Below are 53,298 nucleotides of genomic sequence, written 5' to 3'. Positions count from 1 at the left end.
GAGGAGCGCGTCGACGACGCGAGCGAGCGACGCGAGACGCTTCACGAGCGCGTCGACGAGCTCGAACGCGAGAACACCGCGCTCAAGACCGCCGCGCTCTACATCGCCACCGTCGAGGAGCTCACCGACGACGGCGCGATCATCAAACAGCACGGCACCAACCAGGAGGTGCTCACCGAACTCGACCCCGCGCTCGAGGAGAAGCTCGAGGCGGGCGACCGCGTCGCGGTTAACGACTCCTTCGGCGTCGAGACGCCGCTGGACGTCGAGACCGACGCTCGAGCGCAGGCGATGCAGGTCGATCAGAGTCCGGACGTGCGTTACGCCGACATCGGCGGCATCGACGAGCAGATCCGCGAGGTCCGCGAGGCCGTCGAGGACCCGATCGTCGACGCCGACCAGTTCGACGAGGTCGGGATCGAGCCACCGGGCGGCGTCCTGTTGCACGGCCCGCCGGGTACCGGCAAGACGATGCTCGCGAAGGCCGTCGCCAACGAGACCGACGCCACCTTCATCAAGATGGCCGGCTCCGAGCTCGTCCAGAAGTTCATCGGCGAGGGGGCGCGGCTGGTTCGGGACCTCTTCGAACTCGCCTCCGAGCACGAACCCGCGATCATCTTCATCGACGAGATCGACGCGATCGCCTCGAAGCGAACGGAGTCGAAGACCTCGGGCGACGCCGAGGTCCAGCGCACCATGATGCAGCTGCTCAGCGAACTCGACGGCTTCGAGGACCGCGGCGAGATCCGCATCATCGCCGCCACCAACCGCTTCGACATGCTCGACCGGGCGCTGCTGCGACCCGGCCGGTTCGACCGACTCATCGAGGTTCCCGAACCCGACGAGGAGGGCCGCGAACGGATCCTCGAGATCCACACCGCCGACATGAACCTCGCGGACGAGGTCGACTTCGAGTCGCTCGCGGCCGACACCGGCGGGTTCACCGGCGCGGAGCTCGCGAGCCTCTGTACCGAGGCGGGGATGTTCGCGGTCCGTGACGACCGCACCGAGGTCCGGACCGAGGACTTCGAGGAGGCACTCGAGAAGATCGCGGAGAGCGCCGGCGACGCCGACGCACCGAACTTCTACGTCTACTGAACGGCCCGGGGCGGGAACCGAAACCCCTTCTGCCGCGCCACGTCGAGGGCTGGCATGCAGATTCGGATCGTCCACGGAGCCGCGAGCGCTCCCACCGAGATGTCCTCCTACGACGCCGCGCTCGCGGACGCGAACGTCCACGACTACAACCTCGTCTCCGTCTCCTCGGTGGTCCCCGCCGACGCGAGCGTCGAGGTCGTCGACACCGCACCCGACCTCGGCCCCGTCGGCTACGGGCTGACGGTCGTCCAGGCACGTGCGACGAGCGCCGACGATCCGGTGAGCGCGGCGCTCGCGTGGGTCAGAAGCGAGGAGGGACCGGGCCTGTTCTACGAGGCCGCCGGCGCGGAGTCGCCAGAGCGAGCGCGCGAGCGCGCTGAGCGGGGGCTCGAGGCGGGCAAGGAGCTCCGGGAGTGGACGTTCGGCGAGACCGAATCCGTCGTCCGGGAGGCGACGCCGAGGGAGGACGAGTTCGCGACGGCGGTCGCGCTCGCGGTCTACGGCCGTGGACGGCCGCTCTGGTAACGACGGGGGACGAACCGCCGAACGCCGGTAGCCGACGGGTTTTTGACCGGCGCACCCGTAGCTCGGGTGATTCCTTCATGAACGGAAACACGCCGTACGCCGGCCTCCCCGGAACGACCGACGCCGGACAGCGGGCACTCGACGACGTCCCCGAGCTCACGACGGACCAGCGTCGGACGCTACGGGGCGACCTCGCCGAGATCACTCGGCGCGTGCGGACCTACCTCCCTGACGAGTACGTCGTCGGCGCGGAGGTCAGCCAGGGTTCGGGCGGTCCCGAGGCGACCGTGGCCGTCCAGCCGCCGGCGGGCCACCCGATCAGCGCCGGCTTCCAGCCCGATCTCGAGGGCGAGGAGTACATCACCGAGGAGGACTGTGAGGAGGTCGCCCGCGGGCTGGCGGCGAGCGCCGCCCTCCAGGTGAAGCAGGCCGTCCCGGACGACGTCACGCCGACGGCACGCTGAGGACGCGTCCGTTCTCGGTTCGTCACGACTACTGCGTCGCTCGGTTACGAACGACCCCTTTTGAGGGTGGCAGTTTACTTAAAAACACGCCCTCTCTTCGATGTCAGCTACTCGTGTCCAAACCGTCGATCTTGATCGCTCTGCTCTCGGATCACGTCGATAGTGTATTCGGCACCGGGGACGTTTACGACGAGTGAGAACCCTTCAGCGGAGCAAACGGAGCAGGTCTCGGGTGGGTCATTGTCCATGGAATGAACGACGTGGCAGTTGTCACAGGCCCAAAACGACTGATGCTCCGGCGTGTCCATGACGGATCTACAGTCGTCGGTTGGTTAAGTGTTGAGATGACGGATGTACACCCGATCGCCAATACAGCGTAGATCTCCACCGTCTCTGACCGATCATTCCCCCGATCCGCCGAACCACTCACACGAGGGGTGGTCAAACCGATCGAACCTGCGTCGAAATGGACGCTATCGCCGACGCACTCGTTGCTATCGAACCGCCACACATCCCCGGCCCGAGGAGAACGACGCGGAGACGTCCACCATACCGGGCGGACGTCCACCGCCGACGCTCAAGCGGGGTTCGAGACGCCCCACGTGATGTGGTCCCACGCCCGTTCGTAGACGTAGTACGTCCCGGTCTTCGTCAGGTTCGTCGCGATTCCGATGTTCAGCGCGTCGCCTGCGTCACCGACGATCGTCCACGCGACGATGACGGTGATCAGCAGCATGAACAGACGATAGCAGAGCGTCTTGACGATGGCCCGTCTTCGGGCCTGAAGCGCGGGGCCGGAGAGAACGTCCCGTACCATACGGTCGAATCGGGAAGCGTCGGTATGAAACAACCTGATCCGGGCACATACTTGCCATATCGTAACCGTATTCAGTTACGTACGGCAGGGACTTGGACGGCCCCACGACTGGTCAGTCGAGGACGATCGGACGAGGGAAGTCGCGTTTCGATCCGTCCACGCCGTCGGTCGGATGCCCGTCGAATCCGGCGGCATCGAACGACGACTTGGAGCACCGGATCCGTCGCTACTTCCCCCAGAACGGGTCCCGGCGGCGCTGCTTGTCGAGGTAGATCTGGAGGATCTCCCGTTCGTCGGCCGGGATGTCCTCAGCGAGTTCCTGTTCGAGGATCTTCGCGTGCTTCTCGGGGAGCTCGATCCAGAGCTCGTCGCCCTCCTCGATCTGGCGGCCGACGGTCGGTCCGTCGATGGCGACGCTCACCCGCTTTCCCTGGCGGGCCTCGGAGACGTCCTCGCCCTGCTCCTGGATCCCCTTGATCCGGCCGACCCGGACCGGCTCGTTGCCCTCGAACTTCGCTACCTGGGCGTTGTTCCTGACCGTGCCGCCGAGCACCTCGACGCCGACGACCGCGGGGTCGTTCTGGCGGAAGGTGTGGTCCATCAGCAGCTGGAAGCGTCCCGGTCGGGAGATGTTGTCCAGGATCGTCTCCTGTTGGGCGCGCTGTGAGTCCTCGACGAACTCGTCGTACTCCTCGACGAGCTGGTAGATCACGTCGTCGCGGAAGATCCGGACGTCGCTCTCCTCGGCCCGTCGACTGGCGTCGGCGAGCACGTCGACGTTGAACCCCAGGATCGTCTGATGAATGGGATCGTCGGCGGTGCTGGCGACCGAGACGTCACGAGGGGCGATGTCGCCGACCTCCGCGCGAACGATCGGGATCTCGGCCTCCGCCAGCGCGTTCGCCATCGCCTCCAGGCTGCCCAGCGTGTCGGCCTTGACGACGACGCCCTCCTCCTCGGTGCTCACCTCGACCTCGGCGAGCTCGGCCTCGACCTCGCGGATCACGTCGTCGATCTCGCGGTTTCTCACGACGCGGACGGGTGCGCCCGCCATCGCGTCCTCGAGGTCGGGTGCGGCGATCTTCAGCCCCGCCGCCGCGCCGACCTCGTCGACCCGGTCGAACCGGCTTTCCGCTCGAATCTCGGCGAGCGGGCGGGGCTGGAGCAGCGCGCGCACGTCGGTGACGATCGGGTCATGGGTTCCCCCGACGACGATGGTCTCGTCCTCCCGGACGGTGCCGTCGTAGAGCACGACGTCGACGGTCGCGCCGAACCCCTTCTCGTCTTTCACCTCGAGGACGGTGCCCGCGCCGGGCCCGGAGACGTCGATCTCCATCGCCTCCTTCATGTAGCGCTGGGAGAGGCCCATCAGGACCGTGAGGAGGTCCGGCACGCCCTCGCCGGTCATCGCGCTCACGGGGACGACGCCGACGTTCTTCTGGAAGTCCTGGACGCGCCAGTAGAGGTCGGCCGAGAACCCCTCGTCGGAGAGCTCGCCGATGAGCTCGTAGAGACGCTCGTCGAGCCTCGACCGTGCGCGGTCGCTCTGGGCGTCGTAGGTGTCCTGGATGGGCGAGTTCTCCCGGGGGTTCCATCCCGGGATGGTGTCGATCTTGTTGGCGGCGACGACGAACGGCGTCGAGGAGCGCTCGAGGATGTTGATCGCCTCGACCGTTTGGGGCTGGAAGCCGTCGGTGACGTCGACGACGAGGATGGCGATGTCGGCGAGCGCGCCGCCGCGCGAGCGAAGGGTGGTAAAGGAGTGGTGTCCCGGCGTGTCGATGAACAGCAGGCCGGGGAGGTCGAAGTCGGTCGGGTCGACCAGCTCGCCGGCGACCCGCGAGACGGTGTCGAGCGGGACCGCGGTCGCGCCGATGTGCTGGGTGATCGCCCCCGCCTCGCCCTCGATGACCGCGGAGCCGCGGATCTTGTCCAGTAGGCTGGTCTTCCCGTGGTCGACGTGGCCCAACACGGCGACGATCGGCGTTCTGAGGCTCGTCGACGAGGGGTCCTGTGTTGTATCTGTGTTCGACATCCTACCACCCGAGAAGTCTCTGTTCTACCGGTGCGGGTCGCGGTAGTTAAGTCCATCGTAGACCGCCCGAGCGCCGCGTTCGCGCCCGTGGCGTTTATTAACGTCCGTTGGCATTGCACGGGTATGTCTGAGATACTCGCGGAGAACCTCTCGGGGAAGGCAGTGATGGGTGCCGACGGCACCGAACTCGGGATGCTCTACAACATCACCATGGACATCAAGACGGGCGAGCTCTACGACCTCGTCGTCACCCCGAACGACGATCTCACGTCCGATCAGCTCGGCTTCGACGCCGACGAGGAGGGCCGGCTCCGCATGCCGGTCGAGCGCGTGCAGGCGGTCAAGGACTACATCGTCGTGAAGCGGTAGATGTACGTTCTCGACTCGTCGGCGTTCATCAACGAGTACCACACCACCGAACGGACCGCGACGATCCCGCTCGTCCGCGAGGAGCTCACCGACGAGAGCGCCTACCGGTACGACGCGATGGAGGGATCGGGGATGCACGTCCACATTCCGACCGACGAGACCATCGACACCGTCAAACGCGCCGCGCGCGAGCTCGGCGACCTCGAGGAGCTCTCGCGGACGGACGTCCGGTTGATCGCCGCCGCGTTCGAGCTCGACGGAACGCTCGTCACCGACGACTACGCGATGCAGAACGTCTCGGAGAAGCTCAACGTCGCCGTCGAGGTGATCGCCAGGGAGGGGATCAGCGAGCAGCGCCGATGGACCTTCCAGTGTCAGGGCTGTGGTCGCGAGTTCGACGAGCGCCTCGATCGTTGTGAGATCTGTGGCAGCGAGCTCGCCCGGAAGAACCCGAGCTAATCCTACGCCTGCAGCCGGGATCCGGGCCGTCTCTCGCGCTGTTCGAGACCGATTTCGATGAGCTGCTTCAGAACCTCGCTCTCGGTGAGACCGTACTCCCTCGTGAGGGCGGTGATCTGGGCAGCGGTGCGGTCCTCACAGACGAGGCTGTACCGGCGGGGCATGCGACGTTCTACTACGTCAACCTACATAAAGTTATGTCAGACGCCAGGGACGTCCCCAGTTAGTGCAACGTAGAGCGAGAGGAAGACGATCGCGTTGTACGTCCCGTGGATCAGGATCGGCACGAGGAGGTTTCGCGTCCGGACGTAGGTGACCCCGAGGATCACCGAGAGGCAGAACACCACCACGAGAACGCTCCCCGTCGCCGCCGGGTTCGGGCTGTAGTAGGCGGGGATATGCACCAACGCGAAGATCACGCTGCTCGCGAGGATCGCACCCGCCGTGGAGAACTCCTCCTCGAGGTAGTTCTGGACCACGCCGCGAAAGACCAGCTCCTCGCCGAGCCCGATCGCGAGCCACGCGAGCGGGATCGCCCACAGCAACACCTCCGCGCCGCCCTCGCGTGCGGTGTTCTCGATGCTGTTCTGGGCCGTGGGGACGTTCAGCGCCGAGAAGACGAGTCCGACGGCGATCGCGACGCCGACCAGGGCGACGAGCCCGCCGACGACGTAGAGGAGATCGCGGAGGCCGGGGAGCCGGAGGTCGAAGTAGCCCAGCCCCCGGCCGGTGGACGTGACGAACCAGACCGAGACGAGCACGAGACCCACGCCGAAGAAGAGCGTGCCGACCGCGAACAGCTCGCCGAACGCCAGCGGGACGAACGCGCCGACGAGCAGGATCGCGACCAGCGGCAGCACCGTCCCGACGAACAGTCCCCCGACCCCGAGGGCGCTCCCGACGGCGAGCCGTCGCACGCGTGTCGTCTCCGTCGTCATGGCTCCCGGTTGGAGTCGCCGAGGTATATACCATCGGACGCTCCGATGGGCCGACGATTCGGCCGATCAGTCGATCACCAGCCGGTCCTTCTCCTGGACCGCCCTCGCCTCCTCGGACTCGTCGGCGCCGAGCAGGCCGCGGGCCGCGTTCTTGCCCCACTCGACGGCGGGCTGGGTGAACGTCTCGATTCCGTAGAGCTCGCCGGCCAGCACGGTGGCGGCTTCCATCCCGTACAGCAGTCGGCCGAGCGAGCGTTCGTCGACGCGATCGATCTCGATCCGAACGGAGGGGCGACCCGCGGCGGCGAGGCTCGCCTCCGTCGCCTCGAACTCGGCGTCGAGAACGGTACCCAGATCGTGTTCCGAGAGGTACGAGAGCCCCTCGAGGTCGGTCCCGGGTATCGGCAGTTCGGTGCGCTCGCGCGGGCGGACCAGCGATACCATCGCGTCGCGCGGGCCCGCCCGGTAGAGCTGGAGCTGGGAGTGCTGGTCGGTCGCGCCGAGCGCTCGCGCGGGTAGCTGGCCGAGTCCCTCCTTGCCGAGGCTCTCGGCCCACAGCTGGGCGAACCACTCCGCGAACGTCTCGAGCGACTCGGCGTACGGCATCATCGCGTTGACCCTCCAGCCCCGCTCGGCGAGCGCGTAGCTGGTCGCGCCATAGGCGTAGGCGGGCGACTCGAACAACGACCCCGACAGCGCCTCGGCCCCGCGTGCGGCGCCCTCACACAGCGCCTCGAGGTCGTGGCCCTGCAGGGCGGCGACCGGCAGCGCGATCGACGAGAGCACCGAGAAACGCCCCGGCACCCCGTCGGGCGCGTCGAGCACCGGCAGGTCGTGGCGTTCGGCGAGCCCCCGCAGGTTGCCCTCCGGGCCGGTGGTCACGAGCGTCCGTTCGCTCCAGTCGACCCCCTCGCGTTCCATCGCCTCGCGGACGACAAGGAAGTTCGCGAGCGTCTCGACGGTCGTCCCCGAGCGGGAGACGACGTGGACGACCGTCCGCGAGAGGTCGATCGAGTCGAACAGCCTCGTCACGTGTGCGGGGTCGACGTTGTCGAGCGCGTAGGCGTCGACTGCACTCTCGAGCGCCGCCGAGAGCGTCGCCGCGCCGAGCGAACTGCCGCCGATGCCGACCGTCAGCACCGTTTCGACGTCCGAGAACGGCTCGACCGCCGTCCGGATCGCGTCGAGGTCGACGACGTCGGGGAGGGAAAGCGCTGCGTAGCCGTGTTCCCCGTTCGCCCGTCCGCGTTCGACCCGTTCGTGAGCGTGGGCGACGCGCTCGTCGAGGCGCTCGAGGGCGTCGCGCGAGACGCCGGGGGTCGCCGTCGACTCGAGCGCGTTGCCGATGTCGATCTCCATACGGCGTGGGCGCGGGCTCGGCGCAAAAGGGTTGTGACCGATCGGGCCGCTTATCCTGCCCTCGAACCAACCGTCGACCATGGCAGAGGCCGACGCCGAGGAGCGAACCTACGGGGGGCTGTTCGGCTCGTTTCGCTACTCCTACGTCGCGAGCGAGTCGTCGGTCTACAAGGCGTACGTGTTCGTCAGCGCCGCGCTCGGCATCGGGCTGACGCTGCTGTTCACCCTCGCGCTGATCGGCGTGATCGCCTCCACCCTCGGCGCGAGCGAGACGATCACGCTCATGCGCTCGTTTTTCGTCCTCGTCGCCCTGCTCGTGATCGCGCCGATCTTCGCGCCCGTCCTGCTGGTCGCGCGGCGCCACCGGACGAGACAGGGAGCCGACGCCACCTACGACGCCGCGCTCGCGGTCGGTGGCTACCTCTTCGTCGCGGCGCTGTACCTCGGACTCCTGATCTCGGTGCCGCCCGAACACCAGCAGACGACGACCGGCGGGCTCGCCGTCGTCGTGGAGGCGCTCTACGGCCTTCCGGGAGTGTTGGGGCTGCTCCCGCCCGTGTTCGCGGTCGTCACGATCGCTCTCCTTCACCGGCGGTTTCGGTGAGCGCGGGGCGAGGCGTAATCGACAAGCGGCTCCGCCGTCTCTCGGGGGTATGGAGGAGACGACGGGGACGTTCCTCGTGACGCACGCCGGAGCCGAGGACGCCGTCCTCCGAGACGTCGAGACGGGCCAGATCCACACCCTCGCCGCGAACCCCGACCTGGAGGCGGGCGACGTGATCGAGGGGACGGTGGCCCCCGAGCCACCCATCGAGGCGGCCTGGGAACTCCGGGAGATCGAGGAGCGACGCCAGCTCTCGGTCGAACGGAGCGACGAACCGCCCACGAACCAGGAGCGCGAGATCGCCGCGGACCAGCCCGTCGGCGAGGTGACGCGGACCGACCGCGCGGGGATCGGCGAACTCCACGTCCTCACGGTGCCGCCCGAACGCACGGAGGCGGCGGCCACGGAGGTCCTCGAGGACGAGGAGACGCTCGCGCGGGCGGCCCGCTACGGCGTCGACAGGGTAGAGATCCGCGCCGACGAGGGGATCGTCAGCGTCCGGTATCTCCCGTGACTCACACCAATCCTCACGAACCTCCATGGACTTTCGGTACATATATCCGTTCGGTCGGGAGTATACAGTACACGACATGACTGAGGACGAAGAGGTCTCCGAGACGACGGAGCTCATCCCGGTGACCGAGAAGCGGTGGAACCAGCTCCGGGAGCTGAAGGCCGAGAGCCAGAGCTACGACGAACTGCTCGGTCTCCTCGTCCAGGAGCACAAGCGGCGTCGGCTCACCGGCTCCATCGGTCAGGAACCGAAGCCTGAGGACGGGGAGCCCCGGGTCTTGATCGACGAGTAGACGGTACGGTACTACGCCGTCGGCCCGCCCGCGCTCTGGACGCGCCAGCCGCCCTCGATCCCGCAGGCCTCCCGGACGACGTACTCGATCTCGGTGTCGCGGACCACCTCGGATCCGCCCTCGACCGATTCGATCCGCAGGGGGACGTCGAGGGTGTTGCCACAGCAGCCCACGCCGACGAACTCCTCGCGCTCGTCGCCCGTCTCCACCCTGCCGAGCGTCTTCGTGAGGTAGGCGCGGAACGGCGGTTTCTCCACCTGGAACCGGCCCCAGTCGCTGAGGTCCTCGGGGTAGGAGACGACGATCCGCGTCGCCGCGTTCGCGTCGGTTCGGGCCATACGTTACGAAGGTTCTACGGGGTCAAAAACGCACGCCCCAGCGATGGGAAGGCTTATTCCGAGCCACCCCGCACCGGGGCACATGTTCGATTCCGTAGTACCGGAGGTCGACTATCCCCGGTACTCGAACCGCCAGCTCGCGGCGGTTCCTCTCGCCGTTCTCGCGGTCTCGGTTCTGATCATCGCGGGGACCTGGGCGGTCACCGGCATGCCGGCCAACCCCGGCATCGACTTCACCGGCGGGACGGAGCTCCAGATCCGAAGCGACGCCCCCGAGTCGGAGATCGAGGCGGCCTTCGACCCCGGCCCCGAGTCGGTCCAGCCGATCGCCGCCCAGGGTGACGAGTACATCCTCACCTTCCAGTCGACCGACACGGCCGCCCTCGAGTCCCAGGCCACCGAGGCCGGTTACGAGGTGATCTCGATCTCGAGCACGTCGGCGACGTTCGGCGCCCAGACCCAGTTCCAGGCCGTCATCGGGGTCGCCGTCGCGTTCGTCGGCATGAGCCTGCTCGTCGCGCTGCTGTTTCGCACGTTCGTCCCCTCGATCGCGATCGTGCTCTCGGCGTTCAGCGACATCGTGATCCCGATCGCGCTGATGAACCTCTTCGACATCCAGCTCTCGCTTGGCACGGTCGCCGCCCTGCTGATGCTGATCGGCTACAGCGTCGACTCCGACCTGCTGTTGAACAACCACGTCCTTCGCCGCCACGGCGACTTCTACGAGAGCACCTACCGCGCGACGCGGACGGGGGTGACGATGACGCTGACCTCGATCGTCGCGATGGTGGTCATGACGGCGGTGGCGACGCTCCTCGCGATCCCGCTTCTGCCCGCGATCGGGGTCGTCCTCGTCTTCGGGCTGCTCGCCGACCTGATGAACACCTACATGTTGAACGTGAGCCTGCTGCGCTGGTACAAGTACGAGGGAATCGCCCGATGAACGCGGTCGGCCTCGCGAAGAAACACTGGCGCATCGGTCTGCTGGTCGTGCTGGTTCTCGTCAGCGTTGCGGTGCTGTTCCTTCCGACGTTCGCGCCGGGCGACGCGGCGACCGGCGAGCCGGCCGCCCGGACCGGGCCCACCAACCTCCAGTTCGGCCTCGAGCTCTCGGGCGGGACGCGGGTGCGCGCCCCGCTCGCGGGCCTGACCGCCGAGGGGCTCGACGTCCGGCCCGGCCAGCAGGCCGAGATCGAGTCGACGGTCGCGTCGGAGCTCGGGATCGACGGTCGCGACGTCAACGCCTACCCCGGCGAGCGCGAGGGCGAGGGAACGATCGAGGTCACGACCGACGGGGTGACCGAGGAGGAGTTCCGCGCGGCGCTCGAGGCGGCCGGGTACGACGTCGGCGAGGACACGATCCGCCAGGGGGTGACCGAGGAGACCGTCGACGACGCGGTGGAGGTGCTGGAGGAGAAGCTCCGCGAGTCGCCGTTCGCCGCCGGCAACGTCCAGAAGTCGACGTCGTCGACCGGCGAGCAGTTCGTCGTCGTGGAGGTGCCCGGCCAAGACAGAGAGAGCGTGATCGACCTGATCGAGGACCGCGGCGTCGTCGAGGTGTACGCCACCTACCCCGAGGACGACGGCTACGGACGGACGACGGTGATCGAACAGGAGGACATCCAGTCGGTGGGCCAGCCCGAGGACGAGCCGCCCTACGGCCCGCACGTGAGCATCACGCTCACCGAGGAGGGTGCCGAGGAGTTCTCGGCGACGATGCGCGAGCGAGGATTCACCACCCAGGAGGGGATCTACGCCTGCAACTGGGAGCAGAACCCGGACGAGCCGGGCTACTGTCTGCTCACCGCCGTCGACGGCGAGGTGGTCTACGCGGCGAACATGGGCGAGGACCTCGCGGGCAGCATCGAGTCGGGCGAGTACGAGAACTCCCGGAACTTCGTGATGACGGGCGAGTCGATCGACGACGTCCGCACGCTCCGGGTGAACCTGCTCGCCGGCGCCACGCCCGCACCGCTCGACATCGAGGCCGGCACCCAGTACTACCTCGAGCCCAGCCTCGCGGAGGACTTCAAGCTCTACTCGCTGGTGACGGGACTGATCTCGATGATCGCCGTCGCGGGCGTCGTCGCCGGCCGCTACGGTCGCCCGCGGATCGCCGGCCCGATGATCCTCACGGCCGGCGCCGAGGTCTTCTTGCTCCTGGGATTCGCCGCAGCCGTCGGCTATCCGCTGGATCTGGCGGCGATCGCCGGCTTCATCGCCGTCGTCGGCACCGGCGTCGACGACCTGATCATCATCGCCGACGAGATCCTCCAGGAGGGCGACGTCTCGACGGGACGCGTGTTCGAATCGCGCTTTCGCAAGGCGTTCTGGGTGATCGGTGCGGCCGCGGCGACGACGATCGTCGCCATGTCGCCGCTCGCGTTCATGAGCCTCGGCGATCTCACAGGGTTCGCGCTCTTCACCATCGTCGGCGTGCTGATCGGCGTGCTCGTCACCCGGCCGGCCTACGGCGACGTCCTCCGGGTGCTGTTGACCCGTTCGTGACCGTTCCCGACGGCGAGCGGGCCGCTACCCGCGTGAGCGGACAGAGATCCGATTCCACACGGAACGTGTCGTCTCCGTGACCCCAACGCTTGTTAGGCGCTCACGACTACGTAGGATATGCCAATCGTTGCTGACGTCACCGTTCCATCGTCGACGATCCCGCCCGGCGACGCGCTCGAACGGACGGACACACACGTCGAGTTCACGAGACACGTCCCCGTCGACGGCGACGCCAATCAGTACCTCAGGGTGACGGACACCGACGACCTTGACGCGTTCGAGGCTGCAGTGGCGGACGACGAGCGCGTCGAGGCGTTCATGCCGATCGACCGGGAAGCGAACCAGCCGCTGTACCGCATCGAGTGGACGAGGCCGCCGCCCTGTCCCTCCCTCCTCCGGTCCGACCTCCTGATCGAACGGGCCAGCGGCACGCCCGAGGAGTGGATCTTTCGCATCCGTGCGAGCGACGGCGACGCCCTCCGGGCCGTCCAGCACGACTGCCACGAACTGGGGGTGCACTTCGACGTGCGCCGGCTCGATCGGTCCTCGCCGATGACGGCCTCGGACCGATACGGACTGACCGACGGCCAGCACGAGGCGCTGGTCACCGCCTTCGAGGGAGGGTTCTTCGAGGTGCCCCGGAGGACGAACCTCGTCGAGATCGGCGAGAGGCTCGGCATCTCCGGACAGGCCGCCTCCGAGCGACTGCGTCGTGCCGAACGCAAGATCGTTCGGACGACCGTCTTCGCCGGGGCGGATCCGCTCCAGAACTGAGCCGACCGTTCGCTTCTGCCTTCAGAACTCCGCGAGCGTTCGCTGATCCGCGGCCGCGAGCACGTCCTCGCAGGTCTGCCAGGAGGTCCGCGCGCACGCCGGAAGCTCGCCGTGGTCGGCGACGTAGTCAGCCAGGAACGCCCGCGTCGTCGGATCGCTCGGGTAGCCGCTACCGACGTCGCCGTACTCCGTCGAGAGCGCGTCGATGCGGGCGTCGCGTTCGACCTTCGCGATCACGCTCGCCGCGCTCACGATCGAGCGGTTCTCGTCGGCGCGGTGCTCGGCGACGAGGTCGACGTCGGGGAGCCGTTCGGCGACTCGGCGGGCGAACCGATCGGCGTCGACGTCGCCGGCGTCGCAGATCCCCGCCATCCCCTCCCGGACGACGCCGGCGGCCGCCTCGGCGTGGGCCGCGACGGTCAGCGTGTTCATGTCGGTCTCGGGATCGTCGATCCGCGGGGGCTCGATCGCGCTCACGCCGACGGCGATCCGTTCGTCCCCGCGGATCGCCCGCGCCAGTTCCTCGCGACGGCCCGGCGTGAGCCGCTTCGAGTCGTCGATCCCCTCGGGGAGGACCGACTCGTCGCCGACCACGCTCGCGGCGACCATCGGCCCCAGCACCGGTCCCTTGCCTGCCTCGTCGATCCCGAAGACGGCCATGCCGGTCGCTGGCGCGCACGGGTGAAGTAGATAACGGGACGTCGGTTGGGCGTCGTCCGCTCAACCCGAGCTTCGACCGTCACCCAACGGATCGGAGTCCGCGTCTCGCTCGTCGGGCTTCCCCGCCTCGACGTTGGCCACGAGGCGTCCGAACCCGTCCGAACGACCCACGATGAACTCCATCGTCTCGCTGTCGGGCGTCAGTCCGCGGGATTCGAGGAGAAACGTCGTGATCACGACGGTCTTGACCCACGGTCGGAGTACGCCGAGGTAGATCGCCACCGCCACGCCAGCCACGACGACCCATCCGAGTACCTCGAACGTCGGCGAGAGGCCGCCGAAGACGGCCGCAAGCGGTGTTAACGACAGCAGGAGTGCGAACCCGACCACGTACGTCCCGACGACGATCAGCAGGGTCGATCCCAGTACCGACTTCCAGGTCTTCGCGTAGAGCACCACGCCGTCGCTGGCCGCCCGCCAGTTGTCCTCCTCGTCACTCACGAAGACGTACGCGAGGATCGCCTCGTCGAGGTAGGTGGCCGCGAGCGCGAGCGCCTTCCGGAGCACCGTCAGGACGTGTTCGAGCGCCGGGACGAACCGTACCCAGCGCGACAGCGGGACGGCCGTCCCGTTGAACTGCTTGATCGAGGCCTTGATCAGTTGGTCGACGGCGAACAGCGCGTTGGCCCCCATGAAGTCATCCCTCACCGTGTTCGTTCCGAACGCGATCTGATTCGGCGGCGTCTCGTCGGTCTCGACGACGTGGGCGATGACGGCGATGTGGCCGGCCGCGACCATGTAGAGGACGTACCGCCTCGCAAAGCGCATCGCCGCGAGGAACACGAGGGTGGCGACGAGCAGTCCGATCCCCCCGATCGGACCGGAAACCGTTCCCGCATCGAGTAGCGTCAACACCAGCCAGCCGACGACCCCGAAGTACACCACCGTGACGAGGCCGAACGACGCCCCGACGACCATCCGTAGCGCGACGAACGGGAGCGTCCTGAAGAAGACCCGCGTGGCCCTTCCGAAGTAGAGCGCCACCGGTCACCTCCTGCGGGGAAGACGGATCGCAGGCATCTCTCCGGGCTCGTCCCATCCGCCCGTCTCCATGCACTCCATCTCCGGCGGTTCGATCGGGTCAACGTTCCCCCACGAGTAGAAGTCCACGACGGTATCCTCGGATTCCATCCGGCGCAGGTAGCCGGTCTCGACGCTCACGTAGTAGGTGACGGCGTCGTCGTGTTCCGCGGCCTCGCTCGCCGATAGCTCGAAGACGTACACCTCCTCCCCGTCGATCGTGTCCCGACCGACCGCTTCCAGTTCCGGATGTGCCGCGGCCTCCTCCTCGTGAGCCTCCACGTCGGGCTCGTCGACGTCCTCGCCCTCGGTCCCTTCGAACTCCCCGGAGCGAACGAGGAAACACCCGCCGTCCTGGATGACGTAGGTCTCGTCGTCGATGGAGTAGATCTCCATCACTCCGCCCTCGTCCTCCATTCGCATGTAGCTGTCCTCCCCGTCGACCCGTCCGCTCCACCCCGACGGCTCTCCCGTCTCGAGGCTCCGCATCTCGTAGGCGTACGAGTCGGCGAATCGAGCGCTCTGGCCGAACAGCGCGGTCGTCTCGGCGGCTCCGTCTCCACCCCCTCCGTCTCCACCGTCACCCCCGCTCTCGTCATCGGCCGGATCACCGCTCGCGCCGTCCGAATCGGACTCGGCGCCGAGACAGCCGGCGAGCGCCACGACGCCCGTAGCGGCCATGGCCTGCAGGAGCCGTCGCCGCCCGACCCGCCGCGTCGGCGTGCTCGGCTCGGACACACCGCGTTGTGATCTCGACGACCCGAGTCCCGTTCGGTCGTCCGTCGGTTCCCCGTTGATGTCCGCGTCTGTCGTACTCATCGTATCAGTTCGTCTCCACCGGAACCTTCTCCTCCGGTGAGACGTTCACACGCCGTGAAAACGCTCGAATCGAGCCTCTCACGCTATGAATGTAATGATACCACACCGCAAGCTATAGTCGTTTTGGTGATGTGTCTTTCGGCGGATCGTTCTGGAAACGTATCTCTGCTCTGCCAACGGGTGTGTTCGTGATCAGTTGATCCCGAAGGCTACCATGTCCGTCGCAGGTCGGGCGAGAATAAATGGGTTCGGCCGTTCAGTCGTCGGCGTTCACCGTCGTGCGGACGGTCGGCTCGTCGGCGTCGGCCTCGTCTTCGAGCTCTTCGAGGTCCACTACCTCCTCGTCCTCGCTCTCGACGAACTCTCGGGCTCGTTCGTTCATGTGGTGACACATCGGCGTTCACCCATGCCGTGGTACGGACTGTCACAACTAAGTCGTTTCGGCCGGATCGGAAGCGAGCGCCGAGAGGGGAGACGCGTTCAGCTTCCGTCGACGGCGAGATAGGCGGGGTCGTCGAACGGCTCCGCCTCGCCCTCGACGTCGATCACGTCGAGGGCGGTGACGACGCTCTCGGTACCCAGGAGCCCGGCGAGGCTCGGGCGGGTACGTCCGTCGTCGCCGCTCACCAGCTCCTTCACGTAGAGGCCGCCCTCGCCGTGGACGGTGAGCTCGGCGCGACGCGGCTCGATCAGCTCGCCGTCGGCGTCGTAGACCTCGCGCACGCGGGTGAGGTCCGCGCGGCGGTGATCGACGCGCTGGGGGGTGTCCTGCTCGACGGTCGCGCCGGAGAGCTCCGAGAGGGCCGCCTCGAGCCCCTCGGCGTCGACCGGTTCGACGAACTCGACGTCCATTCTATACGTCTTGCTCGCGTCGAGCCCCTTCACGCGCTCGACCATCTCGTGGGTCGCGAGCCGCAGCCCCTCGACCTCCACGGCGCCCCCGGCGCGCTCGTTGATCTCGGCTTCGAGCGATGCGACATTGGGTTCGCGCTCGCGGGGGCGTTTGACCTCGATGACGAACGGCCGGCCCGAACCGAGCATCCGCGCGTCGACGTCCTCCCTGCCGGCGCCGTGGAAGACGCCCTCCGCGCCGTTCATCGCCTCGACGACCGCAGGAGTCGTGAGCCCCTCGACGCTGCGGTCGTAGCGATAGCCGGTGCCGTCACAGCCCTCGCAGGGCTCCTCGCCGCCGTCCGCCGAGAGCTGCTTGCCGGTGGCGCCACACTCCCGGCAAGGCCACTCGGTCTGGGGGATGTGGCGTTCGAGCTTCCGGTAGCGGCCGTAGACGAACGCGGGGTTGATCTGGACGTCCACCGCGTGGGTCGAGACGTCGCCCGCGTCCCCGCCTTCGAGGGTACAGAGCGCGAGCACGTCGGGGCGCTCGAAGTCCACCTCCGTTCCGGTCATCGCGCCGACGCGTTTTCCGACCTCGCGGTTGCACTCGGACTTGAACGCCTCGCCCGCGTCGACCGGGAGCTCCGCGGACTCCCGGAGGAGGCGCTCGTTCTCCTCGAGCAGCGGCGGCACCCGGGTGCCGACCTGGTAGGTCGAGAACCCGATCCCCTCGAGCGACTCGACGACGCGTTCGGCGAGCGTCTCGAACGTCGCGCTGTGGCCCTCACAGACCCAGCACGCTTCGATCTCGGGCGCCTCGTACGGCTCGTCGTCCTCCAGCGCGAGCGCGGTCCGAAGCGCGGTTCCGCGCTCGTCGTTGGTCAGCCCGAAGCTTCGCTCGGCGAAGACGCGTCCCAGACAACGGTTGCAGACGGGGTCCTGTGCGACGATCCGGCGGGCCTCCTCGAGGACGTCGCCGGTCATCGCCGCTCCTCCGGGTTCGCGTCGAAAGCGCCACGGCGACGGCGTCGTCGCTCGACTCCGATCATACCGAGACCAGGGTTCGGGGGGGTAAGGGTCTGACGTTCGTCGACGGACGTATGGCCCTCGGCCGGCGAGAACGGGCATGCGCCAGTTCATCGTCTCCGGTCACGACGTCCCCACTACGCCCGACTTCTCGCTCTCGGATCTGGCGGGCGGCGCGGGCCGCCTCGACGTGCTATGTCGGTGCGTCTCGTCGGCCTTCTTCCTCTCGCATGCCATCCGCGAGGACGTCCGGACCTACCTCGTGCTCAGCGACGAGTTCACGGTCCGGTTCGAGGGCTCGGAGCTCAGGCGACTCAACCCCGACGAGCGAAGCACCGCGGCGCTGATCCGCAAGGCCCTCGAGGAGCGCGAGGAGGCGATCGGCCATATGGAGGTCGAGACCTCCCCCGGCGTCCACCTCTCGCGGCGCGGCTTCGGCCCGATCCTCGAGGCCGCGAGCGAGTCGGGAACGGTCGTTCAGCTTCACGAGGAGGGCGAGCCTGCCGTCGAGGTCGAGCCGCCAGCGGACCCCGTGTTCGTCCTCTCGGACCACCGGGAGTTCGCCGATGGCGAGGCCGCGCTGCTCGAGTCGCGGGCGGACGAACGGGTGCGAGTGGGCCCGAAACGGCTGCACGCGAACCACGCGATCACGGTCGCGCACAACTGGCTCGACACGGAGGGGTTCGAGCGATACTGACCTTTCGGAACGCTTAAAGACGGCACTCGCCTTGGTTCGGGTGCGGGCCGGTGGGGTAGCTTGGTATCCTTCGGCCTTCGGGTGGCCGTAACCTCAGTTCGAATCTGAGCCGGCCCATTTTCCCGCAATTCTACGCGACGAGCGAAGCGAGGAGCCTGAATTGCGTGGAAAACGCATCCGTGAAGATTCGAGCCAGCGAACCGAGCGGAGCGAGGTTTGTGCTGTTCGAATCTGAGCCGGCCCATTTTCCCGCAATTCTACGCGACGAGCGAAGCGAGGAGCCTGAATTGCGTGGAAAACGCATCCGTGAAGATTCGAGCCAGCGAACCGAGCGGAGCGAGGTTTGTGCTGTTCGAATCTGAGCCGGCCCATTTCTGCCCGCGAGCAACTCCGCGAGCGGGCAGTATGGAAGCCGATCAACGGCGAGGATTCGACGCCCGAAACGCCGACTTCTGGGAACTCGTCCGCTAGAAGGGTTATACCCTTCCGGAACCTCCGACGCTGTACGCATGCCCGAACGACACACCATGAAGGACGTCGACCACTGTCCGCCGTTCGCCGACGAACTCACCTCGGTCTGGCACCGGGGCGGCGAGGGGCGGATCGAGGAGTCCGACGACGGTGCGGAGGCCGCCGAGTCCGACGGACGATTCGATACTCGAAGGATGCCGGCCGACGACTGACGGTTTACGACCGACTAACCCATTTTCGGCGCGGCGCCGCTGCGGTTCGGATCTCGGCGAGGTCGAACCCGGACCGTTCGGTTCGCTCGTAGTACCTCGCTGGAAACTCACGATCACGAGAGTACGCGGAACGCCGACCCTCCACAGGAGCAGTCGCCGTCGGTTCCGATCGGGGAGACCTCTCCGTCCGGCAGGATCCAGACCACGAACGCCGTCTCACACTCCTTGCATCGCGCCGCGGCCTTCGTTCTCGTCTCCCCCACATCGATCGATTCTTGGCGTGGACGTCACCTAAAACGTCCGTGACTCCGCCAGTGACAACGGCGGTGTTACCCCGTCCGAACTCGCGTGAGGATAAGTACGCCGTAAGCGTACCTCTCGTAATGGATCACTCGATCCCTCACTCCGAGAGCGGCCGAGCCGCGAGCGAGGGGCTCTCCGGGGACGCGTTATACGGGATTCTCTCCGACCGCCGTCGTCGGGACGTGCTGTACCACCTGAACGAGAGCGAGGAGCGGGTCGAACTCGCCGATCTCGCGCAGGCGGTCGCGGTCCGGGAGACGGGCTCGGAGGAAGGGGCGGTTTCGGCGACGGATCTCCGACGGGTTCACGTTTCGCTCTATCACGCCCACGTCCCGAAGCTGGCGGCCGCGAACGCCGTGGCGTTCGACCGATCCGAACGAACGGTCGCCCTGACCGAGACCGGACGCGAGGTCGTCGACGAGTTCGAGGGACTCGCCGATCAGGTCGAGTGACCCGACGGGTCGAACCACAACGTTCTACCCGTACCGACGCGATTCGTTCCGTGTTCGATGCCAACCGGAGATGAAGCGGTCCAGCTGCTCGAGGAGCTGGGTTTGACCGAGTACGAGGCGCGCTGTTTCGTCGGGCTGTCGCGGGTCCCGAAGGCCAGTGCGAAGGAGATCAGCGACCTCTCGACGGTGCCCCGTTCCCGGGTCTACGACGCGGTTGAGCGGCTGCACAGACGGGGGCTGGTGGACGTACAGCAGTCCGAGCCGCGTCAGTACCGGGCGCTCTCGAAGGACGCCGCCCTTGAGATCCTTCGCGAGGAGTACGACTCCACGCTGGACGCCGCGGAGGCGGCGCTGGCCGGACTACGACGGTCGGAGCACCTGGAGGAGGAAGGGGCGTGGGCGATCGCGGATCACGACCACGTGACCAACCGGATCGGCAGTCTGATCGAGGATGGGGAGGACGAAGTCTACGTGCTCGTCGTCGACGACGGGTTGCTCGATCGGAAGCTGTACGACTTGCTGTCGGCGGCCGTCGATCGGGAGATGACGGTGATCGTCGAACTGTCGTCCGAGGACGCAAAGCAACGCATCGAGGAGGAGGTGCCTTCGGCGAAGGCGACAGTGACCACGTTGGCGAACGATCCGGCGAAGCTGGAGGGGAAGTGGCTTGGCCGGATCGTGATGGTCGATCGACGGTCGGTGCTGATCAGCGCGCTGACGGACGAGACCCTCCCCGGGCGGAGAACCGAGACCGCCATCTGGGCCAGCGGCCCCGACCACGGGCTGGTCGTCGGTACGCGCCACCTGCTCGGCGCGCGCATCGACGATTCCGATGTCCTCAGTTGAGTCGAGTGGCGTCCCTCGTGTTCCGTCATTACGGCTCGTCGACGGGCCGTCCCGGGTTCGATACGTCGCCCGCCGCCCTCGCCGTCGGTCCGACCCGCGAGGTAGATCAGATCAGGTCAGAGAGTGGACCACCGCGAAGGAGATCCCGGCCAGCGTGATCGCCGCCAGCCCGGTGAGAAGCGGCGTCAGCGCCTCGTCACCGAACGCGCTCGTCCGGAACTCGCGTCCGACACCGTGGGTGCGACCGACACCTCGAATCGCACGGCGTTCGCGATAGGCTCGTCCGACGAGCGGTGCGGGGCCGACGGCCCCGACCGCGAGCACGCTGAAGACGAACCGGTAGGACGAGTCGACCGTCGGTGCGGGCAGCGCCAGCGCGGCCCCCGCGTAGGCGACGCCGAGCGCCGCCCGCCAGCGGACGTGCGTACGGAGCGACCGATGGGTCAGCCGGCAGTAGACGAGCGCGGCCAGCCAGATCGTCGCGAGTTCGACGCCGAACGTTCCCAGCAGGTGCAGCGTCGAGTCCGGACTGAGCAGTACCCGATCGGTGAGGAGGCGTGCGCCGAACGGGTAGAGGAGTCGTGGCGGCTCACCGGTGAAGAGGTCGCCGAACGGGTGGCTCAACAGCCCGAGCAGCGCCGTCGCGAGGACCGTCCGCGGACCGAGACCGCCGAACTCGACTGCGAGCGTCGCCACCGCGAGTCCGGCGAGGACGAACGCCGACATCACCACGAGCCCGAGCGAACCGCTTGCGAGCCCGGCGACCGCGACGAGAGCGACCAGAACGGCGAGCCCCGAGAGCGCGTCGGGACGCGTCCTGAGCGCACCGATCCCCGCACCCTCCCGTTCGAGGCCGCGACTCCAGAGGGCGAACCCGAGGGCGGCGGCGACCCCGACGACCAGCGAGTGGGTCACGATTCGGTGGACGTGGGTGCTCGCACTCCAGAACGCGTTCACGGCGTCGAGCGTCCCGCCGACCCCGGAGAGCAGTCCCACCAACGCGTAGAGCATGTCGACGTCGGGGACGGTCGCGAACGCCCCGGCGGCGAGTCCGATCGACAGCGATCGCTCCGGGGAGCGACCCGTCCAGCGCGCACCGCCCGCGGCGAGCGCGAACGCGAGCAGCGCGTGGCCGACGAACATATCGATCCGAACGTACCCGAGCGAGATAAGCGGCTCGTGCCGGTCCGTTTGCAGCCCGTCCCGCGGACCTGACGGCGTTCCTCGTTCTCCAGTGTGCGGGTGCCATTGAAACGTCGAGAACGATCGTCGCTCAGCGACCGTCGAGACGGGCCGTGAGAACGCCGACGAGGTCGTTGAGGTGTGCGGTTCCCCAGATGGCGACGATCACGGCCCCGAACACGTTGAAGACGAGATCGAGCATCGTGTCCTCGAGGCCGTACTGGGTGAGGACGGAACCGAGCCCGAGCAACGGACCGATCCCCGCGATGGCGAACTCGAGAACCTCCCAGAGGACGCCGAACGCGAGCACGAACAGGAGGATGAAGACGAACATGAACCGAGGCGGAAGGTGAATCTCGTCGGTGTGTAGGTCGAGCGCCCGCGCGGTGGCGTAGCCGACGGCGGCGACGACCGACGCCGACAGCCCGTGGGTCAGGTGATCCCACCACCAGACCGAGCGATACAGGTTGACCGACGAGCCGGGCAGGCCCACCGTGCCGAGCGCGTGGAGGAAGACCGCCGCCGTGATCCAGAGGACGAGTCCGGAATCCATCGTAATCCCGTACTCGCGTTCGAGGATCGGGGGAAGCTGCGTCACCGCGAGCGCCACTCCGGTGTTGACGACGATGCCCGTATCGCCCCGGTCGAGCCCGATGAAGAACATTCCGACGAGCACGACCTCCATGAACCAGGCGAGGTAGCGCCCCCTCCGCGCCGAGAGCCCCAGGCGTTCGCGGACGCTCACGTCGTCCCACCACCCGTCCGCCGCTCGAGGGCCCGTGCACGCCGGCGGAAGTAGCGCTCGAAGACGACGCCGGCCACGATGCCCGCGGCCGTCGAGGCGACGAACTCCCACATCAGCGCCTCCTCGCTCTCGAGAAAGCCGGTGGCGAGGTAGAGGTCGGCGATCCACCGGACGACGGCCCACGCGCCCGCCGTCGCCATCGTCGCGATGACGACGAACGCGACCGCGAAGCCGGACGTCATCCTGACCGGCGTGAACACCTGGAGTTCGACCGCGACGAGCAGCGCGATCGCCGCGACGGAGAGGTAGGTGGCGAACTCGCTGACGCTCCCCGATCCGAACGTCCGCCCGATGAGCGGCAGCGCGGCCAGCGCGAGCACCTCCCACGGCAGCACCGCCCGTGCGTTCCGAAACGCGATCGCGGGAAACAACGCCAGACACGCGACGCCGACCGCGAATCCGGCCCACAGCAGATCGCCACCGATCAGGCTTCCGGCGGCGGCGAGGACGACGAACCCGGTAAGCGTCCAGGCCAACACGACGTTGAGGCGCTCGTTGCCGACGAGCGCGTCGAGTGCGGTGAGGTCCATCCGATCGTACCGTCCACCCGACTAAATCGCCCTTCGCCCCATATAGCTCTCGTTTCGCCGCACCTCCGAACGCCATCCGGGACGGACCGTCCGCGGGTTCCGGGAGGTTTACAACCGTCTGTGACGTCAGAGACGACCGATGCCCGGACTGATACAGCGGACCGCGGAGGCCATCGACGAGATGTCACGGTCGATCTGGGACGACTCGAGCCAACTGGAGAAGGCGGTGATCGCCGTCTTCCTGCTGGTCACCGGACTGGCGATCCCGGTCGTTCCCATCGTCCTCGTCGCTCGATACATCGCTCGCTGAGCGGGACACGTTCGAGGCGCGGATCGGTACTCGCGTTCGTGATGCGTGCCGGTCAGCAGCGTTAACCGTCCGGTCGCCCTATCGACGGTGATGGTCGAGGGGACCGAGTTAGACGTCGAGAGCGCGGAGGACGCCGCCGAGCGGCGCGACGAGGTCGTCGCCCGAGTGACCGACCACGCCGGACGGATCGCGCGCGAACTGGCCGTGCTCCAGGGCGGCGACTACGGCCAGCGGGCGTTCGCGACCGACGCCGGCGAGTGGACGCTCAAGTACGAGGCGGGCGCGATCCAGTATCTCCGGTTCGACCCGCGATCGGGCGAGGCGGTCTACGTCGTCTCGACGAAACGCCCACCCGACCCCGAGGCGCTCGCGCGGGCGATGGCCGACTACGGAGCGTTCGTCGAGGCGTACAACGCACACATCGCGTCGCTCTCGGGGGTCCTCGACGACGTCGACGTCGAGTTCCCGACGCCGGTCTCGACGGAGTCGGTCGCCGCAGAACGCGATCGGGTGCTCGACGCGATCCGGGAGGTCTGCGACGAGATGGCGGCACAGCTCCACCGGTACGACGGCACAGACTACGGGACGTTCGGGACGCGCGTCTCGGGGAGCCGCTGGGAGCTCAAACGCGAGGGAAGCGTCGCCTCCTACCTGCGCGTCGGCGGCGAGGGTGGGATCTACCTGCTCTCGCAGTACGGCCCGCCCTCGGCGCCCGACGTTCGTAACCTCGTCGACGACTTCCCGGCGTTCGTCGAGGCGTACAACGACGAGGTGCGCGAACTCGAGGGCGGGCTCTCGGCGATCTCGGTTCGGATAGAAGGCTGAGTACCGACGAGAGTTCGACGAATCGAATCACGGTCGACCCCGTGAGTTTTCTTCCCGACGACGCTACGGACGGGCATGGGAGACGAGCTACTGATCTACGGGTCGTACGGCTACGCGGGGGCACTCATCGCGCGTCGAGCAGTCGACGAGGGGCTCTCGCCGGTTCTCGCGGGCCGAAACGCCGAGCGAATCGAGGAGCAGGCGCTCGAACTCGGCTGCGAGCACCGCGTGTTGAGCCTCGAGCATCCAGAGGTCCTCGAACGGGCCCTCGAGGACGTCTCGGTCGTGCTGAACTGTGCCGGTCCGTTCTCGAGCACCGCCGAGCCGCTCTACTCGGCGTGTCTGCACGCGGGGACCGACTACCTCGACATCACCGGCGAGATCGACGTCCTCGAGGCGATCGCCGAACGCGACCGGGACGCCGAGACGGCCGGCGTCACCCTGCTTCCCGGCACGGGCTTCGACGTCGTCCCGACGGACTGTCTGGCGGGGTATCTCGAGACGCGACTCCCCTCCGCGACCCGGCTCACCCTCGCGATCGACGGACTGGGGACGTTCTCGCCGGGGACGATCAAGGCGATCGTCGAGGAGCTACCGCGTTCGGGCGCGATCCGAGAGGACGGCGCGATCCGCACCGTCCCGGCGGCCTGGCGCACGCGCCGGCTCGACTTCGGGCAGGGACCGAAACCGGCGGTGACCGTCCCCTGGGGCGACGTCTCGACGGCCTACTACGCCACCGGCATCCCGAACATCGAGGTCTACGCCACCGTGCCCGAGCCCGCGATCGAGCTGATGCGACGGACGCGTCCGCTCGCGCCCGCGTTCGGGACGAGGCCGGTCCAGTGGGCGCTGAAGCGGCTGGCCGACGCGGCGTTCTCCGGGCCGACCGCCGAGGAGCGGGCGCAAAGCGTCACCAGGATCCGGGGCGAGGTCGAGAACGACGACGGCGAGCGGGCCGCCGCGCGCCTGTTGACCCCCGACACGTACGAACTAACCGCCCACACTGCGGTCGAGGCCGCCCGGCGGACGCTCGAGGGTGAGGTCGGGACGGGCTTCCAAACCCCGGCGACCGCGTTCGGGCCGGATTTCGTTCTGGAGTTCGACGGAGTGGAGCGCGAGGACGTAGAGGAGATCGAGCGCGATCCGACCGACGCTGATCGCTGAACGCCTCCTCGTGGTCGAAGGCCGGTCAGGCGAGCGAGGGACGCCGTTCGACCCGCATCGTCCGTCTCGACCGATCCTCGGCGAGTTTGGCGACACGTTGATGGCGTGTGCCCGAGTCACCCGGGACGTGGCGAAGGATCCGAGCCCGGTCCGAGGCGTCGGGCTGGACGACGAGACGCGGTGTGCCCACTACGACGGCCCGCGGGACGTGATCGCGATCCGGTTTCCGTGCTGCGGGGCGTACTACGCCTGCTTCGAGTGCCACGCGGCGCGTGCGGACCACGAGGCCGAACGCTGGCCCGTCGACGCCCGCGACGAGCGCGCCGTCCGGTGTGGTCGGTGCGAAGCGGAACTGACGATCGCGGCGTACCTCGCCTGCGGACACGCCTGTCCCGCCTGTGATGCGGCGTTCAACCCGGGCTGTGCGAACCATCACCACCGCTACTTCGAGGGCGAGGGCGAGGGTTTTTCGACGTAACCACCGATCGGAGAACATGAGCGATCCGCTCGAGTGGGAGACGATCGACGAGGAGGTCGCGTACGCGTGTCCGGGATTCGACGTGATCCACGAGACCGTCCGACTGCCGGACGGTACGGAGACCGACTTCGACTACGCCACCGAACCCGATGCGGTCGTGGTCCTTCCGTTCACCCCGGAGGGCGAGGTCGTCCTCATCGAGGAGTGGCGCCAGGCGGTCAAACGGGTCAACCGCGGGCTGCCGGCGGGGAGCATGGAGGGCGACGAGAGCCGCGAGACGGCCGCTCGCCGAGAGCTCGAGGAGGAGACCGGCTACGAGGCCGGGCGGATCGAGTTCCTGACGAGCGTCGAGCCCGCGAACGGCCTGCTCGACGCCCGCCATCACTACTTCGCCGCGTTTGACTGCGAGCCGACGGGCGAACGGGAGCTCGACTTCAACGAGTCGATCCGCGTCGACACTACGGACTGGGAGTCGCTTCGCGAGGCGGTCGCGACCGGCGACGTCGAGGACGGTCGGACTGCACTCGGCGTGCTCCAATACGACGCGTTCGAGCCATGAACGACGAACGGGAACGCTGGAACGAACGCTACTCGGAGGAAGAGCCGCCGACCGATCCGGCGGCCGTGCTCACCGAGCACGTCGAGGAGCTTCCGGACGGCCGAGCGCTCGACGTCGCGACCGGCGGCGGCCGCAACGCGATCTTCCTCGCCGAGCGCGGCTACGCGGTCGACGCGATCGATATCTCGGAGGCGGGCCTGGAGATCGCCCACGAGCGGGCGGCGGAGCGCGGCGTCAGCGACGCGATCGAGTTCGTTCGGGAGGACGTCGAGGAGTACGAACTCCCCCGCGAAGCGTACGACGTGATCGTGGTAACTCATTACTACAGCCTGAACGTGGTTCCGGCGCTCAAGCGTGCGCTCGCGCCGGGCGGCGTCCTGCTCTACGAACACCGCCTGCGGCCGCCCGGCGACGACTCCCATCGTTTTCGCTTTCGCCCGAACGATCTCCTCAGGGCCTGTCTCGACCTGCGGATCGTCCGCTACGACGAGCCGATGGAGATCACCGAGGACGAGGCGACGGTGTGGCTGGTCGCGCGCCGGAAGCGGGCGTGACCGACGGGAGGAACGACTCGCAACCCTTACCGCCCGGAGCCGCAAAGCGCGCCCAATGAGCGACGCACGCGAGCTCTTCGAGGCGCGCGACTGGGACGCCGCCGGTCGGATCGGTCGGCTGCGCGTCCCGCGTGCGGGCGTCACCGTCGAGACGCCCGCGCTGTTGCCGGTGGTGAACCCCCACATCCAGACGATCCCCCCTCGGGCGCTCGCCGAGGAGTTCGGCGCGGAGATCCTCATCACCAACTCCTACGTCCTCCACGGGAGCGAGGAACTCCGCGAGACCGTCCTCGAGCAGGGGCTCCACGACCTCCTCGACTTCCCGGGTGCGATCATGACCGATTCTGGTTCCTTTCAGCTCGCGGAGTACGGCGAGATCGACGTCACGAACGAGGGGATCCTCGAGTTCCAGCGCCGGATCGGCTCGGACATCGCCACGCCGGTCGACCTCCCCACGCCGCCGGGCGTCTCGCGCGAGCGCGCCGAGGAGGAACTCGAGACCACCCAACGGCGGCTCGAGGACGCCGCGGCGTTCGAGGCCGGTGAGATGTTGGTCTCCGCGCCGGTCCAGGGGGCGACCTACCCCGACCTCCGCGAGCGGGCCGGCGGCCACGCCGCCGATACGGGTCTGGACGTCTTTCCCGTCGGCGCGGTCGTCCCGCTGATGAACGAGTACCGGTTCGGCGACGTCGTGGACGTCGTCGCCGCCGCGAAACGGGGGCTCGGCCCCGCCGCACCCGTCCACCTCTTCGGCGCGGGCCACCCGATGATGTTCGCGCTCGCGGTCGCGATGGGCTGTGACCTGTTCGACTCGGCGGCCTACGCGCTCTACGCCCGCGACGGCCGCTACCTCACGGTCCGGGGCACCGAGCACCTCGCCGACCTCGACTACCTCCCGTGTTCGTGTCCGGTCTGCACCGAGTACGTTCCCGAGGAGATACGGGAGAGCGACGAGCGCGAACGCCTGCTCTCGAAGCACAACCTCCACGTCACCTTCGGGGAGATCCGCACGATCAAGGCGGCGATCCGCGACGGCGACCTCCTCGAACTGGTCGAGGCGCGTGCCCGCGGTCACTCGGCCATGCTCGATGGCTACCGGGCGCTGCTCGAGCACGCCGAGCAGCTAGAACGCACCGATCCCGGCTCGAAGGGGACGTTCTTCTACCTCTCGAGCGAGAGCGCACAGCGTCCCGAGGTCGGGCGCCATCACCAACGACTCGCGCGATTCTCCACGCCCGAGACGGTCCTCCTCGCGGAGGACGGGACGCCCGACGGGGAGCGGGAAGCGTACGACGAGCGCTGGTCGGTCCTCCCGCCGTTCGGACCGGTGCCGCCGGGGCTCGCGGAGACCTATCCCCTCTCTGCGGAGGTGCCCGACCGGACGGACGACCGGGCCTACGAGGCCGCGGCGACGGGCGTCGCACGCGTCGTCGAAGCGAACCCGGGGACGGAGTGGACGCTCGTCTGCCGGGACTGGCCCGACGCGGCGCTGGATCGCGTTCCCGCTCGCGTCGAACTCGTGCGCGTCGGATCGGAAAGCACGTCCGAGTAGTTCCTCGGGGTTCCGATCCCGCACGCGAAGTCGGGTCGCCGTCCGGCGTTCGTGAGGTGCGGATTCGTGGGTGTGAATAACCCACGTAGCCTTTGCTCCTCGACGGCGAGGAGATGGCATGCAGCCGAAGCTCGAGACGGAGCGACTTACCCGGGTCGTCGACGGCGAGTCCATCGTCGAGGACGTCTCGCTCGCCGTCCCCGAGTCGGAGGTGCTTGCGATCATCGGTCCCTCGGGGGCCGGGAAGTCGTCGTTTCTGCGCCTGCTCAACCGGCTCGACGAGCCGACGAGCGGCACCGTCTACCTCGACGGGACGGACTATCGCGAGATCGATCCCCAGGCACTACGCCGACGGATCGGACTGATCCCACAGCGACCGGCGCTGCGCGACGGCACCGTCCTCAAGAACGCCACCACCGCGTTTCGGATCCGTGACGAGCCGGTCGACGAGGAGCGGATCGACCGACTGCTCGCCGCGGTCGACCTCGACGGCTACGCCGACCGGGAGATCGAGCGGCTCTCGGGCGGCGAGCGCCAGCGCGTCTCGATCATCCGCACCCTGGCGAACGAATCCGAGGTCCTCCTGCTCGACGAGCCCACCTCGAGCCTCGACTCCGAGACGGAACGGCGAATCGAGGGGTTTCTCGGCGACCTCATCTCCGCCTACGAGCTGACCTGCGTCGTGGTCACGCACGACGTCGAGCAGGCCCGACGCCTCGGCGACCGGGTCGCACGCTTCGAGGACGGACGGGTGACGAGGGTGGGAGTGCCGCGGACGGTGGCGCCGTGATCGCGGCGGTCGAACGGCTCGCGAGCCAGTCGGTCGATTCGACCGTGCTCCGGGGGTTCGCCCAGATCGGCCTCAGCGTCGCCCTCGTCGTCGTTGTGCTCGCGGTCGCCGCCGTCCGCCGCTTCGAGTTCCACCACGAGACCGGGACAGCGGTAGGACGGGGGTTCGTCCAGATCCTCGCCGCGGGCTCGGTGATCGGGCTGCTGTTGAACGCGCACCTCGCGTGGGCGGGCGTCGTCCTGGCGTTCATGATCGGCGCTGCGGCCTGGATCTCTCACGAGCGGGGGGCGCAGATCCCGGGCGCGTTCCGCACCTCGGTGGTTTCGATCGCGTTCGGCACCGGATCGGTGATCGTCGCGATGAGCCTCGCGGGCGCGATCGAGACGACGATGCGCGACCTGATCGTCGTCGGGAGCATGGTCATCGCGATGTCGATGAAGACCAACTCGCTCGCGCTGGACCGATTCGTCGGCGAGCTCGAGTCGAACCGCGAGGAGATCGAGGCGGTGTTGAGCCTCGGTGCCCCGCCCGAGCGGGCCGTCGAGGCGTACGTCTCGACGAGCGTCTACGGCGCGCTGATCCCGATCGTCGATCGGGTGAAGAGCCTCGGCATCGTCTCGATTCCGGGGATGATGGCCGGGATGATCATCGCCGGCGCCAACCCGATCTACGCCGCTCAGTACCAGTTCGTCATCATGCTGATGCTCTTCTCGGCCGCCGGGCTGACCAGCATGACGAGCACGTACCTCGTCAGCGGCTACGTCTTCACCGACGCCGATCAGCTCGATCCCGCCGTCCTCGGGACGACGGAGGCGTAAGGCACTCCGCCCGGACCGCGCGTCGATCCCTACCGTTCTATTTGTGCTCGGGCCGTAGCACGCCGCATGCCATCGGACGAGTCGACCGCAGCGCTCACGTCAGCATCAGCGTCGGCCTCGGCGCTCTCGCTGACCGACGCCGAGCTGGCCGTCCTCGACGCGGCGACGGCCCACGCGCGACACCACGACCTGGCCGAGCCGGCGGAGTCCGGCTACCTCCGGGAGCTCCCCGGCGCGCGCAGGAGCATCCTCCACCGGCTCGTCGTCGGGCTGCTTCGGGGCTCGCCTGTGGAGCTGCCGCCCGCCATCACGCTGTCCGGATCGGCGCCCGAGATCCCCACCGACGCACCGTCGCCGCTGTCGAGGACGACCGCCGAGCGGTTGCTCGCCGACGTCGACTCCCGGTCGCGGGAGGTGGCCGTCCTTCCGTTTCCCGCCTCGGAGAGCGCGTTCGTCGCGCCGATCGCCGCCCGTCACGGCTACGGTCGTATCCGACTCGACGACGTCCACCGGTGGAGGCCCGACGGCGCGAATCGAGTGCGCCATCCGAACGAACTCGTCGAACCGTTGGTGCGCGAGGGTGCGTTCCCCGACGACGAGCAGGCACGCCGAATCGGGGCCGAACTCGACGAGAGCGCCGCCAACCTCGCGTTCGCACGGCTCGCTCGCCGACGGTTCGTGGCTCGAGCGCCCGAGGGAGACGCCTCGATTACAGAGGTCGCTGCGGCCGCGCCGGCCGCCGATCCCGCCGCGTCCCTCGAGCGGCTCGTCGTCGAGGGCCATCCCTTCCACCCGGCCGCGAAGATCCGCCGCGGGATGTCGCCGGGAGCCGCGCTCGCCTACGCTCCGGAGTTCACCGGACGGATCGACCTCCGGTTCGTCGCCGTCCACGTCGATCACGCCGCGCGGGTGACGGCCGCCGGAGAAACGTCGCTCACGGACCGTCTCTACGGCGGATTCGAGGGACTCGCGGGCACCGTCCGAGAGTCGCTCCCAGCGGGCCGTTCGCCCGAGGAGTACGCCGTCGTCCCCGTTCACCCCTGGCAGTACCACCACTCCCTCCCCGACCGCTACGCCGACCGGATCGCCGACGGCCGCGTCGTCCCCGTCCCGGGCTACACCCATCCCGCCACGCCGCTTCTCAACCTCCGCACCGTCGTGCCCTACGCGACCGACCGGACCCCGGAGAGCCCGCCCCCGCATCTCAAGCTCGCAATCGGGGTGCAGACGACCAACGTCGTCCGAACGCTCTCGCCCCAGGCGGTCCACAACGGTCCCCGCGTGACCGACGTGTTACGCTCGATCGAGACGCGCGAGTCGCTCTCCTCGCTCGGATTCCTCGACGAACCCGCCACGGCGGGCTACCACGCGTCCGGCGGTCCCCATCCCGAGGGCGAGGACTACGACGACGCCCGGCACCTCGCGGGGCTGCTCCGGGAGAGCCCCTACGCACACCCGTTCGTCTCGGAAGGAGCGGTCCCGGTCCCCGCCTCGAGCCTGCTCGCGCGCTCGCCGGTGACGGACCGGCCGCTGATCCGCGAGGTCGTCGACCGATACGAGGAGACGACGGGGGCGGGCGTCGACTCGTTCCTCGAGGAGTACCTGGAGGCGGTCGTCCCCGAACAGCTCCTGCTCCTCTCGAAGTACGGGGTCGCCCTCGAGTCACACGCCCAGAACAGCTACGTCGTCTTCGAGGAGGGTCGGCCGGTCGCGACGCTGATCCGGGATTTCGGCGGGATCCGCGCGCTCGACGACCGGCTCGCGGCACACGGGATCGCAGTCGACGCCTACCCCGACTCCGACGTCGCTGCCGACGACCGCGAGGACCTCTACCGGAAGCTCTACTACGCGCTGTTCCAGAACCACCTTGCGGAGCTGATCGCCACCCTGACGTGGCACTGCCCGATCGACGAGGCGACCTGCTGGAGGCTCGTCCGGGCCGAGTGCGAACGCGCCTTCGAGGCGCTCCGCGCCGATTCCGACGTCCGCGACCGGCGAATCGCCCGCGACGAGGGAGCGCTGTTCGCCGATCCGATCGAACACAAGGCGCTGACCGCGATGCGGCTTCGGGGAAAGCGCCACGAGTACGTCACCAGCCGGGTGCCGAACCCGCTGGCGTGAGGCGGACTCGAGCGTCCCTAGAGCTATGCTCCGCGGATCCGAGGACCCGGACATGGACGGCGACGTGCCGCCGACGGCGGACCCGGATTCGATCGCCGAGAGCGGTGTCGCCTGCGCCTTCGCCGCCTACTCGTGTCCGTTCCTCGACGACTCCGATCCGGACGACGCCGTCGACGTACGTACGCTGGTCGCCGAGTCGGACTGTCTGGTCGACGCGTATCTCACGCGGGGGCTCTCCCCGCCGTACGACTTCCTCCTGCGCGTACACGCCGCGGAGCTCGCCGCCGTCCAGGGGTTCCTCCGAGGGATCTGCCGAACGACGCTGGGGAGGCGGGCGACCCTCGAGGAGTCGTTTCTCGGCGTGACCGCATCCGAGGAGTACGTTCCCGAACTTCCCGACCTCGCCGCCGAACTCGACGCACGCAGCTACGAGGGGGCGCCGCCTCGATACGCGATCGTGATCCCGACCCGGAAGTCGGCCGAGTGGTGGACCCTTTCGGAGGCCGAGCGGGTCGAGTCGATGCGCGAACACGTCGAGCCGACGCTCGACTACCTCGAGACCGTGAAGCGCCAGCTCTATCGCTCGACGGGGCTCGACGACGTCGACTTCCTCACGTACTTCGAGACGGACGACCCGATCGCGTTTCAGGACCTCGTCCGCGAGCTCCAGACGATCGAGGAGTTCCGATATACGGAGTACGGGAACCCGACGATCGTCGGGACGATTCGCCCGATCGAGGAACTGCTCGCGACGTCCCCCGAGTGACGATCCGCGCAGCCGGATCGGCGGGCGCTGAAGCCGTATGCCTGCAGGACGGGCATCACGAGTACGTCGCGGATCGCGTTCTCCGACCCGCTCGCGCGGTGAGTTCGTACCGAGACGGGGGACGATCCACGGTGCGGATCGACAGTCTCATTCACGTCTCGCGGCCAGTTGAACCATGACCGACTACTTCGAGGTCCACGAGCGCGACGGCGCGGCCCGGCTCGGCGAGGTGCGTCTCGCCCAACCGAGGACGACGCCCGCGCTCGCCGAGGACTTCCTCGAGGACGCGGGTAGCCTCTGGCCCGAGGAGCGCGAGCTCCCCGAGGGCAGCGAGGAGCACGTCACGCTGCTCCCCCACCGCTCGTTCCCGAGCGGCACCGACGAGAAGGTCGAGGAGGCGTTCGCCGTTTCCTACCCGGACGTCGACTACCCCAGCGGCGTGGTCGTCTCTCCCACGACGGCGGGGGAGTTCGGTGCGGACGTCTACGCGCTCTCGACCGCCGGGGGGATCGCGGGCCACGCGAGCGCCTTTCGCGAGACGATCGTCGACGTCAGAGAGGCGATTCCCGCCGACACCGCGCTCTATCTCTCCGGGGTCGCGACGCCGCGAAACGCTTCTCTCCTGGTTTACGCCGGCGTCGACCTGCTCGACGCCCACCGCGCGGTCGTGAAAGGCACCCAGGGAAAGTACCTCACGAGCGAGGGCGAGCACTTCCTCTCCGATCTCGAGGAGCTGCCCTGTGCGTGTCCCGCGTGTCGCGTTCCCCGCGAGGAGTTCACCCGCGAGGACTGCGCCGAGCACAACGAGAACGTGCTTCGCGCCGAGCTCGCGACCGTTCGCGAGCGGATCCGCGCAGGCCGGCTCAGGGACTACGTCGAGGGACAGGCGCGCCACGCGCCCTGGCTGACCGCCGCGTTCCGGGAGTTCGACGAGCAGTGGGGCTACCTCGAGGAGCGGACGCCGATCTACCGCCGCGCGGAGATCAGCGCGACGACCGACGACACCCTTCGTCGGGTGGAGATCCAGCGCTTCGCCGAGCGGGTGACCTCCCGATACGAGAACCGCTTCGACAACCCGCTCGTTTTGGTCCCCTGTTCGGCCACCAAGCCCTACAGCGAGTCTCAGAGCCACGAGCAGTTCCACGACGCGATCCAGTACCGCGCGCACCTGGTCTCGATGACCTCGCCGATCGGCGTCGTCCCTCAGGAGCTCGAGACGACCTACCCCGCCCAGCACTACGACGCCGCCGTCACGGGCCGGTGGACCGAGACCGAGATCGAGTTCGTCGCGCGCGTCCTCCGGCGGTATCTCGAGCGCAACGAGTACCCGCGGATCATCGCCCACCTGCCCGGCGACTACCGCGAGATCGTCGATCGGGTCGAACCCCACGTCGACGCGCCGATCGAGTACACGGTCGAGGACCACCCGACCACCACCGACTCGATCGCGAACCTCATGCGGGCGCTCGACGGCGAGCTCAAGTACGGCAAGCGGGAGCGCCAGCACAACACCGTGAAGGCGATCGCCGACTACCAGTTCGGCGAGGGGGCGGGCGACGCGCTCTTCTCCGAGCTCTCGATCCAGAGCCGGTATCCCAAGCTGCGGGCCCACGACCGGAGTGGAGAACAGCTCGCGGCGATGGTTCCCCAGTACGGGAGCCTCTCGCTCACGCTCGCGGGCGCCCGGCGGTGGGTCGAGAGCGACGTTCGAACGAAACGCGTCGATATCGATGCGTTCGTTCCCCACGGCAACGTCCTCGCGCCGGGAATCGTCGAGGCCGACGAGGCCATCAGGACCGGCGACGAGGTGGTCGTGGAGGGTCCGAAGGCGTTCGCGGTCGGCCGGGCGACGATGTTCGGCCGCGAGATGGAAGGGAGCTCCAGAGGCGTGGCGGTCGACGTCCGCCACGTCGAGGAACGGTAAGGCACCCAGGCCGGATCGCGTACCGCATGAGACGGCCATGGCGCGTGGCTTTTTGTCCCCGCCGGTCCTCTGCGCCCACATGGACGAGATCAGCCTGGCGGTTCCTCGAGAGCTCGCGGAGACGCTGCCCGAGGACAGCGACGAGGCGCTCATGGCGATGCAGCGCGAACTCGACCAGTACGAGGGCTACGTCAACGCCGCGATCGCGGAGGGCGAGAACGAGGCCGCGAGCGCCGCGGCGGACGTCCTCGACCGGCTCGAGGAACGCTGGGAGTCGTACGACGGGTACATCGTCGAGCTTCGCGCCTGGGGCCAGTCGTCGATCTACGCCGAGGTGTGGTGTGACTTCCAGTACGCGGTGATCCAGCAGCTCTACGACCACGAGGAGCTCTCGGAGGCGCTCGATCGGGAGCGCCACGCCCGCCTCGTCGACGACGGCATTCGGCTGAGCGACGCCGTCGAATGAGCGACGAGGACCGGGCGATCGCCCGACGGCTCCGAACCGACGTCGGCGGCGACCGCGCGCTCGACGGTGGTGCGGTCGCCGCCGGGCTCCTCCCGGCGATCCTCGCGGTCTTCGTCGCGATCGTCGGGCCGACGCCCGAGAGCGTGAGCCTCACGGTCACGACGGCGTCGCTGCTCGGCGGCGGCGCCGTCGCGGGCTATCTCTCCCGGCCGGACGTCAGCGGCGGGGTACAGGGGGTCGCGGTCGTCGCGTGCGCGGCCGTACTGATGCTCGCGGTGGGGGTCTCGACGTCGTTCGGCGAAGGGTCGCCGCTTCGCGTCCCGCTGGTGTTCGCCTACGACGCGCTATCGGCGCTCGAGTTCGCCGCGCTCGTCGCGCTCGCCGGGATCGCCGGCGCGCTCGCCGGCGAGTTGGGGGCACAGCTCCGGACGTAGGCCCACCGAGCGAGGCGAGGATCGGCGGACCCCACGTCGTGATCTCGTACCTTGCCGACGCAACCGATGTTTATACCGTGGCGGTCCCTCCTGATGGCCATGGAGATCGAACTTCGCTCGTTCGCCACCTATCGCGAGGCGATCGGCGAGAAGACGATCGAGCGATCCTACGACGAGGGGACGACCGTCGGCGACGTCCTCGCCGATCTCGAGACCGAGTTCGACGGTCTCGAAGGACGCCTCCTCGAGAACGGCGAGATCAGACCGCAGCTCTCGATCCTGAAGAACGGTCGGGACGTGGCACACGCCCAGGGCCCCGACACCCCCCTCGAGTCCGGCGATACGGTGAGCCTCTTCCCGCCGGTCGCGGGTGGACGATGAGAGAAGAGCGCTCCTTTCGGGGCATCAGCCAGCGCCTCGCGCGCCACTACCTCGAGAACCTCGGCGGCGAGGTCGAGAGCGACGACCGGGTCGTCGGCGACGGCTGGGAGGCGACGCTCTCCTCGGAGACGGTGGGCGTCGGCTCGACGCTCACGCTGACCGAGGTGACCGTCGTCTTCGAGGGCGACGAGGAGACCCTGGAGCCGCTGATCGAGCGGTTCGCGCAGAAGGCGATGCGCGCGGGCGGATGAGATGAGCCACCCGATCGAAGGGCAGGTGCTGTTGCTCGCGGGCGCGAAGGCGAGCGTCGCCAGCGATCGTCTGCCCGCGCTCGTCGAGCGGGCCCAGGAGGCGCTCGGTCCCCGTCTGGAGGAGTACCACCGTCGTTACGAGTGCGCCCACGAGGGCGAGACCACGCGGTACTTCTTCGTACCCGACGACCACTGGGAGACGATCGGTGATCGCCTCTCGCTCGACAGGCGCGAGACCGACGCGCTCCGTCGGGTCCACGAGGAGCAGCTCAAACGCCTCGGAAAGCGTCTCGGGCGCCGGGAGGAGTTCGAGACCGCCCTCGATCTTCGATCCGCGGTGGTCGTCGGCACCGCGAGCGAGTCGTCGTGAGACGAGCGGAGAAGTGAAAGCCGTTTAGCCGCCGGGGCCGTACCGGCGGAGAGTGACGGAGACCGATCGATCGATCGACGAGTTCTACGACGCGCTCCAGGCGCTCGGTCACCCGGTCGTGACCGCCGAGGAGGTCGCTCGCGCGCTCGAGTGCACCCAGGAGGAGGCGGATCGCTGGCTCTCCGAACTGACGGACGCGGGACGGGTGGGTCGGCGCGACGTCGAACGCGACCCCGTCGTCTGGTACCCGGTCGACTGGAACCGCCAGGTCTCGCGCGAGCACGTCGTCGCCTTCCCCGATCGCCGCGAACTCGTCGTCGAGCACCCCGACCAGTTCACGCGAGCGCGCCTCTCGCAGTTCGCCTACCTCGTCGACACGAGCGGCTCCGGGGGATACCTCTATCGGATTCGAGAGGAGGACGTCTGGGGAGCGCCGTACGACGACCTCGGCGAACTGCTCTCGGCGATGCGGGCGGTGCTCGGCGAGCGCCACCCCGGCCTCGAGGAGTGGGTCGAACGCCAGTGGAAGCGCGCCCGGCAGTTCGTCCTCCGGACCCACGAGGACGGCTACACCGTCCTCGAGGCCGACAGCGCGAGTCTGATGGGCAACGTCGCCCGCCGGCTGCTCGACGAGGACCAGCTCCACGCGCCCATCTCGGACACCGAGAGCTGGGTCGTCGAGGGAAGCGAGGCCGAGATCAAGCGCCTGCTGTACGACGAGGGCTACCCCGTTCGCGACGACCGCGACCTCGATCCGGGCGACCCCCTCGAGATAGCGCTCGGTCTCGAACTTCGGGACTACCAGCGCGAGTGGGTCGAGCGGTTCACAGAGCAGAAGGCGGGCGTGCTCGTCGGCCCGCCCGGAAGCGGCAAGACCGTCGCCGGAATGGGCGCGATGGCCGCCGTCGGCGGCGAGACGCTGATCCTGGTCCCCAGCCGCGAACTCGCCGCCCAGTGGCGCGAGTCGCTGCTCGCGAACACCTCGCTTGGCGAGGAGCAGATCGGCGAGTATCACGGCGGCGAGAAGGAGGTACGGCCGGTGACGATCGCCACCTACCAGACGGCGGGGATGGACCGCCACCGTCGACTGTTCGACGAGCGCCGCTGGGGGCTGATCGTCTACGACGAGGCCCACCACATCCCCAGTCCCGTCTTCCGTCGAAGCGCCGACCTGCAGTCGAAACACCGCCTTGGACTCTCGGCGACGCCCGTACGCGAGAGCGACGACGAGGCGGAGATCTTCACGCTGATCGGTCCGCCGATCGGCACCGACTGGTCGGCGCTGTTCGACGCGGGCTACGTCGTCGAACCCGAGGTCGAGATCCGCTACGTTCCCTGGGGGAGCGACGAGGCCGAGAGCGAGTACGCGAGCACGACGGGCCACGAGCGCCGACAGACCGCCGCCTCGAACCCCGGGAAGCTGCCGGAGATCCGCCGGCTGCTCTCCGAGCACGACGAGGAGAAGACGCTGGTCTTCGTCGACTGGCTCGAACAGGGGAAGCGATACGAGGAGGCGCTCTCAGTCCCCTTCCTCAGCGGCGAGACCCGGTATGCGAGGCGCGAACGCCTGCTCTCCGAGTTCCGCCACGGCGCGCGAGACACGCTGATCGTCTCGCGGGTCGGCGACGAGGGGATCGATCTGCCCGACGCCAGCCTCGCGATCGTCGCCTCCGGGCTCGGCGGCTCTCGCCGCCAGGGCGCCCAGCGTGCCGGACGAACGATGCGCCCCGTCGGCGGCGCTCGAATGTACGTCCTCGCCACCCGCGGCACCGAGGAGGAGGAGTTCGCCCGGAGGCAGGTACGCCACCTCCAGTCGAAGGGGATCCACGTGATGGAGAGCGACGTCGACGCGAACGCGAACGCGGACGGCGAATCGTCCTGAGCGTGGATCGAACGACCGTCGTGAAAACTGCAAACCATCGTCGGTCGACGGAAGTAGCGTGCTGAACGGGATACGCGTCCCTACTACCGGGTTCCTTGAAGCCGTGGCGAATGACTCGATCAGCGAGAGACGCGCTGATCGCTCGCGGACGATGTGGAGAGCGGCGCCGATCGAGGTTCGGATCCCAATCTTCATTGGTTCGTCCCTAAAAGTGAGAAGTGGTACTATGGCCGAAACGACGACTCACGACACGAGCATGACGCGGGCGGAGACGGCCGAGTTTCTTCGGTCGATCGCCGACGAACTGGACTCGGGACGGGGCGTCGTCGCGATCCCGGTCGGAAACAAGGAGGTTCACCTGTCGCCATCCGATAGCATCGATACGGAGACGACGGTGACCGAACGCTCGCGCCGTCTTCGGAAGAACGTCGAGGAGATGACCCTCGAGTTCAAGTGGAATCCCGCGAAGGACACCGCCGAGTCCGAGCCCGCCGACGAGTCGGAACCGGACTCGGAGGAGTCCGAGACGGGAACAGGGTCCGGACTCGAAACGGATCGATGATGGCCAGTCTAGTAGCATGATCAGCGGCGTCCTCCTGCAGGCGAACGGCAACGAAGAGGCGATCATCAGTGCCGTCTTCGTCTTTCTGGTCAGTTTGCTCATCGGTACGGCGGCGATCCACCTCGGCGCCCAGGTGATGATCGACCGTGACACCGGCTTCCTCCGGGCGGCGGTCACCGCGCTGATCGGGGCGATCGTGTACACCCTGGTGGGGTTCTTCGTCGGCTGGATCCCGCTGCTGGGTCCGCTCCTCATGCTCCTCGTGTGGATCGGCGTCATCAACCTGCAGTACCCCGGGGGCTGGGGGACGGCGATCGGCATCGGGCTCATCGCCTGGATCGTCGCCATCCTCATCCTCTTCGCGCTCAACACCCTCGGCATTATCACGCCCGAAGCGCTGGGCGTCCCGGGCACATAGAACCGCCTCCCCGAAAACGTCGCGGCTCCATCGGCCTCCCGCGGCTGCGATCACCCCCTTCCGTCGGTCGAGCAGGCGTCGACGGCGTCCGACGCGTCATCCGGGCGAGCCTGTGAGACGGCTCGATGAAACCGACCTCTGGCTTCGATCCCCGCTATCGGGTCGCGTCCCTCGTACCAGATCTCCGTCCCGGGTCTCTCGACACGCGGAGGCCATCACGTTCGGAGAGTTCCAAAGGATCCAATCAAACCCGTTTTATCCGGCTGGGTGCAAGCGTGGGTGATGTTCGACTCCGCCGTGCGTATCGGATTCCTCCACGCGGCCGCCCTCTCCCCGGAACAACGCGCCGCCCACGAGTGGTGTACGGCCGTCGCCCCCGTCGTCGAACGGGTGTCGCTCCCGGAGGTCGCGAGCGGGAGCATCGACCTCGACCGGTACGACGCGCTCTGGTGGCACCGCGACGCCGCCCTCGAGGAGCCCGAGATCGGCGCCGCCGCCGACGCGATCCACGAATACGTCGAGCGCGGCGGCGGCCTCCTGTTGAGCCTGCGTGCCCTCTCTGCCGTTCCGGAGCTCGGCGTCGACTCGATCGCCCCCGACGCGACCGGAGTCGAGGAGGCCGAGGTGCCGACGGGCTATCTGCTGAAGTCGCTCTACGCCGACCATACGGCGTTCGACGAGTTCGACGGCCTTCGCGTTCCGACCTGCGAACCCGGCCGGGAAGCTCCCTACGCCCGCTACGAAACGGTCCTGCCCGACCGCGGCGAGCCGCTCGCGGGGGCGATCCGCGGCGAGGAGGACGGTTTCCACCGGCTGCCGCTGGTCTCCTGGACGGTCGGCGAGGGGTCGGTGCTGGGCGCCGGGAGCGCGCTCGCGTTCGACGACCCCGCGGACGGGGAGCCGGCGACCAACCGTTCCCGGCTGGTCGGGAGCCTGCTCGCGGTGCTCGCGCGCGGCGATCACGTCGGAACGCCCGAGCCGCGATCGAGCGAGGGGCTGAGCGCGATGCGCGAACGCCTCGCCGACGATCCGCTGCGGCCACGGTACCACCTCACGCCGCCCGCGAACTGGCTCAACGACCCCAACGGGCTGATCGAGTGGAACGACCGCTATCACGTCTTCTACCAGTACAACCCTGGCGGGCCGATGCACGGAACGATTCACTGGGGCCACGCCGTCAGCGACGACCTCGTCCACTGGGAGGACGAACCGGTTGCGCTCTCGCCCTCGCCCGACGGCCCCGACCGCGACGGCTGCTGGTCGGGCTGTGCGATCGACGACGGCGGCACCCCGACGCTGCTGTACACGGGGGGTCGGGGCCGCAGCCAGCTTCCCTGCCGGGCGACCACGTCCGACCCCGGACTGCGAACGTGGGAGAAGGACCCGAACAACCCCATCATCCCCGAGCCACCCGCGGATCTCGAGGTGATCGCCTCGGACCACTGGGAGGCGGAGTTCCGCGATCACTGCGTCTGGCACGAGAACGGCCGCTGGCAGCAGCTGATCGGCGCGGGAATCGACGGCGAGGGCGGAGCGGTGCTCCGTTACACCGGCGAGACGCTGAGCGACTGGGAGTACGCCGGGCCGCTGCTGGTCGGCGACTGGGAGGGCGCAGGCGGGATGTGGGAGTGTCCGGAACTGCTGGACCTCGGGGAGACGAGGCTGCTCCACGTCTCGAACTACGAGGACGTGATCTACTTCCTCGGCAGCGTCGAGGACGGCCGGTTCGAGGCCGAGAAGCGGGCACTGCTCGATCACGGCGACCTCTACGCCCCCCAGTCGCTGTTCGGCGACGACCGCTACCTGCTGTGGGGGTGGCTCCTCGAGACGCGCGACGAACGCACCCAGTGGGAGGCGGGCTGGTCGGGGACGCTCTCGATCCCCCGCGAGCTCTTCGCCGAGGACGGCGAGCTCAGACAGCGTCCGGCGCCCGAACTCGAGGCGCTTCGTCGCTCGCATGCCCGCCACGTCGACCTCGACGTCGCCGACGAGGAACGAAAGTTCGACGTTCGCGGGCGATCGCTCGAACTGCGTGCGACGCTCCACAGCGACGCCGAGGAGGCGGGGATCGGCGTCTTCGAGTCGCCCGACGACGTCGAACGCACCCCCATCAGACTCACCGACGAGGAGCTGATCGTCGACCGGGAGACTTCGAGCCTCGACGAGTCCGCGGCGAGCGACCCCCGGCGGATGGCGATCGACGACCTCGAGCGACCGCTCGAACTGCGCGCGTTTCTCGACGGCTCGACCCTCGAACTGTTCGTCAACGAGCGACGCTGTCTCTCGACGCGCGTCTACCCGACACGGCCCGACAGCGACGGCCTCTCGGCGTACGCACGCGGCGGCAGCGCCGTGTTCGAGGAGTTCGAGATCTGGGAGCTCGGCTCGGCGTGGGAGGCAGGAGAGTAAGGGGGGCGGCCTCAGAACCGGCGGCGGTACCGATCGTCGGCGGTGCGGTCGCCGACGCGGTCGTGGTCCAGCGGCGGGAGCTTCTCGTCCTCGAGCGGGATGTGACCGTGTTCGAGCGTGCCGACGATCCGCGTTCGGTCGCCCTCGAGCCGCAGACGCAGCGTCGGCGTAAGGGTGCCGCCGAACTTCGCGAGCTGTTCCTCGCGCGGGAGGTGGCCGACGTCGTCGATCGTGAGCGGTCCCAGGTCGTAGTAGTTGAAGAAGCCGCTCACGAGCAGCTCCTCGCCGTGGGGGAAGGCGAGCCAGGAGTACGCCTGGTAGGGCGCGTTCGCCGGGTTGGTGACGACGAGTCCCGAGCCGTTGAGCGGCCGGTACTCCCCGCGAAACGAGTCGGCGACGAAGCCGTAGAGCCCGTCGAATCCCTCGAGCCCGGGCGCGAACGTGTGGTCGTGGCTCGAGAAGAAGAGGTAGTACCGACCGTCGCGGACGAGGACGTGTGGACGCTCGAGCTCCTGGTTGACGCAGACGGCGTCGAGCAGCGGATCCTCGAGGGTCCAGTCGGTCGGGTCGCCCGTCTCGGAGCGGGCGGTGGCGATGCTGCCGTTGAACTCCTGTTGAACGGGATCACCGCCGCAGACGTCGCTCCCCTCCGGGACGGGCGTGTTCGCCTCGAACAGCAGCCAGGTCTCGCCGGTCGCGGGGTCCTCGAAGAACCAGGGGTCGCGGAAGGTGTAGATCATCCCGCGGTACTGCTCCTCGCGCTCGTAGCGCTCGCCGTCGGGCTCGACGAGGACCTCGTGCTCCCAGGAGCCCTCGATCGAGAGACCGTCGGCGTCCGTCTCGACGGTCCCGCCAGCACCGACCGCGAGGCGCTGGTGATAGGAGAGCTCCTCCTCGACTGCGCGTCCGGCCGCGGTGTAGAAGACGTACACCTGCCCGTCGTCGTCGAGCAGGGCTGAACCGGCCCACTGACGCGAGCCGAGGCAGTTCTCGCGGTCGAAAACGGGGCCGCCGTCGATCCAGTTCTTCCCGTCCCGCGAGTAGAAGTAGCGGATCTCGGCGACGTCGTGGCGCTTACCGGGGAGCATGTCGCTGGGCGCGGTGAGCGAGAGAATCACACGCCAGCCGTCGACCGTGGCGATGGTGCCGTCGCGCTCGCGGAGCACCCAGGTGTCCCAGCCGTGGACGTCCGGGGCGTCGTCCTCCTGAGGCGGGTAGATGACCGGTGCGACGACGTCGTCGGTTCGCTCGACCCGCGTTGCCTGCTCGCGGGTCCACGCCGGCGTTCCGGGCACGCCGATGGCTCCGTCGGGGTTCATGCCTCGAACTGCGTGGATCGCAAAAAAAACCGTTGCGCTATCGCGTCGTCGGGGTCAGTCGTCGGCGGGCGCCGGCGAATCACCGGTTGAAACGCCGGTGCCGGGTCCGACGTCGATGCCGAGATCCTCGAGCTTCTCGTCCGGGACGACGCCGTCGACCCAGCCGCGGTGCTCGTAGTACTCCTCCTTCATCTCGTCGAGTTCGCAGTACTCGCCCTCCGAGGCGCCCTGGCCGGGCATGCCGCCCTCCTCGAGGAACCGCTCCGGGAGGGAGTCGTCGCTCCCGTCGAAGCCCGCGAGGTTGTTGTAGTAGCGCTCGAGGTTGTAGACGCGCTCGCCCGACTCCATCAGCTCGTCCTCGCTGACGTCGAGGCCGGTCATCCCGTTGTACTGGAGCACGTACTCCTCGATCCCCTCCGCGAAGGCGTTGAACTTGCAGATGTCGAAGCTGTCCGAGATCGCGTGGAGGTCCTGGAACGTCGCCGTCAGCTCGCCCTTGCCCTCGTACTCGTAGGGGTCGACCTTCTCGGGGATGCCGAGGATCTCCGCGGCGGGCGTGTAGCCGCGCAGGTGGCACGCCCCGCGGTTCGAGGTGGCGTACGCGATGCCCATCCCCTTCATGCAGCGGGGATCGTAGGCCGCAATCGACTGGCCCTTCACGTCGAGGCGGCAGTCGTGGCCGTCGATCTCGTCGGCGAAGCCCTCCTGGCCCTCCGCGAGCATGTCCGCGAGTTCGCCCTCGCGGTTGCCGATCCGCTTGATCATCTCGATCATCTCCTCCTCGTCGCCCCAGTCGATGCCCTCGCCGAGGTCGTCGAGGTAGCCCTTCTCGGTGGCCTCCATCGCCATCGCCAGGATGTTGCCCGTCTCGATGGTGTCGATCCCCAGGTCGTTACAGCGGTCGATCATCACCGCGATCTTGTCGCGGTCGTCGTTCAGCGAGTTGGTGCCGAGCGCCCACGCCGACTCGTACTCGAAGGACTCCATTCGGACGTTCATGTCCTCGCCCTTGTGCATCGTCTGGACCTCGACCTCCTTCTTACACGCGACCGGACAGGAATGACAGGTCGGCTCGTCGACGAGGATGTTCTCGCGGACGTTCTCGCCGCTGATGCGCTCGGCGTCGATGACGGTCTCGCCGCCCTGCTCCTCGTTGTTGTAGGAGATTCCCGAGGTGTAGCGGCCGTTCTTCGTGGGGTGGCCGTCCATCTCCTCGGTGATGTTCATCAGGACGTTCGTGCCGTACATCGAGAGCCCGCCCTCGTTGGGCGCGGTGACGTCGGACTCCTGGATCACCTGCATCGCCTGCTGGTGGCCCTCCATGAACGTCTCCTGGTCGGCGGGCTTGGGCATCTTGGTGCCGGACTTGATGACGACTGCCTTGAGGTTCTTGTTGCCCATCACGCAGCCGGTGCCGCCGCGGCCCGAGGCGCGGTCGTCCTCGTTCATGATGCAGGCGTACTTCACGCCGTTCTCGCCGCCGGGACCGATCGCCATGATCGACATGTTCTTGCCGAACGAGCCGTCGAGCTCCTCGCCGAGTTCGTCGCGGGTCTCGTGGACGCCCTTGCCGGTGAGGTGGGAGGCGTCGCGCAGCTCCACCTCGCCGTCCTCGACGTAGGCGTAGACCGGTTCGTCGGACTCGCCCTCGACGAGCAGGCCGTCGAAGCCGGCCCACTTGAGCCGGGCGCCCGACCAGCCGCCGTGGTGGCTGTCGGTGACGGTGCCCGTCAGCGGCGATTTCGTACAGATGGCGATGCGTCCGCTCATGACGGCCTGGGTTCCCGTGAGGGGGCCGTTCATGAACGCCAGCAGGTTCTCCGGACTCTCGGGATCGACGTCCGGACCCTGGTCGAAGACGTGTTTGACGCCGAGGCCGCGAGCACCGATGTACTTCTTCGCGTCCTCGTCGTCGACGTCCTCGTAGGTGACGTCGCCGTCCGTGAGGTCGATGCGTGCGAGGTGGTTCTGAAAGCCGCCCAAATCAGTCATGACAATCTCTGATAGTTGTTAGGGGACGGCTTATGTTAGTTCTTACCGTGGAAGTGTAACGAGATTCGGTTACTCCCTCCGGAGCGGAGCGACACCCCCGGTCGCGACGTAGGACCGATCGGACGGTCCGTTCCGGAACGCCTCTCGCCGGGATGGACGCCCGTCGGGAGGCACCGTTCGGCTTGCACACCCGGTTCGACGCCGACTACCTGGAGGGTGGCTCCAGCGTCTCGGTCACCTGCTCGCCGCTCACCACCTCGGGGATGACGACCTCGTCGGCGCCCGCCCGTCGTGCCAACGGCTCGTACATCTCGTCGCCCACCCGGACGACGAGGTGGACCGTCGGCGCGATCTGGCTGGCCAGGATGGCGACCTGGATGTTCGCGTTCGAGTCGTCGATGGCCGTCACGACGGTGCGTGCTCGTTCGATTCCCGCCTCCCGAAGCGTCGTCTCGCGACGTGCGTCGCCCTCTACGACCAACCGCCCGTCCTCGCGAGCGCGTTCGTACTCCGCCTCCTCGAGTTCGATGACGACGACGTCGTCTCCGCCTTCGGTGAGCCGGGTCGTGATCGTCCGGCCGAACATGCCGTGCCCGCAGATGATCACGTGGTCCTCGAGCCCGTCGATGGTTCGATCCGTTTGCATGTGTCTGAACTGGTCTTGAATGTGACCGCCGAACGCGGTGGAGAGCACCGTCTCGCCGATCCAGAGCCCCGTAACCACCAGCCCCGCCGTCACGACGATGGCGTACGCCTTCGCCAGCGTCTCCGGTCCGCCCTCCCGATCGAAGTACAGATCGAGGCTCGTGGGATCGATGAGCCAGAACGCCGCCTCGATCGTACCGACGCCGGCGAGAACGCTGAACCCGACGACGCCCGCGACGACGACGCTCCCGAAGGCCGCGAGCGGCAGCATCGCACGCCGGAGCAGCACGCGATTGGTAACCAAACCCACGATACTCGGGGTCACGGTCGGTACACACGGTGACGTGATAAAACGCTACTGAAGGACGCAATCCTACGGCCGACGGACTATACCGCTCGGGCCCCGCGAACCGCGTTCGAGGGAGTGGCGATCGCGACCTATCGGCGGTTCCACCGTGTGCCGTCGAGTCCGGACGACAGAGACAAGGTCCGCGGCGGTCATCGGTAGAGTGATCGATACGGATGGGAGAGAGAGGCGGCAAACCCTTCGTCTGTCCGCTCTGTGGCGAGCGGTTCGAGACCCAGCGGGAGCTGAAGGATCACGGGATGGGCCATCAGAACGGAGAGAAGGACGACGGATAGCCGTAACCGCCGGATCGTGTCGGCCGAAGGATCGACGGGGTGAGCCGGCGCGGACCGGTGCTATCCGACTCGGCCGATCCGGTCGGCGTAGCCGCGAACGATCTCGGACTCGCGATCGAGATAGGCGTTGGTCCAGACCGAGTCGGGATCGATCGGTCCGTCGAGCAGGTCGGTATCCGAGAGCATCGAGCCGAGCCGCCGCCACCGTTCTTCGCGGTGGGCCCCCCAGCCGTCCTCGCGGACGTGCTCGGTGAGTTGGAGGTCGTTCGCGGCGGCCTCGAACTTCCGCGTCTCGATCCACCGACGGCGCTCGAGCGTCGCGTTGCGCTCGATCAGCGCGTCGACCGCCGCGTCGGGGTCCTCCGTCGCCGCTGCCCACCCGCGGGCGGTCGCCCTGAGGAAGCCCCGGAGGGTCCCCGCGTTCTCGTTCGCGAACTCCGCGTTCGTCACGAGCGTCATCCCGTAGACGCCGAGGTACTCGCCGATCGGGAGCTCGTCGGCGATCCGGTCGTGCTCGCGCTCGAGCTCCAGTCCGTTGGTGACGACGCCGACCGCGGCGTCGACCGAGCCGTCGAGCAGCTTGTGCTGGACGCGGTGGTGCGTGTTGGGGTCGACGTCCAGCAGCTCGACCTCGTCGCGGACGCCGGCGTCCTCGAGGAACTGGGCGGCGAGGATGCGCGTCTTCGTCGCCGAGGGCGCGACCGTCCGCCCGGCGAGCTGTGTGGGGTCCTCGAGCGGCTCGCCGAAGACGTCTCGAAGGGTGTAGACCGCGGCCGGGGTCTTCTTCGTCACCGCCGCGACCGCGAGCGGCTCGAACCCCTCGCTCTGCTTGGCGAGGACGGCGCTCGCCCCGGCCAGCCCGACGTCGGCGCGGCCGCGTGCGGCCTGCTCGGCGGCGAACGGCGAGCCGTGGCCCTCGACGAACTGTACGTCGAGGCCCTCCTCCTCGTAGTAGCCCCGTGCCCGCGCGAGGAAGTACGGCGCCTGGAACCCGTTAGGCTCCCAGTTGAGCTGGAACGTGACCTCGTTCATGGGTCGACCTCCAGCCTGAACGTCCCCTCGGGGATGCGGTCGACGCCGAGCGCGTCGGCGCCGGCGACGTCGAGGAGGTGATCGAACAGCTGCTCCATCCCTTCGATCGTCTCGCGGTCCCAGTCGCGCACGACCATGTCGCGCCAGCCGTCCCGAACCGCCCGGACCACGGCGGGGTCGTCGTAGGTCATCAGCCTCTCGCCGACCGCCTCCCAGAGCTCGTCCTCCTCGACGAGACGGTCGACCACGTCGCGGTACGCCCCTCTGAACCCCTCGACCGTCTCGGGGTTCTCCGCGAGAAACTCCTCGCTCGTGAGGAACGTCGAGATCGGGAGGCGGTTGTCCGTGCCCGAGAGCCGCTGGACCAGCCGCGACACCGGTAACACCTCGTGGTACGGCCCCCGTTCGGTGATCTCGGGAACGATCGGCCAGAACTGGAGAATCGCGTCGACCTCGCCGTCGTGGAGCAGCTCGGTCAGCCCGACCTTCGAGCCGGCCTCGACCGGCGTGGCCTCGACGTCGGGGTCGAAGCCGTGGAACTCGCGACACGCCGCCCGCGCCAGGATCCAGTTCTTGTCGAGCCGGCGGACGACGCCGATCCGGTGGCCAGGGAGGTCCTCGAGTCCCTCGATCTCCGTGTCGTCGGGCGCGACGAGCCCCCCGACGGTCCGGCCGTAGGGGTGGATCGCGACGATCCCCGCACCCTCGGCGCGCTCGCGGGCGGTCGAGATGTAGTCGATGTCGATGAGGTCGGCGTCGCCGTCCTGGAGACGCGCCTCGACGGTCTCCATGCCGCCCTCGAGCGCGTCCGAGACGAGTTCGACGTCGAGGTGAAAGCCGTGCTCGTGATCGAGCCCCAGACGCTTCATCGTATAGAGCATGTACCGCGGACTACCGTTGTGTTCGAAACGCGCCCGCATGACGGGCAGTCCCTCTCGATCGTCGTGGACGGCGTCGATCGCCGCCTGTTGATCGGTGATGCTCATTGGACGGCCGGTCCCACGATCACGTCGACGTCGGCGGTCCCGTCGATGAGCTGTCGGCGCTTCATCCACTCGAGGTGGGCGCTCATCTCCTCGCGATCCGCGGGCTCGGGCGCCTCGTATCTCGGGACCTCGATCTCCCGGAGCAGCTCCCCGCGGTCGACCGCCTCGAACAGATCGGGCGCGACCTTCGCGTCCATCTCCAGCATCGAGAGGTAGTCGTCGCGAAAGGCGTCGGGTTCGTCGTTGATCGTCCGCACCGCCCGGTCGTACGCCCGCATGAACGCCTCGAGGGCCTCGCCCTCCAGGTCGGTCGCGCCGACGATCCCCATGTGGTTCTCGAACTCGAGGACGGGCTCGAAGCCGAGGTGTTCGGCGAGCGTGCTCTGGGGCTCGAGCAGCGAGATCGCCTCGCACTCCCCGTCGCGGAGCGCGCGCAGCCGGTCGGTGGGCATCCCCTGGTGTTCGATCGCCACGTCCTCCGGTGACATGTGCTCCTCGAGCGCCCGGACGACGGTGTACTCCTGTCCCGTCCGCTCGTTCACCCCGACGGGGACGTTCGCCAGATCCGCTGGCGACTCGATCCCGCTCTCGGGTCGGACGTAGACCGTGTAGGGCTGGTCGGCGAACGTCCCCTTCGCGACGACGTGGCCGTCGTTCATGTCCCAGGTCCGCTTGATCGACTCCCACTTACAGATCGGGTAGAGGTCGACGCCGTGATCTCCGGTGAGCGTCTCCTCGGCCGGGATGTACTTCCAGTCGACGTCCTCCCGGTCGCGCTCGACGAGTTCGACGTCGAGTCCCTCGTCTGCGAAGTAGCCTCGCTCGCTCGCGACCCGCTGGGGCAGCATGAACGAGAACGGGAGGTGGAACAGCCGTACCCTGGTATCGCCTGCCATACTACCGCCTGCGGGCGAACCCTAATAAACGTTAACGCTAAACCTTTATTAGTCGCCGCCACCACGCCGTTGCTACGTACACTCATGGAGCACGTTACCGAACCCGATCGGGAGTTCGACGAGGTCGTCGAGGGCGTCCGGCTCGCGGACCTCGCGACGGGTGCGCGGAGCTCGATGAAGTTCTGGCGCATCGAGCCCGGCGCGACGCTGCCGGCCCACCGCCACCACAACGAGCAGATCGGGTTCGTCGTCAGCGGCGTGCTCACCGCGGTTCTCGAGGACGAGGAGCGCGAACTCCGGCCGGGCGACTCCTACGCGTTCATGAGCGACGAGCTCCACGGCGCGGAGAACCGCGGCGACGAGCCGGCCGTCGGCGTCGGCGTCCTCAGCCCGCCGCGCTCCGAGCCCGACTGGGGAACGGCCGCTCGCGAGACCGAGACCAACGCCGAATCCGAGGTCGAACCCGGGCGGGCCGAGTCGGACGACTGAGACTATCCGTCGACCCGGCCGGGCGGGACGGTACCGTCGTCGCCCCATCCCCGCATCGAGTAGTACTCCGAGAGCGCCGCCTCGAACCCCGGCAGGTCGTAGGGCAGCGAGTCGTCGACGCGGTCGAAACCTCGCTCGTTGTTGAACCGCCGCTCCAGGTCCACGACCCGTTCCCCGACCGCGAGCAGCGCCTCGTAGTCGGCATCGAGCAGGGCGGCGAGCCGATCCTCGCTCACGACGTCGCGCGAGAACCGACAGACGATGGCCGAGTCGAGCAGAGCGTTGTGGTTCTCCTTTCTCACTAACCGTTCGGGCTTTCCCTCGAACCCCTCGGGATCGAACGCCGCGTCGGGGGAGACGAGGGGGTACTCGTGGGTGTACATGCTGCCGTAGAGGTGGTCCGCCCCCCGGTTGGCCGTCGCGAACGCGAGCGCCTGGCCGTTGAGCGCCCGGCCGTCGTGGGCGGCGAACTCCATCCCCTTGGCCGTCCAGTTCTCCACGCCGAGCTCCTCGTGGACGCGGTCGATCCCCTCGGCCAGCCGGTCGCCGATACCCTCGCGGTACGCGATCCGTTCGACCGTCTCGTGGACGAGATCGGCGTCGCCGAACCGGTCCTCGCTCGCGAGATACGCCGAGACGACGTCGCCACAGGAGATGGTGTCGAGCCCGAACTCGTCACAGAGGTCGTTCGACTTCATCACCGCCCGGATATCGCCGACGCCGGCGTTCGAGCCGAACGCCATCACCGTCTCGTACTCCGGTCCCTCGGTCTCGAGACCCGTTCTCTCGTCCCTGGTGGGGAGCTTGCACGCGAACGCACACTGCGAGCACGTCCCCTTCCCGACCTTCCTCGTCTCGACCGCGTCGCCGTCGATTTCACCGGCGCCCTCGAACGAGAGCTCGGAGAAGTAGCGCGTCGGAAGCGCCCCCACCTCGTTCGCGAACGCGGTCAGGCCGGCGGTCCCCTGGCGCTTCATCACGTGATCGGCGGTCGCCGCTTCGCGGTGGATCTCCGTCGCCGCGTCGGGAAGCTCGACCGATGGCTCGAGATCGCCGTCGAAGGTGATCGCCTTCACGTTCTTCGAGCCGAGCACGGCGCCCAGTCCGCCGCGACCGAACGTCCGGTGCTCGCTCGTCATGATCGAGGCGAACCTAACGAGATTCTCGCCCGCCGGCCCGACGCAGGCGACGTGCTCGGCGTCGAGGCCGTGGGTCTCGCGTACGTACTCGGTGACCTCGGAGACGAGCGCGCCCTCGAGTCCGGGCACCGGTTCGAACTCGACGCGGTCGTCGCGGACGTGGATCGCCGCGGGCTCGTCGCTCGCGCCGACGAGTTCGACGGCGGCGTAGCCCGTCGCGGCGAAGTTACGCGAGAGGAAGCCCCCGGCGTTCGAGGAGAGCAGCCCGCCCGTCAGCGGCGAGAGGGCGGTGGCGCTCATGCGGCCGGTGAAGCTCGTTCGCGAGGTCTGGAGCGGGCCCGTGGTGAGGAACAGCCGGTTCTCCTCTCCGAGGGGATCGGCGTCGAACGGGAGCCGGTCGTATGCGAGCTTCGTCCCGACCCCGCGTCCGCCGATGAAGGCCCCTAGAACGTCGCTACAGCCCGTCTCGTCGACGGTTCGGTCGCTCAGGTCCACCGTGAGCAGCGGTCCCTCGGCGTGGCGCATCGGCTCGACTGAGCGGCCGTCCGGGGATAAAGCTATCCCGGCCGCGACGTCGAGACCCCGGGAAACCCCTTTGTATCGACGTTCGTATCCCATCGTATGGACGCCGTTGACCACATCAACGTCGACGTCGACGATCTGGACGCCTGCTACGAGTTCTACCGGGATCGCCTCGAACTCGAACTGGTCCGGCCGCCCAGCGACTTCCAGGGCGAGCACGCGATGTTCCGGGCGGGCGAGACCGTCGTCACGCTCGCCGAGACCGGTCGGGCCGAGGGCTGGGACGAAACGGGTCTCGAGCACCCGCTCGATAAGGCACACGTCGCGTTCGCGACCGATCGGGACCGCTACGAGGCGTTAATCGAGATCCTCGACGATCAGTTCCCCAAACAGGGGCCGTACGACTGGGGCGAGTTCGAGGGGTTCTACTTCCTCGATCCGGACGGCAACCTCCTCGAGGTGATCACCTACGATCCCCTCCCGGCGGGCGTCGAGCGCGACCTGCTCACCCACGACGACGTGGAGTGAGCGTCAGGGGAACGGGAGGTCACCGCTCGCGCCCTCGCCGGTCCACTCGCCGTCCTCGACGTTTCGAGTCCCGGCCTCGTAACCGAACTCCCGCCAGAGTTCCGAGAGCGCCGGTTCGAGATCCTCTACGATCTCCGCGAACTCCCGGTCGGCGATCGAGGCGGTCACCGCCTCCGTGCTGTATCTGTCGACGCCGAGCGCGGGCGAGGACACCGACGACCGCTCGACAGGCCCGGGGTCGAGCCTCGCGTCCGACGCGTCCAGTACCGAGATCCACACGGACGCCGTCGCCGAGTAGCCCATGCTTCGGAGGTGCGCGAGCGCGTCCCGTATCGCGACGACGACGGCCGCGTCGAGTCCCGGGCGGTCGTCCTCGACGGAGGCACGCAGCGTCAGTCCGTCCGACTCGGAGAAGAGCCTGGTCGTCACCGACTCGTAGAGGCCGTCGTTCCGAAGCAGCGCGTACCCCCGATAAGCGAGCGAGTCGTCGTAGTCGTAGGCGACCTTCAGCTTCCCCCGGGCGTCCACCGCCGGCGAGCCGGATCCGGCGAGGACGCTCGGATCAGGGATGTCGGCCGTCGAGCGGGTCTTTCGCGTCGAGAACACCCCGTTCGGGACGACGTGGACCGCCACCGTCGGCCCCGGATCGAGGTCGGTGGCCTCCCCGCGGCGCTCCTGAATGGCGTTCAGCCGTTCGGCGAGGAGCTCCTCGAGGTTCGCCAGGTGGTCCGTGTCGAACCCCAAGTTCACGTCGAGGTGGTGTTTCGCCAGCCCCGGAACGTGGTTGTAGATCTCGCCGAGGAGGTCCTGGCGGTGGTAGAGCCTGAGCCGCCAGCCGTACTCCTCGGCGATCTCGTCCTCCATGTCGAACTCCTGCTGACCGCTGACGTCCTGGTTGGTGACGAACACGAAGAGGTGGTAGCGCTCGTCGCTCTCCTCCTCCAGTCGCTTCACCTCCTCTGCGTCCGATCGGAGCTGTTCCTGCCAGTCCTCGGCGACGCTCGCGTGGGCGATTCCGGACCGGACGCGCATCGCCACGCGGGCGTTCCAGTTCTCGAGCGCG

Annotated in this window: 62 protein-coding genes and 1 tRNA gene (2 of these 63 cut by a window edge); 40 read left to right on the top strand and 23 right to left on the bottom strand. The window is 68.2% G+C overall.

Annotated features, from left to right (window positions below; translation table 11 throughout):
• The 3 genes from pan2 to V0Z78_RS05440 all read left to right on the top strand — a co-directional run.
• Positions 1-1,098, top strand: partial view of a proteasome-activating nucleotidase Pan2 gene (gene pan2, locus V0Z78_RS05450; RefSeq protein WP_336343613.1) — the 3' portion only. 126 nt of this gene lie to the left of the window's left edge; the window shows 1,098 of its 1,224 coding nt (coding positions 127-1,224); its start codon lies off the left edge, out of view; its stop codon occupies positions 1,096-1,098.
• 54 nt (positions 1,099-1,152) lie between these two features.
• Complete coding sequence (locus V0Z78_RS05445) at positions 1,153-1,623, top strand: pyruvoyl-dependent arginine decarboxylase (RefSeq protein ID WP_336343612.1); 471 nt, start codon at positions 1,153-1,155, stop codon at positions 1,621-1,623.
• A gap of 77 nt (positions 1,624-1,700) precedes the next feature.
• Positions 1,701-2,087 (top strand): DUF5811 family protein, encoded by a 387-nt coding sequence (locus tag V0Z78_RS05440; RefSeq protein WP_336343611.1) that lies wholly within the window; start codon positions 1,701-1,703, stop codon positions 2,085-2,087.
• 577 nt (positions 2,088-2,664) lie between these two features.
• On the opposite strand, the gene V0Z78_RS05435 is transcribed toward V0Z78_RS05440, so the two are convergent.
• Together V0Z78_RS05435 and infB are read right to left on the bottom strand one after the other, a co-directional pair.
• Positions 2,665-2,904: a DUF2061 domain-containing protein gene (locus V0Z78_RS05435; protein ID WP_336343610.1), complete on the bottom strand. Its 240-nt coding sequence runs from the start codon at positions 2,902-2,904 to the stop codon at positions 2,665-2,667.
• Between the two features lie 226 nt (positions 2,905-3,130).
• Positions 3,131-4,939: a translation initiation factor IF-2 gene (infB, locus tag V0Z78_RS05430; RefSeq protein ID WP_336343609.1), complete on the bottom strand. Its 1,809-nt coding sequence runs from the start codon at positions 4,937-4,939 to the stop codon at positions 3,131-3,133.
• 123 nt (positions 4,940-5,062) lie between these two features.
• Here infB and V0Z78_RS05425 point away from each other — a divergent pair, with 123 nt between their 5' ends.
• Together V0Z78_RS05425 and V0Z78_RS05420 are read left to right on the top strand one after the other, a co-directional pair.
• Complete coding sequence (locus V0Z78_RS05425) at positions 5,063-5,308, top strand: PRC-barrel domain-containing protein (RefSeq protein WP_336343608.1); 246 nt, start codon at positions 5,063-5,065, stop codon at positions 5,306-5,308.
• The gene (locus V0Z78_RS05420) at positions 5,309-5,767 is read left to right on the top strand and encodes an NOB1 family endonuclease (RefSeq protein WP_336343607.1); all 459 of its coding nucleotides are present in this window, start codon (positions 5,309-5,311) and stop codon (positions 5,765-5,767) included.
• Between the two features lie 2 nt (positions 5,768-5,769).
• On the opposite strand, the gene V0Z78_RS05415 is transcribed toward V0Z78_RS05420, so the two are convergent.
• From V0Z78_RS05415 to V0Z78_RS05405, 3 genes are all read right to left on the bottom strand, one after another.
• Positions 5,770-5,931, bottom strand: coding sequence for a CopG family transcriptional regulator (locus V0Z78_RS05415; protein WP_336343606.1), 162 nt, complete (start codon positions 5,929-5,931; stop codon positions 5,770-5,772).
• A 36-nt stretch (positions 5,932-5,967) separates the two neighbouring features.
• Positions 5,968-6,705, bottom strand: coding sequence for a CPBP family intramembrane glutamic endopeptidase (locus tag V0Z78_RS05410; protein WP_336343605.1), 738 nt, complete (start codon positions 6,703-6,705; stop codon positions 5,968-5,970).
• Positions 6,706-6,771: 66 nt separating this feature from the next.
• Positions 6,772-8,064, bottom strand: a complete 1,293-nt coding sequence (locus V0Z78_RS05405) for a glucose-6-phosphate isomerase (protein WP_336343604.1) — start codon at positions 8,062-8,064, stop codon at positions 6,772-6,774.
• Between the two features lie 79 nt (positions 8,065-8,143).
• Here V0Z78_RS05405 and V0Z78_RS05400 point away from each other — a divergent pair, with 79 nt between their 5' ends.
• The 3 genes from V0Z78_RS05400 to V0Z78_RS05390 all read left to right on the top strand — a co-directional run bounded on the left by V0Z78_RS05400 (position 8,144) and on the right by V0Z78_RS05390 (position 9,474).
• Positions 8,144-8,668, top strand: a complete 525-nt coding sequence (locus V0Z78_RS05400) for a hypothetical protein (protein WP_336343603.1) — start codon at positions 8,144-8,146, stop codon at positions 8,666-8,668.
• Between the two features lie 49 nt (positions 8,669-8,717).
• Entirely contained in the window at positions 8,718-9,182 is a 465-nt protein-coding gene (locus tag V0Z78_RS05395) for a DUF5812 family protein (protein ID WP_336343602.1), read from the top strand.
• 76 nt (positions 9,183-9,258) lie between these two features.
• Complete coding sequence (locus V0Z78_RS05390) at positions 9,259-9,474, top strand: hypothetical protein (protein ID WP_336343601.1); 216 nt, start codon at positions 9,259-9,261, stop codon at positions 9,472-9,474.
• 11 nt (positions 9,475-9,485) lie between these two features.
• Here V0Z78_RS05390 and V0Z78_RS05385 read toward each other — a convergent pair whose 3' ends face one another.
• The gene (locus V0Z78_RS05385) at positions 9,486-9,812 is read right to left on the bottom strand and encodes a hypothetical protein (RefSeq protein ID WP_336343600.1); all 327 of its coding nucleotides are present in this window, start codon (positions 9,810-9,812) and stop codon (positions 9,486-9,488) included.
• Positions 9,813-9,894: 82 nt separating this feature from the next.
• Between V0Z78_RS05385 and secF the strand changes: the two genes are divergently transcribed.
• The 3 genes from secF (at position 9,895) to V0Z78_RS05370 (ending at position 13,094) form a co-directional block, all read left to right on the top strand.
• Positions 9,895-10,755, top strand: a complete 861-nt coding sequence (gene secF, locus V0Z78_RS05380) for a protein translocase subunit SecF (RefSeq protein WP_336343599.1) — start codon at positions 9,895-9,897, stop codon at positions 10,753-10,755.
• On the top strand, positions 10,752-12,320 hold the full coding sequence (locus tag V0Z78_RS05375; protein WP_336343598.1) for a preprotein translocase subunit SecD: 1,569 nt from the start codon (positions 10,752-10,754) through the stop codon (positions 12,318-12,320). The genes secF and V0Z78_RS05375 overlap by 4 nt, the downstream gene beginning before the upstream one ends.
• A 117-nt stretch (positions 12,321-12,437) precedes the next feature.
• Positions 12,438-13,094: a helix-turn-helix domain-containing protein gene (locus tag V0Z78_RS05370; protein ID WP_336343597.1), complete on the top strand. Its 657-nt coding sequence runs from the start codon at positions 12,438-12,440 to the stop codon at positions 13,092-13,094.
• 21 nt (positions 13,095-13,115) lie between these two features.
• On the opposite strand, the gene rnhB is transcribed toward V0Z78_RS05370, so the two are convergent.
• The 5 genes from rnhB to V0Z78_RS05345 all read right to left on the bottom strand — a co-directional run bounded on the left by rnhB (position 13,116) and on the right by V0Z78_RS05345 (position 17,471).
• A complete protein-coding gene (gene rnhB, locus V0Z78_RS05365; RefSeq protein WP_336343596.1) occupies positions 13,116-13,754 on the bottom strand; it encodes a ribonuclease HII in 639 nt (212 codons plus the stop codon).
• A gap of 60 nt (positions 13,755-13,814) precedes the next feature.
• Positions 13,815-14,798, bottom strand: coding sequence for a hypothetical protein (locus V0Z78_RS05360; protein WP_336343595.1), 984 nt, complete (start codon positions 14,796-14,798; stop codon positions 13,815-13,817).
• Positions 14,799-14,801: 3 nt separating this feature from the next.
• On the bottom strand, positions 14,802-15,653 hold the full coding sequence (locus V0Z78_RS05355) for a hypothetical protein (RefSeq protein ID WP_336343594.1): 852 nt from the start codon (positions 15,651-15,653) through the stop codon (positions 14,802-14,804).
• Between the two features lie 256 nt (positions 15,654-15,909).
• Positions 15,910-16,035 carry a hypothetical protein gene (locus tag V0Z78_RS05350; RefSeq protein WP_336343593.1) on the bottom strand — a complete coding sequence of 42 codons (126 nt, stop codon included), beginning with the start codon at positions 16,033-16,035 and terminating at the stop codon, positions 15,910-15,912.
• Between the two features lie 98 nt (positions 16,036-16,133).
• Entirely contained in the window at positions 16,134-17,471 is a 1,338-nt protein-coding gene (locus V0Z78_RS05345; RefSeq protein ID WP_336343592.1) for a tRNA pseudouridine(54/55) synthase Pus10, read from the bottom strand.
• Between the two features lie 142 nt (positions 17,472-17,613).
• Here V0Z78_RS05345 and trmY point away from each other — a divergent pair, with 142 nt between their 5' ends.
• The 3 genes from trmY (at position 17,614) to V0Z78_RS05330 (ending at position 18,893) form a co-directional block, all read left to right on the top strand.
• The gene (trmY, locus tag V0Z78_RS05340) at positions 17,614-18,210 is read left to right on the top strand and encodes a tRNA (pseudouridine(54)-N(1))-methyltransferase TrmY (protein WP_336343591.1); all 597 of its coding nucleotides are present in this window, start codon (positions 17,614-17,616) and stop codon (positions 18,208-18,210) included.
• A gap of 44 nt (positions 18,211-18,254) precedes the next feature.
• Positions 18,255-18,327: transfer RNA gene (locus tag V0Z78_RS05335), tRNA-Pro, on the top strand.
• 392 nt (positions 18,328-18,719) lie between these two features.
• Positions 18,720-18,893, top strand: coding sequence for a hypothetical protein (locus tag V0Z78_RS05330; RefSeq protein WP_336343590.1), 174 nt, complete (start codon positions 18,720-18,722; stop codon positions 18,891-18,893).
• A gap of 113 nt (positions 18,894-19,006) precedes the next feature.
• Here V0Z78_RS05330 and V0Z78_RS05325 read toward each other — a convergent pair whose 3' ends face one another.
• Positions 19,007-19,156: a hypothetical protein gene (locus V0Z78_RS05325; RefSeq protein WP_336343589.1), complete on the bottom strand. Its 150-nt coding sequence runs from the start codon at positions 19,154-19,156 to the stop codon at positions 19,007-19,009.
• Between the two features lie 120 nt (positions 19,157-19,276).
• On the opposite strand from V0Z78_RS05325, the gene V0Z78_RS05320 reads away from it, so the two are divergent.
• Both V0Z78_RS05320 and V0Z78_RS05315 read left to right on the top strand, forming a co-directional pair.
• On the top strand, positions 19,277-19,648 hold the full coding sequence (locus V0Z78_RS05320) for a DUF7344 domain-containing protein (protein WP_336343588.1): 372 nt from the start codon (positions 19,277-19,279) through the stop codon (positions 19,646-19,648).
• Between the two features lie 57 nt (positions 19,649-19,705).
• Complete coding sequence (locus tag V0Z78_RS05315; RefSeq protein ID WP_336343587.1) at positions 19,706-20,494, top strand: TrmB family transcriptional regulator; 789 nt, start codon at positions 19,706-19,708, stop codon at positions 20,492-20,494.
• Positions 20,495-20,605: 111 nt separating this feature from the next.
• On the opposite strand, the gene V0Z78_RS05310 is transcribed toward V0Z78_RS05315, so the two are convergent.
• The 3 genes from V0Z78_RS05310 to V0Z78_RS05300 form a co-directional block, all read right to left on the bottom strand.
• The gene (locus tag V0Z78_RS05310; protein WP_336343586.1) at positions 20,606-21,637 is read right to left on the bottom strand and encodes a metal-dependent hydrolase; all 1,032 of its coding nucleotides are present in this window, start codon (positions 21,635-21,637) and stop codon (positions 20,606-20,608) included.
• A gap of 130 nt (positions 21,638-21,767) precedes the next feature.
• A complete protein-coding gene (locus V0Z78_RS05305) occupies positions 21,768-22,421 on the bottom strand; it encodes a hypothetical protein (RefSeq protein WP_336343585.1) in 654 nt (217 codons plus the stop codon).
• Positions 22,418-23,011 carry a hypothetical protein gene (locus V0Z78_RS05300; RefSeq protein WP_336343584.1) on the bottom strand — a complete coding sequence of 198 codons (594 nt, stop codon included), beginning with the start codon at positions 23,009-23,011 and terminating at the stop codon, positions 22,418-22,420. Before V0Z78_RS05300 ends, V0Z78_RS05305 begins: the two co-directional genes overlap by 4 nt.
• A gap of 139 nt (positions 23,012-23,150) precedes the next feature.
• Here V0Z78_RS05300 and V0Z78_RS05295 point away from each other — a divergent pair, with 139 nt between their 5' ends.
• The 21 genes from V0Z78_RS05295 to V0Z78_RS05195 all read left to right on the top strand — a co-directional run bounded on the left by V0Z78_RS05295 (position 23,151) and on the right by V0Z78_RS05195 (position 42,045).
• Positions 23,151-23,321 carry a hypothetical protein gene (locus V0Z78_RS05295; protein WP_336343583.1) on the top strand — a complete coding sequence of 57 codons (171 nt, stop codon included), beginning with the start codon at positions 23,151-23,153 and terminating at the stop codon, positions 23,319-23,321.
• A gap of 90 nt (positions 23,322-23,411) precedes the next feature.
• Complete coding sequence (locus V0Z78_RS05290; protein ID WP_336343582.1) at positions 23,412-24,146, top strand: hypothetical protein; 735 nt, start codon at positions 23,412-23,414, stop codon at positions 24,144-24,146.
• A gap of 75 nt (positions 24,147-24,221) precedes the next feature.
• Entirely contained in the window at positions 24,222-25,310 is a 1,089-nt protein-coding gene (locus V0Z78_RS05285) for a saccharopine dehydrogenase family protein (RefSeq protein WP_336343581.1), read from the top strand.
• A gap of 127 nt (positions 25,311-25,437) precedes the next feature.
• Entirely contained in the window at positions 25,438-25,788 is a 351-nt protein-coding gene (locus tag V0Z78_RS05280; RefSeq protein WP_336343580.1) for a CHY zinc finger protein, read from the top strand.
• Between the two features lie 16 nt (positions 25,789-25,804).
• Complete coding sequence (locus tag V0Z78_RS05275) at positions 25,805-26,347, top strand: NUDIX hydrolase (RefSeq protein ID WP_336343579.1); 543 nt, start codon at positions 25,805-25,807, stop codon at positions 26,345-26,347.
• Positions 26,344-26,901 (top strand): class I SAM-dependent methyltransferase, encoded by a 558-nt coding sequence (locus V0Z78_RS05270; RefSeq protein ID WP_336343578.1) that lies wholly within the window; start codon positions 26,344-26,346, stop codon positions 26,899-26,901. The genes V0Z78_RS05275 and V0Z78_RS05270 overlap by 4 nt, the downstream gene beginning before the upstream one ends.
• A 55-nt stretch (positions 26,902-26,956) precedes the next feature.
• The gene (gene tgtA / locus V0Z78_RS05265) at positions 26,957-28,453 is read left to right on the top strand and encodes a tRNA guanosine(15) transglycosylase TgtA (RefSeq protein ID WP_336343577.1); all 1,497 of its coding nucleotides are present in this window, start codon (positions 26,957-26,959) and stop codon (positions 28,451-28,453) included.
• A gap of 118 nt (positions 28,454-28,571) precedes the next feature.
• Positions 28,572-29,243, top strand: a complete 672-nt coding sequence (locus V0Z78_RS05260; RefSeq protein ID WP_336343576.1) for an ABC transporter ATP-binding protein — start codon at positions 28,572-28,574, stop codon at positions 29,241-29,243.
• Positions 29,240-30,061: an ABC transporter permease gene (locus V0Z78_RS05255; protein ID WP_336343575.1), complete on the top strand. Its 822-nt coding sequence runs from the start codon at positions 29,240-29,242 to the stop codon at positions 30,059-30,061. Before V0Z78_RS05260 ends, V0Z78_RS05255 begins: the two co-directional genes overlap by 4 nt.
• Positions 30,062-30,127: 66 nt before the next feature.
• Entirely contained in the window at positions 30,128-32,182 is a 2,055-nt protein-coding gene (locus tag V0Z78_RS05250; RefSeq protein WP_336343574.1) for an IucA/IucC family protein, read from the top strand.
• A 52-nt stretch (positions 32,183-32,234) separates the two neighbouring features.
• Positions 32,235-32,948: a chlorite dismutase family protein gene (locus V0Z78_RS05245; RefSeq protein ID WP_336343573.1), complete on the top strand. Its 714-nt coding sequence runs from the start codon at positions 32,235-32,237 to the stop codon at positions 32,946-32,948.
• Positions 32,949-33,123: 175 nt separating this feature from the next.
• Positions 33,124-34,872, top strand: a complete 1,749-nt coding sequence (gene arcS, locus V0Z78_RS05240) for an archaeosine synthase subunit alpha (protein WP_336343572.1) — start codon at positions 33,124-33,126, stop codon at positions 34,870-34,872.
• Positions 34,873-34,951: 79 nt separating this feature from the next.
• Positions 34,952-35,338: a hypothetical protein gene (locus tag V0Z78_RS05235; RefSeq protein WP_336343571.1), complete on the top strand. Its 387-nt coding sequence runs from the start codon at positions 34,952-34,954 to the stop codon at positions 35,336-35,338.
• On the top strand, positions 35,335-35,772 hold the full coding sequence (locus V0Z78_RS05230; RefSeq protein WP_336343570.1) for a hypothetical protein: 438 nt from the start codon (positions 35,335-35,337) through the stop codon (positions 35,770-35,772). The genes V0Z78_RS05235 and V0Z78_RS05230 overlap by 4 nt, the downstream gene beginning before the upstream one ends.
• Before the next feature lie 99 nt (positions 35,773-35,871).
• Entirely contained in the window at positions 35,872-36,153 is a 282-nt protein-coding gene (locus V0Z78_RS05225) for a ubiquitin-like small modifier protein 1 (RefSeq protein WP_336343569.1), read from the top strand.
• On the top strand, positions 36,150-36,404 hold the full coding sequence (locus V0Z78_RS05220; protein WP_336343568.1) for a hypothetical protein: 255 nt from the start codon (positions 36,150-36,152) through the stop codon (positions 36,402-36,404). Before V0Z78_RS05225 ends, V0Z78_RS05220 begins: the two co-directional genes overlap by 4 nt.
• A 1-nt stretch (position 36,405) precedes the next feature.
• Positions 36,406-36,774 carry a hypothetical protein gene (locus V0Z78_RS05215; RefSeq protein ID WP_336343567.1) on the top strand — a complete coding sequence of 123 codons (369 nt, stop codon included), beginning with the start codon at positions 36,406-36,408 and terminating at the stop codon, positions 36,772-36,774.
• Between the two features lie 52 nt (positions 36,775-36,826).
• Positions 36,827-38,656, top strand: coding sequence for a DEAD/DEAH box helicase (locus tag V0Z78_RS05210; RefSeq protein WP_336343566.1), 1,830 nt, complete (start codon positions 36,827-36,829; stop codon positions 38,654-38,656).
• Positions 38,657-38,882: 226 nt separating this feature from the next.
• Positions 38,883-39,218, top strand: coding sequence for an amphi-Trp domain-containing protein (locus V0Z78_RS05205; protein WP_336343565.1), 336 nt, complete (start codon positions 38,883-38,885; stop codon positions 39,216-39,218).
• Between the two features lie 16 nt (positions 39,219-39,234).
• The gene (locus V0Z78_RS05200) at positions 39,235-39,636 is read left to right on the top strand and encodes a hypothetical protein (RefSeq protein WP_336343564.1); all 402 of its coding nucleotides are present in this window, start codon (positions 39,235-39,237) and stop codon (positions 39,634-39,636) included.
• Between the two features lie 282 nt (positions 39,637-39,918).
• The gene (locus tag V0Z78_RS05195) at positions 39,919-42,045 is read left to right on the top strand and encodes a GH32 C-terminal domain-containing protein (protein ID WP_336343563.1); all 2,127 of its coding nucleotides are present in this window, start codon (positions 39,919-39,921) and stop codon (positions 42,043-42,045) included.
• Positions 42,046-42,056: 11 nt separating this feature from the next.
• On the opposite strand, the gene V0Z78_RS05190 is transcribed toward V0Z78_RS05195, so the two are convergent.
• From V0Z78_RS05190 to V0Z78_RS05180, 3 genes are all read right to left on the bottom strand, one after another.
• Positions 42,057-43,364, bottom strand: a complete 1,308-nt coding sequence (locus V0Z78_RS05190) for a glycoside hydrolase family 68 protein (protein ID WP_336343562.1) — start codon at positions 43,362-43,364, stop codon at positions 42,057-42,059.
• 54 nt (positions 43,365-43,418) lie between these two features.
• Positions 43,419-45,356 (bottom strand): aldehyde ferredoxin oxidoreductase family protein, encoded by a 1,938-nt coding sequence (locus tag V0Z78_RS05185; protein ID WP_336343561.1) that lies wholly within the window; start codon positions 45,354-45,356, stop codon positions 43,419-43,421.
• A gap of 205 nt (positions 45,357-45,561) precedes the next feature.
• A complete protein-coding gene (locus V0Z78_RS05180) occupies positions 45,562-46,272 on the bottom strand; it encodes a potassium channel family protein (RefSeq protein WP_336345163.1) in 711 nt (236 codons plus the stop codon).
• Between the two features lie 251 nt (positions 46,273-46,523).
• Between V0Z78_RS05180 and V0Z78_RS05175 the strand changes: the two genes are divergently transcribed.
• Positions 46,524-46,643: a C2H2-type zinc finger protein gene (locus V0Z78_RS05175; protein WP_336343560.1), complete on the top strand. Its 120-nt coding sequence runs from the start codon at positions 46,524-46,526 to the stop codon at positions 46,641-46,643.
• Between the two features lie 60 nt (positions 46,644-46,703).
• Here V0Z78_RS05175 and V0Z78_RS05170 read toward each other — a convergent pair whose 3' ends face one another.
• The 3 genes from V0Z78_RS05170 to V0Z78_RS05160 are packed head-to-tail and all read right to left on the bottom strand — an operon-like array spanning position 46,704 to position 49,557.
• Positions 46,704-47,675: an ABC transporter substrate-binding protein gene (locus tag V0Z78_RS05170; RefSeq protein ID WP_336343559.1), complete on the bottom strand. Its 972-nt coding sequence runs from the start codon at positions 47,673-47,675 to the stop codon at positions 46,704-46,706.
• Complete coding sequence (locus V0Z78_RS05165; protein ID WP_336343558.1) at positions 47,672-48,661, bottom strand: ABC transporter substrate-binding protein; 990 nt, start codon at positions 48,659-48,661, stop codon at positions 47,672-47,674. The genes V0Z78_RS05170 and V0Z78_RS05165 overlap by 4 nt, the downstream gene beginning before the upstream one ends.
• On the bottom strand, positions 48,658-49,557 hold the full coding sequence (locus V0Z78_RS05160) for an ABC transporter substrate-binding protein (RefSeq protein ID WP_336343557.1): 900 nt from the start codon (positions 49,555-49,557) through the stop codon (positions 48,658-48,660). The genes V0Z78_RS05165 and V0Z78_RS05160 overlap by 4 nt, the downstream gene beginning before the upstream one ends.
• Positions 49,558-49,641: 84 nt before the next feature.
• Between V0Z78_RS05160 and V0Z78_RS05155 the strand changes: the two genes are divergently transcribed.
• A complete protein-coding gene (locus tag V0Z78_RS05155) occupies positions 49,642-50,046 on the top strand; it encodes a cupin domain-containing protein (RefSeq protein ID WP_336343556.1) in 405 nt (134 codons plus the stop codon).
• Positions 50,047-50,048: 2 nt separating this feature from the next.
• Here V0Z78_RS05155 and V0Z78_RS05150 read toward each other — a convergent pair whose 3' ends face one another.
• Complete coding sequence (locus V0Z78_RS05150) at positions 50,049-51,710, bottom strand: aldehyde ferredoxin oxidoreductase family protein (RefSeq protein ID WP_336343555.1); 1,662 nt, start codon at positions 51,708-51,710, stop codon at positions 50,049-50,051.
• A 96-nt stretch (positions 51,711-51,806) separates the two neighbouring features.
• On the opposite strand from V0Z78_RS05150, the gene V0Z78_RS05145 reads away from it, so the two are divergent.
• Positions 51,807-52,235, top strand: coding sequence for a VOC family protein (locus V0Z78_RS05145; RefSeq protein ID WP_336343554.1), 429 nt, complete (start codon positions 51,807-51,809; stop codon positions 52,233-52,235).
• Between the two features lie 3 nt (positions 52,236-52,238).
• On the opposite strand, the gene V0Z78_RS05140 is transcribed toward V0Z78_RS05145, so the two are convergent.
• Positions 52,239-53,298 carry the 3' portion of a hypothetical protein gene (locus tag V0Z78_RS05140; RefSeq protein ID WP_336343553.1) on the bottom strand. The gene runs 113 nt beyond the window's last position, so 1,060 of the gene's 1,173 nt are visible here — the last part of the coding sequence; the start codon falls outside the window, past its right edge; it ends in the stop codon at positions 52,239-52,241.

It is taken from the genome of Halalkalicoccus sp. CG83, from assembly GCF_037081715.1.
Taxonomy (GTDB): domain Archaea; phylum Halobacteriota; class Halobacteria; order Halobacteriales; family Halalkalicoccaceae; genus Halalkalicoccus; species Halalkalicoccus ordinarius.
The sequence above is the reverse complement of the archived record's forward strand: the minus strand, read 5'-3'. Positions and strand labels throughout refer to the sequence as shown.

What these genes read in the sequence shown, in the direction of transcription:
- V0Z78_RS05445 (WP_336343612.1), top strand. Translation starts at nt 1,153, where the DNA reads ATGCAGATTCGGATCGTCCACGGAGCCGCGAGCGCTCCCACCGAGATG.
- V0Z78_RS05440 (WP_336343611.1), top strand. Translation starts at nt 1,701, where the DNA reads ATGAACGGAAACACGCCGTACGCCGGCCTCCCCGGAACGACCGACGCC.
- V0Z78_RS05435 (WP_336343610.1), bottom strand. Translation starts at nt 2,904, where the DNA reads ATGGTACGGGACGTTCTCTCCGGCCCCGCGCTTCAGGCCCGAAGACGG.
- infB (WP_336343609.1), bottom strand. Translation starts at nt 4,939, where the DNA reads ATGTCGAACACAGATACAACACAGGACCCCTCGTCGACGAGCCTCAGA.
- V0Z78_RS05425 (WP_336343608.1), top strand. Translation starts at nt 5,063, where the DNA reads ATGTCTGAGATACTCGCGGAGAACCTCTCGGGGAAGGCAGTGATGGGT.
- V0Z78_RS05420 (WP_336343607.1), top strand. Translation starts at nt 5,309, where the DNA reads ATGTACGTTCTCGACTCGTCGGCGTTCATCAACGAGTACCACACCACC.
- V0Z78_RS05415 (WP_336343606.1), bottom strand. Translation starts at nt 5,931, where the DNA reads ATGCCCCGCCGGTACAGCCTCGTCTGTGAGGACCGCACCGCTGCCCAG.
- V0Z78_RS05410 (WP_336343605.1), bottom strand. Translation starts at nt 6,705, where the DNA reads ATGACGACGGAGACGACACGCGTGCGACGGCTCGCCGTCGGGAGCGCC.
- V0Z78_RS05405 (WP_336343604.1), bottom strand. Translation starts at nt 8,064, where the DNA reads ATGGAGATCGACATCGGCAACGCGCTCGAGTCGACGGCGACCCCCGGC.
- V0Z78_RS05400 (WP_336343603.1), top strand. Translation starts at nt 8,144, where the DNA reads ATGGCAGAGGCCGACGCCGAGGAGCGAACCTACGGGGGGCTGTTCGGC.
- V0Z78_RS05395 (WP_336343602.1), top strand. Translation starts at nt 8,718, where the DNA reads ATGGAGGAGACGACGGGGACGTTCCTCGTGACGCACGCCGGAGCCGAG.
- V0Z78_RS05390 (WP_336343601.1), top strand. Translation starts at nt 9,259, where the DNA reads ATGACTGAGGACGAAGAGGTCTCCGAGACGACGGAGCTCATCCCGGTG.
- V0Z78_RS05385 (WP_336343600.1), bottom strand. Translation starts at nt 9,812, where the DNA reads ATGGCCCGAACCGACGCGAACGCGGCGACGCGGATCGTCGTCTCCTAC.
- secF (WP_336343599.1), top strand. Translation starts at nt 9,895, where the DNA reads ATGTTCGATTCCGTAGTACCGGAGGTCGACTATCCCCGGTACTCGAAC.
- V0Z78_RS05375 (WP_336343598.1), top strand. Translation starts at nt 10,752, where the DNA reads ATGAACGCGGTCGGCCTCGCGAAGAAACACTGGCGCATCGGTCTGCTG.
- V0Z78_RS05370 (WP_336343597.1), top strand. Translation starts at nt 12,438, where the DNA reads ATGCCAATCGTTGCTGACGTCACCGTTCCATCGTCGACGATCCCGCCC.
- rnhB (WP_336343596.1), bottom strand. Translation starts at nt 13,754, where the DNA reads ATGGCCGTCTTCGGGATCGACGAGGCAGGCAAGGGACCGGTGCTGGGG.
- V0Z78_RS05355 (WP_336343594.1), bottom strand. Translation starts at nt 15,653, where the DNA reads ATGAGTACGACAGACGCGGACATCAACGGGGAACCGACGGACGACCGA.
- V0Z78_RS05350 (WP_336343593.1), bottom strand. Translation starts at nt 16,035, where the DNA reads ATGAACGAACGAGCCCGAGAGTTCGTCGAGAGCGAGGACGAGGAGGTA.
- V0Z78_RS05345 (WP_336343592.1), bottom strand. Translation starts at nt 17,471, where the DNA reads ATGACCGGCGACGTCCTCGAGGAGGCCCGCCGGATCGTCGCACAGGAC.
- trmY (WP_336343591.1), top strand. Translation starts at nt 17,614, where the DNA reads ATGCGCCAGTTCATCGTCTCCGGTCACGACGTCCCCACTACGCCCGAC.
- V0Z78_RS05330 (WP_336343590.1), top strand. Translation starts at nt 18,720, where the DNA reads ATGCCCGAACGACACACCATGAAGGACGTCGACCACTGTCCGCCGTTC.
- V0Z78_RS05320 (WP_336343588.1), top strand. Translation starts at nt 19,277, where the DNA reads ATGGATCACTCGATCCCTCACTCCGAGAGCGGCCGAGCCGCGAGCGAG.
- V0Z78_RS05315 (WP_336343587.1), top strand. Translation starts at nt 19,706, where the DNA reads ATGCCAACCGGAGATGAAGCGGTCCAGCTGCTCGAGGAGCTGGGTTTG.
- V0Z78_RS05310 (WP_336343586.1), bottom strand. Translation starts at nt 21,637, where the DNA reads ATGTTCGTCGGCCACGCGCTGCTCGCGTTCGCGCTCGCCGCGGGCGGT.
- V0Z78_RS05300 (WP_336343584.1), bottom strand. Translation starts at nt 23,011, where the DNA reads ATGGACCTCACCGCACTCGACGCGCTCGTCGGCAACGAGCGCCTCAAC.
- V0Z78_RS05295 (WP_336343583.1), top strand. Translation starts at nt 23,151, where the DNA reads ATGCCCGGACTGATACAGCGGACCGCGGAGGCCATCGACGAGATGTCA.
- V0Z78_RS05290 (WP_336343582.1), top strand. Translation starts at nt 23,412, where the DNA reads ATGGTCGAGGGGACCGAGTTAGACGTCGAGAGCGCGGAGGACGCCGCC.
- V0Z78_RS05285 (WP_336343581.1), top strand. Translation starts at nt 24,222, where the DNA reads ATGGGAGACGAGCTACTGATCTACGGGTCGTACGGCTACGCGGGGGCA.
- V0Z78_RS05275 (WP_336343579.1), top strand. Translation starts at nt 25,805, where the DNA reads ATGAGCGATCCGCTCGAGTGGGAGACGATCGACGAGGAGGTCGCGTAC.
- V0Z78_RS05270 (WP_336343578.1), top strand. Translation starts at nt 26,344, where the DNA reads ATGAACGACGAACGGGAACGCTGGAACGAACGCTACTCGGAGGAAGAG.
- tgtA (WP_336343577.1), top strand. Translation starts at nt 26,957, where the DNA reads ATGAGCGACGCACGCGAGCTCTTCGAGGCGCGCGACTGGGACGCCGCC.
- V0Z78_RS05260 (WP_336343576.1), top strand. Translation starts at nt 28,572, where the DNA reads ATGCAGCCGAAGCTCGAGACGGAGCGACTTACCCGGGTCGTCGACGGC.
- V0Z78_RS05250 (WP_336343574.1), top strand. Translation starts at nt 30,128, where the DNA reads ATGCCATCGGACGAGTCGACCGCAGCGCTCACGTCAGCATCAGCGTCG.
- V0Z78_RS05245 (WP_336343573.1), top strand. Translation starts at nt 32,235, where the DNA reads ATGGACGGCGACGTGCCGCCGACGGCGGACCCGGATTCGATCGCCGAG.
- arcS (WP_336343572.1), top strand. Translation starts at nt 33,124, where the DNA reads ATGACCGACTACTTCGAGGTCCACGAGCGCGACGGCGCGGCCCGGCTC.
- V0Z78_RS05235 (WP_336343571.1), top strand. Translation starts at nt 34,952, where the DNA reads ATGGACGAGATCAGCCTGGCGGTTCCTCGAGAGCTCGCGGAGACGCTG.
- V0Z78_RS05230 (WP_336343570.1), top strand. Translation starts at nt 35,335, where the DNA reads ATGAGCGACGAGGACCGGGCGATCGCCCGACGGCTCCGAACCGACGTC.
- V0Z78_RS05225 (WP_336343569.1), top strand. Translation starts at nt 35,872, where the DNA reads ATGGAGATCGAACTTCGCTCGTTCGCCACCTATCGCGAGGCGATCGGC.
- V0Z78_RS05220 (WP_336343568.1), top strand. Translation starts at nt 36,150, where the DNA reads ATGAGAGAAGAGCGCTCCTTTCGGGGCATCAGCCAGCGCCTCGCGCGC.
- V0Z78_RS05215 (WP_336343567.1), top strand. Translation starts at nt 36,406, where the DNA reads ATGAGCCACCCGATCGAAGGGCAGGTGCTGTTGCTCGCGGGCGCGAAG.
- V0Z78_RS05205 (WP_336343565.1), top strand. Translation starts at nt 38,883, where the DNA reads ATGGCCGAAACGACGACTCACGACACGAGCATGACGCGGGCGGAGACG.
- V0Z78_RS05200 (WP_336343564.1), top strand. Translation starts at nt 39,235, where the DNA reads ATGATCAGCGGCGTCCTCCTGCAGGCGAACGGCAACGAAGAGGCGATC.
- V0Z78_RS05195 (WP_336343563.1), top strand. Translation starts at nt 39,919, where the DNA reads ATGTTCGACTCCGCCGTGCGTATCGGATTCCTCCACGCGGCCGCCCTC.
- V0Z78_RS05190 (WP_336343562.1), bottom strand. Translation starts at nt 43,364, where the DNA reads ATGAACCCCGACGGAGCCATCGGCGTGCCCGGAACGCCGGCGTGGACC.
- V0Z78_RS05185 (WP_336343561.1), bottom strand. Translation starts at nt 45,356, where the DNA reads ATGACTGATTTGGGCGGCTTTCAGAACCACCTCGCACGCATCGACCTC.
- V0Z78_RS05180 (WP_336345163.1), bottom strand. Translation starts at nt 46,272, where the DNA reads ATGCTGCCGCTCGCGGCCTTCGGGAGCGTCGTCGTCGCGGGCGTCGTC.
- V0Z78_RS05175 (WP_336343560.1), top strand. Translation starts at nt 46,524, where the DNA reads ATGGGAGAGAGAGGCGGCAAACCCTTCGTCTGTCCGCTCTGTGGCGAG.
- V0Z78_RS05170 (WP_336343559.1), bottom strand. Translation starts at nt 47,675, where the DNA reads ATGAACGAGGTCACGTTCCAGCTCAACTGGGAGCCTAACGGGTTCCAG.
- V0Z78_RS05165 (WP_336343558.1), bottom strand. Translation starts at nt 48,661, where the DNA reads ATGAGCATCACCGATCAACAGGCGGCGATCGACGCCGTCCACGACGAT.
- V0Z78_RS05160 (WP_336343557.1), bottom strand. Translation starts at nt 49,557, where the DNA reads ATGGCAGGCGATACCAGGGTACGGCTGTTCCACCTCCCGTTCTCGTTC.
- V0Z78_RS05155 (WP_336343556.1), top strand. Translation starts at nt 49,642, where the DNA reads ATGGAGCACGTTACCGAACCCGATCGGGAGTTCGACGAGGTCGTCGAG.
- V0Z78_RS05150 (WP_336343555.1), bottom strand. Translation starts at nt 51,710, where the DNA reads ATGCGCCACGCCGAGGGACCGCTGCTCACGGTGGACCTGAGCGACCGA.
- V0Z78_RS05145 (WP_336343554.1), top strand. Translation starts at nt 51,807, where the DNA reads ATGGACGCCGTTGACCACATCAACGTCGACGTCGACGATCTGGACGCC.